The sequence below is a fragment of the Methylobacterium marchantiae genome (assembly GCF_042679825.1).
GTDB classification, from domain to species: Bacteria; Pseudomonadota; Alphaproteobacteria; order Rhizobiales; family Beijerinckiaceae; genus Methylobacterium; species Methylobacterium marchantiae.
Genome location: NZ_JBHTND010000007.1, coordinates 1 through 57,671, shown reverse-complemented (window position 1 = coordinate 57,671; position 57,671 = coordinate 1). Strand labels below are relative to the sequence as shown.

Below are 57,671 nucleotides of genomic sequence, written 5' to 3'. Positions count from 1 at the left end.
GGTGTTGCGCGTGCGTCCGCAGGCGGAGCCTGCTGCTGTCGCCGTGGTGCCCGTGCCCACGGCCAATGCCTCGCTCAACCCCGCCGATCCGATGGCCTCGGCGGTGCCGCAGATGTCGGCGATCCAGCGCGAGCAGGTCGCCTATGCCGGCAACTACGCTCCCGGCACCATCATCGTCTCCACGGCCGAGCGCCGCCTCTACTACGTGCTCGGCGGTGGTCAGGCTCTCCGCTACGGTGTTGGTGTCGGGCGTCCGGGCTTCACCTGGGGTGGTACGCAGACCATCACGATGAAGCGGGAATGGCCCGATTGGCGTCCCCCGGCCGAGATGCTGCGCCGCCGTCCCGATCTGCCGCGCTTCATGAAAGGCGGGATCGAGAACCCGCTCGGCGCCCGCGCCATGTATCTCGGCGGCTCGATCTACCGCATCCACGGCTCCAACGAGCCGGAGACCATCGGAACGGCCGTGTCCTCGGGCTGCATTCGCATGACGAACGACGACGTGGCCGACCTGTACACCCGCGCCAAGGTCGGTGCGAAGGTCATCGTCCAGCGTTGAGCGGATATCGAGGTCCTGAAAGACAAAAGGCCGGCGGAGACGCCGGCCTTTTTCATGCGGGTCGAGGTCGCGCGATTTAATGGTCGCATCCCTTACCTCGAAGATGGCGGAAGGTTGCTCGCAAACCGGATCGGATCAGGAGAGCACCACCTTCGAGGAGGTTCGCTCTCCTCCCCGCCTAAGCCACAGGCGCTCAGCTTCGAGGGGGAAGGCGATAAAGCTCCTACTTAGAGACCGCAAAGAACCGCGACAGCAGCCAGAGCGGCACCACCACCACGGCGCCCGCGAGGATCCAGCGACCGAAATCGTGGAAGGTCTCGAAGCCGAGATCGATGAGTGCGCGTCCGGCATCGTAGACCTGCCAGAACAGCCGGCCGGGTGTGATCCCGAGCATCGCCATGATGGCGCCGACCAGGATGGACAGGAAGACCAGCTTCAGCAGGACCGCCATGGGCGAGCCGCCGAGGAAGCGCCGCAGGGGTGAGCGCAACTCTCCGTCGGGATAGGCCTGGCCGGGATAGGGACGGCCGCCATAGGGCGGTTGCCGGTTCGGGTCGTTGTCGACGATCATGGACTTCATCCTTTCGGGCCTATCCTCTCGGACATATGGGGCCGCGTGAGCTCCTCTGAAGCCGGCGAACCCGGCGGAAGCGTGACCGATGCGACACACCGCGACGAAACCGTCCGCCCACTCGGGCGTTTGGCCGTTTCGTGCCGGCAAGGCGTCTGGCATCGCTGGGAGCTTCGCCCACATTCGACCGTCATGCTCGAAGCCGCTTCGGCCCCACCCTGGATGAGACGAACCGATCCATGATCGACCACGCCCTCTTCGACCCGGCGACGATCGATCCGGAAACCCATCGGCTCAATGCCGAGATCGTCGCTGCCCACGCAGCGCAGGCGGATCCGTGGTCGATCCCGATCGGCGAGGTCCGCGCGCGTCGACGCCAGGGGACGCAGGCGTCGCCAGCGATGCCGCGCAGCGCGCGGGCGGAGACGCTGACGATCGACGGTCCCGGCGGCCCTATCCCGTTGCGATTGATCCGGCCCAACGCGAAGAAATGGCCGAAGCTGCGTGGAGCCTATCTCCACATCCATCGCGGCGGCTGGGTCTGGGGCGCCGCCGACGAGCAGGATCCCTGGCTGGAGCGGATCGCCGATGCCTGCGGCTTCGTCTGCCTGTCCGTAGAGTACCGGCTCGCCCCGGAGCATCCCTATCCGGCAGCCCTCGAGGATTGCGAGGCGGCCGCCCTCTGGCTCGTCGGTCCCGGCAAAGCCGAATTCGGAATCACGGCCCTGACGATCGGCGGAGAATCCGCCGGCGCGCATCTCGCGGTGATGACATTGTTACGGCTGCGCGACCGCCACAACCTGCCGCGCGCCTTCCGCGGGGCCAACCTCAATGCCGGCTTCTTCGATCTCGGCCTGACCCCGAGTGTCCGCAACTGGGGCGATACCCGCCTCGTGGTGAACACCAAGGACCTCACCACCTTCGCCAACGACTACGTACGCGACGGCATCGATCGTCGGCGGCCCGACGTCTCGCCGCTCTATGCCGATCTGAAGGGCCTCCCACCGGCCCTGTTCTCGGTGGGCACGCACGATCCGCTCCTCGACGACACGCTCTACATGTCGTCGCGCTGGGCGGCGGCCGGAAACGGCGGCCATACCGCGATCTATCCCGGCGGCTGCCACGTCTTCGTACGCTACCCCGGCGCCATGACCGGGCGCGCCCTCGAACTGATCGACCGGTTCCTGATGGCGCTCGCCTGATGACCCTTGCCTGAGGGCCGGCTTCCCACGGAGTTCGAGGCCTGGTTCGCCGCACGCGGCTGGGCGCCCCGGCCGCATCAACGCGATCTCCTGAGCATCGTACGGGCGGGACGCTCGGCCCTTCTCGTAGCGCCGACGGGGGCGGGCAAAACGCTCGCGGGCTTCCTTCCGAGCCTCGTCGCCCTGTCGGAACGTCCGCCATCGCGGAAAGCACGCGGGCTGCACACGCTCTACATCTCGCCGCTGAAGGCGCTCGCGGTCGATATCGCCCGCAACCTCGAAGCGCCGATCGCCGAGATGAGCCTGCCGATCCGGGTCGAGACCCGCACCGGCGATACGCCGTCGCACAAGCGCACTCGCCAGATCGAGCGTCCGCCCGACATCCTGCTGACGACGCCGGAGCAGCTTGCCCTCCTCATCGCGCATCGCGAAGCGGAGGAGCTGTTCTCCGAATTGTCCTGCGTCGTCCTCGACGAGTTGCACGCGCTGGTCACGTCGAAACGCGGCGATCTGCTCTCCCTCGGATTGGCGCGGCTGCACCGCCTCAGCCCGAACCTCACCGCCATCGGCCTCTCCGCCACCGTGCGCGAACCGGACGATCTGCGGCGGTATCTGGTGCCGCAACGCTCACGTTCGACGGAAGAAAGCGGGTCCCTCTCCTTCCAGGAGAGGGAGCGCCGTGGCGTCCACGACGCTGTGGCGCCCGGGCCGACGCCCATGGCCGATCTCGTGGTGGTGAAAGGAGGTGCGGCACCCGACCTGCACCTGCTCGATACCGGCCTGACCCTGCCGCTCGCCGGCCATACCGCCACCCAGGCAATGCCGGCCATCTACGACCTGATCCAAGCCCACCGCACGGTCCTGATCTTCGTCAATACCCGGCTCCAGGCCGAATACACCTTTCAGGAGCTCTGGCGGATCAACGAGGCCTCTCTCCCCATCGCACTCCATCACGGCTCCCTCGATGCCACCCAGCGGCGGCGGGTGGAGGCCGCCATGGCGGCCGGGCAGTTGAGGGCCATCGTCTGCACTGCCACCCTCGATCTCGGCATCGATTGGGGCGATGTCGATCTCGTCGTCAATATCGGCGCGCCGAAGGGGGCAAGCCGGATCATGCAGCGGATCGGGCGCGCCAACCACCGGATGGACGAGCCGTCTAAGGCCTATCTCGTACCCGGCAATCGTTTCGAGATCCTCGAATGCCAGGCTGCCCTCGACGCGGTTGAGGAGGCGGCTCAGGACACGCCCGACGCCCGTCTCGGCGCGCCGGACGTGCTGGCCCAGCACGTCCTAGGCATGGCTTGCGCAGACGCGTTCGACCCGCTCGAGCTCTACGACGAGATCGTCTCGGCCGCGCCCTACGCGACCCTGTCCTGGGAAGATTTCGAAGCCGTGGTCGATTACGTCGCCACGGGCGGCTACGCGCTGCGCGCCTACGAGCGCTTCGCCAAGATCGTGCGCGGACCGGATGGGTTGTGGCGTGTGCGCGACGCGCGGATCGCGCAGCAATACCGCATGAATGTCGGCACCATCGTCGAATCCGCCAAGGTTAAGGTACGCCTCGCCCGCGGCGTGCGCGGCAAGCCCGGCGCGATCCTGCCGAAGGGCGGGCGCGTGCTCGGCGAGATCGAGGAGGATTTCGCCGACACGCTGACACCGGGCGACACCTTCCTCTTCGCCGGCGAAGTGCTCCGTTTCGAAGGTCTATCCGAAGACGAGGCGCTGGCGACACGAGCTGGCCCCGGCACCGATCCGGCGATTCCGTCCTATGCGGGGGCAAAGTTCCCGCTCTCGACCTTTCTCGCAGCCCGCGTACGCGCGCTGATTGCCGATCCGTTCGAATGGGACAGGTTGCCGAAGCAGGTGGCGGATTACCTGCTGCTCCAGCGCCAGCGCTCGATCCTGCCAGGGCCGGACGGCCTGCTGGTGGAGACGTTTCCGCGCAGCGGCCGCTACTACCTTACGGCCTTCCCCTTCGAGGGGCGCCTCGCGCACCAGACGCTCGGCATGCTGCTCACCCGGCGCATGGAGCGCGCGCGGCTGCGCCCTCTGGGATTCGCCGCCAACGATTACGGCATCGCCATCTGGATGACCCGCGACATCAGCGACGCCATCGCCCGGGCGCCCGGCTTCCTCGCCGAACTGTTCGCCGAGGACATGCTGGGCGACGATCTCGAAGCCTGGCTCGACGAATCCTCGATGATGAAACGCACCTTTCGCCAATGCGCCGTCATCGCCGGACTGATCGAGCGGCGTTATCCCGGTCAGAAGAAGACCGGGCGACAGGTCACGATGTCGACGGATCTCGTCTACGACGTTCTGCGCAAGCATCAGCCCGATCATCTGCTCCTGCGCGCCGCGCGGCAGGATGCGGCAACCGGACTCCTCGACGTGGCCCGCCTCGGCATGATGTTGAGGCGCATCCAGGGGCGAATCACCCACAAGGCGCTCGATCGCGTCTCGCCTCTCTCCGTGTCCGTCATGCTCGAGATCGGGCGTGAGAAGGTCTACGGCGAGGGTGCGGACGAGATCCTGGCCGAAGCCGAAGCGCAGCTTCTCGAAGAAGCGCTGGGGTGACGACCGGGTGAAGCGCCCCTTTCCCGGACAAGAGGATGCGATCTTGGCGCTCGGCCAGAGACTCGAACGGACCATCAAGACCCCCAGCCTCACGCTGGCCGGGGAAGCCCTCATCCTCGACCTCTGCGGCGGGTTGTGGCTCGCCGCACACCGGACACTGATCGTCTCCGACCTGCATCTGGAAAAGGGGTCGGCTTATGCAGCGCGCTCGGGCCAGTTCCTGCCGCCTTACGATACCCGCGAGACCCTGGCCTGCCTTCACGAGGCGGTGGCACGGCTCGACCCGGCCCGCGTCGTCGCCCTAGGCGATTCCTTCCATGATTCCCGCGGGCCCGAGCGGATGGAGCCGGGCGACCGTGCCATGGTCGCGGCTCTTCAGGCAGGTCGAGACTGGATCTGGATCGCTGGCAACCACGACCATGCCGTCTCGGAAGGCGTCGGCGGACGCTACGCAGAGACCCTGGTTATGGGCGGCCTGACGCTGAGGCACGAACCGTCGCCGGATGCATCCGAGGGGGAGATCGCCGGTCATCTGCATCCCTGCGGCAAGGTCGCGATGCGCGGACGCGCCGTTCGGCGCCGTTGCTTCGTGACCGATGGCAAACGCCTGGTGATGCCGGCCTTCGGTGCCTATGCGGGCGGCCTCAACGTGCGCAACCCGGTCTTCGACCCGTTGTTTCCCGGAGGCTTCACGGCACACCTATTGGGTGACGGCCGCGTCTTCGCCATCGGCAAGGCGATGTTGGCGCGGGACTGAATGCCGGCCGGCTTCGAGGCGTCCATTCAGATGTTCACGTCGGCGAGGGCGCCGACGAGCTTTTCCTTGATAGCAACCTCGATGCCCTGCTGTTTTTCGGCGGGCGGCCCCGCCAACTCGTCCTCGGTGGTGCCCATCATCTTGAGGATCGCATCGCGCACCCGATCGCCCGGCGCATCTGACGAACGCCTCCTCGGCGTCAGTATCGGCTCCAGCCACCTATGGTGGGCCTCGAGTCGAACTCCGCATGGTGCGGCTCGCATCTGCGGCAGGAAGGACTGTCAGGGTATCAGGGACGAGACCGGCGTCGGCACGCAGAGATGGCAGGCTTGTCGATAGTCTGGAAGCCGCTCTTCTTCGATCAGGCGAGCGCGCGGCCGAGTACGAAGGCGAACAGCAACGCCGCGCTCAGGGAGGCCAGTCCACAACCGATAGGAAGCCACCACGCTGCCATCTTGACGTCCATCGCTTCCCCCGGCTTTGGATGGTTGAGATCCGATTCTTCTAGACGGCGACTTATGACCAAATCTCGAATGGCTCCAAGGTAGTCTGATGAAAATACGTAGTCCGGCGGCAGAATGAACGGACTGGTTGTGGAAAAGTCACCCATCGAAAACACTCGAGGCGGCGATGGATGGTCAATGCCCGTCGTCTCTAAGCGTCATCACCAGCAGGATGTGACGAGGAAGAAGCCGATACTTTCTTGTCCGGCCTGAGATCGCACGCCTGATCGCGATCGAACATTCCGATACAATTCGAGGTACGCACGAGTCTCCGAGAAGGGAAGACACGATCATGCTTCAAGCCCTCGTCGTCGGAGCCGGGCCGGTCGGCCTCACTCTCGCCGCGGAACTCGCCCGATACGGCATCGACACCCGCCTCATCGACAAGAGCCAACAGCCGACGCAGACCTCGAAAGCCCTCGTCGTCTGGGCACGCACCCTCGAACTCATGGATCGGATGGGCTGCAAGCAGGCCTTCCTCGATGCCGGATTGCGGGCCCATGGGGCGACTCTCCGCAGTGGCGGCAGCGTCCTTGGCCATGCCCGGTTCGATGCCATCGCCAGCACCTACAATTTCGCACTGATGCTTCCCCAGCGGGATACCGAGCGCCTTCTGATCGAGCATATCGGCAGTTTCGGCATCGCGGTGGAGCGGCAGGTCGAATTGGCGGGCTTCACGCAAGCCGGCGACACCGTGGAGGCGACGCTTCGTCATGCGGATGGCAGGGAAGAGACGGTATCCGCGTCGTGGCTGATTGGGTGCGACGGCGCGCACAGCACCGTGCGGCACGGGCTCGACCTGTCCTTCGAGGGGGAGGCCCAAGGAGATGATTGGCTGCTCGCAGATATCCGCGTGGAGGGCGACGGTGCCCCGCCCGGCGACGAGATCGCCACCTATCTCCATCGGGACGGCCCGCTGGTGATCTTCCCAATTCCGGGCGGTCGCGCCCGGCTGATTGCCGATATCGGCAAATCCGATCCGGCCCAGCCCCGATCGGATCCGACGCTGGCAGAGGTCCAGGCCCTGGCGGACCATCGCGCCGGTGGCGGTTTCCGCGTCACTGATCCGGTCTGGCTCACGCATTTCCGCATCAACGAACGCAAGGTCTCGCGCTACTCGCAGGGACGCGTCGTCCTCGCCGGCGACGCCGCGCATATCCATAGCCCTGCCGGTGGCCAAGGCATGAATACCGGCATGCAAGACGCGATCAACCTCGCCTGGAAACTGGCGATGGTGGCGCGCGACCAGGCCGCCTCCACGCTCCTCGACAGTTATGGCCCCGAACGCAACGCAGTCGGCGAAATGGTCCTGCGCAATGCGGGTCGGCTCACCGACATCGCGACCCTGTCGAACCCCGTGGCACAGGCGGCGCGAAACCTCGCCATCCGCTTCATGCTCGGCTTCCACGCGGTGCAGGACAAGATGGCTGCCACGATGAGCGAAGTGGGGATCGCCTATTCCGATAGCCCGCTCTCGCAGGGTCTCGATGCCGGCATGCGCTGGGCTCCGGAACACGATGACGGGCTGCCGCCAGGCTCCGGCACGATACCGCTTTTCGTCCTCTACACCGACGATGCGGAAAGCGGTGCCGCCCTGGCCGCGCGGTTTCCCCTGCTGCTGGAACCGGCGCCGCGCAGGCTGCCCGACCACGACAGGCTCATCCTCGTCCGGCCCGACGGCTATGTCGGCTTCTCGGGCTCGGGTGCGGCGTGGGACGACGCGGAACGCTACCTGTCGAGCTTGAGCGCCGACCGGGCGTGACTGATCAAGCCGCGATCAGGAGGGCGCAGCCGGCAACGACGGACAAGGTCAGCCGTAGGCGGCCGAGCCAGGTCGGCACGAGGCAGCGCCTGACGAGATCGAGATCGATGAAGCCCCAGCCGAGGACGAGCAGTCCGAGCACTCTGAGATCCCACGGCGTGGGGAAGGCGAGCGCCGCCCAGGCGACCAGAGACGGCAGAATGGCGATGATGTAGTCCCGTCCTTCCGCATCACCGGATGCCGCCGCGCCCCAGCGAATTCCGCCGAGGAACGAGGCGATGACGGCTCCATAGGTCGAGAGAATCGTGCGGGGTGCGAGTCCGACATTGCCGAGGCCGCCGTCGCTGCCGCTCAGCGAGAGAGCCGCGAACCCGATAAAGGGAATGAGGCCGGCAACGCCGAGAACGAGGGCAGATGTCGGTATGGGCGTCACACGCGCCATCGGGGCTCCGCTGTATCGTCCGCCATCCGCAGGCAGGGTCGCATGAGTCCCGAGTATACACGTATCTCGCGGCGCAGGACTCCTACCCGAACTCAGCGTTGACGTTTGACGGCGAGGTAGTGAAACTCTGCCAACTCCTTGGCATCGAAACCTAATCCGCCTCGACGCCCCTCACTTTGACGAGACGCGCGTCGCTATTACGCGCGTCCGCCTCATGCGCCTGTGGTGCGACGCGAAGTGACGGTCGGCGCGACCGGAGGCGGCGCGCCGATCAGGCTCATCGAGCTCTCAGCGCCTGCACTCGTCGGCGCCGGAGGCTCGTTCACGGCGGGAACCGGCACATTGGCCTTGAATGCGGAGCTCAATGCCTGCGCCGTCGCGAGATCCCTCGGTGACAGCTTCGCGGCGACGTCGTCACGCTTCTTGCCCGCATCGTCGTCGCCCTGGGCGGCGGCGGCGGAGAACCAGAGATAGGACTGGACGAGATCCTGCTGCAGGCCGAGCCCGCGGGCATAGAGCACGGCGAGATTGTACTGGCTGTCCCGCATGCCGTATTCGGCGCCGCGCCTGAACCATTGCGAGGCGGTGGTGTAGTCCGGCTTGCCGTTGGCCGAAGGGTTCTCGGCATAGATCACGGCGATGTTGTGCATCGAGCGGGCATGGCCCTGTTCGGCCGCGCGCCCGTACCAGAGCTTGGCCTGCGCGAGATCGCGTACGACGCCTGAGCCTTTCTCATAGAGGCCGCCGAGCTTGTACTGAGCCGGGGCGTAGCCGGCCTCGGCGAGCGCCTCGAACAGCTTCGCGGCGACCGCGAAGTCGCGTGGCATGCCACGGCCATCGGCGGCGCGCGAGGCGAGATCGTAGACAGATGCGCCGTCGCCTTCGATGGCGGCCTTGCGAAGCTGTGCCAGACCGGTGGGCACGGCACTAAGGTCGTTCGCCAGATTGGTCAGCGCCGCGACCCGCGGCACGGAACGCCGGACTGGCTGGGTCGCCTTCTCGGATGGAATCGTCGCGGGAGGCGCCTGTGGAGCGGCTTCGGAGATCGACTGGGTGGTCTCCGGATCCGGCCGGGCAGCCGATGCGGCGGGGGGCTTCACCTCGCTCTCGGCCGGCTCCACCGGGGCCACCTTCGCCTCGGCGACCTGGGCGGACGAGGCATCCGGTTCGATACGGCGGCTGTTGACCGCCTGCAGCGCGCCGAGAGCCAGGACGATGGCGGCGAGACCGAGAAGCAGCGGCTTGCGGCGCTTGTCGAGTTCGGCGCGCAGGCGCGCGGTCCGTCCGCCCGGAGCCGTTCCCGGTGCGATGTCGGACGAAACGCGGGTGCGGATATCGGGCGAGCGGGCGGCGATGGCCGCTTCGTTCTGAGCCGCCTGCGCCGCGCGACGCGCCGCGGCGATGAAACTGGTCTTGATGTCGCTGTCGATCGACGGTGCCGTTTCGGTCGTGGCCTCGGCAGAACGCTCCAGGCTCGGACGCCTGGCTCCGGGTTCGAGCGGCTGGTCACTCACGCGGCCGAGTTCGAACGGCTCCGTCGTGGGGCTGATCCTCGGCGCGTCGGGGCGGCGAGCGACCGGGCCGACCTGCATCGGTGCACGCTCATCGACGCGGCCCGTCGCCGCAATGAGCCGGTCGGCGAGATCCTGCGGCGTCGCCGACCGGCCTCCGGACAACGGCGCGTCGCCCGACAGCGAACCTAGCCGGCCGACGAGCTTGTCGAGTGCCGAATGCACGCCGTCGAGGGTCGCCTGCATGCGCTGCTCGGACGCCGCCTGCTGGGCGCGAAGATCGGCGAGGCTCGCCCGGAGCAGGCCCAGCTCGCCGGTATCGCCGGTGGTCCCGATGCTTTCGGCGACGGCATTGCGCGTCGCACGCTCGACGGCCGCCTCGATCGGCGCTTCGTCACGAAGCGCCGAAACCTGGGTCAGGAGGTCGGACATGGTCCGCTCCAGGCCAGCCAGGGCCGGGTCGGCATCGCGGGTGTCGATGCGGCTGGCGAGCGCCAGAACCTGCTTCTCCAAGACGTCGAGGCCCTCGGCACGCGGTCCGGCGGAACCGCCGACGCGATCGAGTTTCTCGGCGAGATCGTGGAGCATGCCGTGGATCGAAGCGAGGTCGCCGCCGGGAACGACCGGACGGCGCAGGGTCTCGCCAAGATCTTCGAGGCGGCCGATGAGGTCGCCGACCGGGTTGACGCTGGCCCGCTCGACCTTGTCGGCGAGGGCGTCGATGCGCCCGATGATCTCGTCCGAGTGGTTGCCGCCGCCCGCCGAATTGCCGTCGCGAAGGGCGTCGAGCTTGGCACCCATCGCCTGGATCTGCTCCTCGATACCGCCGGAGGGCGGAGTCCGAAGGCCCGTGCGAATCTCCTCGAGCAGGGGCCGCAGCTCGGCCATGTTGGTTCCCTCGCCAGTGACACCACCCTGCAGCTCGGTGATCTGGGCGCTGATGGCCTGGAGGCCTTGTGCGAGGCTCTGGATCCGCTCCGGCCCGGCGAGGGACGCGATCAGGCGGCGAATCTCATCGAGTTCGCGAAACAGATCGCCGAGCGCGTCTCGGTCGGCAAAGCCCGGCGTGCTTCCGCTCAGGGCGCCGTCGACCTTGGCGGCGAGCCGCTCGACATCGGTGGCAACGCGGGCATGGACGTTCTCTGCCACGTCGTCGGCGAGGCGCGCGACCTGAACGCGGATCAGCTCGATGGGAGCGGCGATGGCGGCAAGGTCGGCCGGCTCCTGGGCGCGCTGCACCCCGGTGACGAGAGAGCGCATGGCCTGTTCGAGCGCGCCGACATCGCGACCGGTGGCGAGACCGCCGATCGATTCCCGCAGCCGGCTCGTCTCAGCCTGCAATTCGGTGATGGCGGGCGACGGCATCCGGATGCCGCCGGCATTCCGCTGCACGATGCCGCCGGCCGCCTTCCCATCGGAGGACGAAAGAGAGGGCACTCCGTCGGAATCGAGCTCGCGCTGGCGCTGGCGGATCTCGGCGACTGCGTCGCGCACTTCCGCTTCCGCGCCCCGACCACGCCGTCCGATCGGACGCGGCAAAGCCAATTGCTCGCCGAGCTCGGTCATGCGGCGTTCGATCTGAACCAGACGCTCGGACATCTGCACGGCTGGAGACAGGCCGGCGTCGAGCACCGAGCCGATCCGAGCCTCGATCCCTTCGATCGCTCTGGTCGCCGCCTCGTGCGACACGTGGTGCTCCTGAGCGATCTTGTGATCGATCTGGTCGAGACGGCGCATCATCTCGGCGATGGAGTTGGTGAACGGCGCGATCGGGTCCGGCAGAGGCGCGGTTTCGCGAGCACGGGATACCGCGGCTTTGGGCGTCGCCGGACCTTCCGGGACCGTGTTCAGAGACGGCGTGGCTTCGGAGGCCGCTTCGGCGGGACGACTCTCAGAGACTGGCCGGTTCAGATGCTGCACGGACGAGGAGAGGCGGCGGCGACGCGCCTTGGGCTTCTGCTCCGGCGACACGATGGACGCGATCCACGTCTCCACCGGAACGCCGGCGCGGCGCGCCACGTCGCGCGCGGCATCGAGGATCTCCGGATCAAACCCTTCCAGGTCGAGCGTCGCGGTGCGTTTCATCGTCAAACCCGGGGCAGCGAGGTCCGTGACCCAATCCGGTCTGTCATTGTGAAACGCTGGAACGGCGTCGCGGCAACGGCACGGATCGATTGACGCCGACATTTGGCGTTCTTGGTAAACAGCAGGTTAAGCTCTGTGCCAAATTGGCTATCTTGGCTGGGCGCCAGCGCGGGACGATGCGCCCCTTCCCCTTCTCGCGTTGATAGTTTATATATGAACTATCGAGCGGGCAGCGGTCCTTAGATCAGGTCAAGCACGCCCGCAGCATATGGCGAAGCCAGCGGAGGACAGACGAGATGCCGAGCTATAGGGCACCGGTCGAGAACGTTCAGTTTCTCCTCAATGACGTCTTCGCCTTCCACGGCCGCAACAATCTGCGCGGCTTCTCTAATGCCTCGCCGGACCTGATCCAGGCCGTCCTCGCCGAAGGCGCCAAGCTCGCGGAAGGGGTACTCACTCCGCTCAACGCGATCGGTGACAGTCAGGGCTGTACCCGCAATCCCGATGGCAGTGTCACTACGCCGAAGGGGTTCAAGGCCGGGTACGACGCCTATGCCCAGGGTGGCTGGATGGGCATCTCTGTGCCGGAGGAATACGGCGGCCAGGGCCTCCCGCACACGATCAACACCGCGATCTCGGAATTCACCTCGTCCGCCAACCTCGCCCTGGCGATGTATCCGGGCCTGACGCAGGGCGCGATGGCGGCCCTTCTGGTCCATGGCTCGGAGGAACAGAAAGCGACCTACCTGCCGAAGATGGTGGAGGGTGCCTGGACCGGCACCATGAACCTCACCGAGCCGCATTGCGGCACGGATCTCGGACTTCTCAAGACCAAGGCGGTGCCGAACGGCGACGGCTCCTACAACCTCACCGGCACCAAGATCTTCATCTCGGCCGGCGAGCACGACCTGTCGGAGAACATCGTCCACCTCGTCATCGCCCGGATCGAAGGGGCTCCGGCCGGCACGAAGGGCATCTCGCTCTTCGTGGTGCCGAAGTTCCTCGTCAACGAGGACGGCTCGGTGGGAGCGCGGAACGGCGTCTCCTGCGGCTCCCTCGAACACAAGATGGGCATCCACGGCAATTCCACCTGCGTCATGAACTACGATGGAGCCAGGGGCTGGCTCGTCGGCCAGGAGAATCGCGGGCTCGCCGCCATGTTCGTGATGATGAACGAGGCCCGCCTCGCGGTCGGCGTCCAGGGCCTCGCCCAGTCGGAGGTCGCCTATCAGAATGCGGTGGCCTACGCGAAGGACCGGCTCCAAGGCCGTGCCCTGACTGGTGCCAAGGCGCCGGACAAGGTCGCCGATCCGATCATCGTCCATCCTGACGTACGCCGCACCCTGATGGGGATCCGCGCCTTCAACGAGGCGGCCCGCGCCTTGGTGCTGTGGACCGCCTTGCAGGCGGATATCGGCCATCGTTCCGACGATGAGGCCGAGCGCCAGAAGGCCGAGGACCATATGGGCCTGATGACCCCGGTGGTGAAAGGTGTGCTCACCGACAGGGGATTCGCCAACGCGGTGGAAGCCCAGCAGCTCTTCGGCGGCCACGGCTACATCGAGGAATGGGGCATGTCGCAGTTCGTGCGCGATGCCCGCATCGCCATGATCTACGAGGGCGCCAACGGTATCCAGGCCATGGATCTGATCGGCCGCAAGCTGCCGAAGGATGGCGGCCGGGCGATGATGGGCCTCCTCGCCGAGGTCCAGACCTTCATCAAGGATCATGACGAGGACGCCGCGATGAAGCCGTTCACCGGCCCGTTGCAGGCCGGGCTGAACGATCTCCAGGGCGCCACCATGTGGTTCATGCAGAACGCCTTCGCGAAACCCGACAATGCGGGCGCCGGCGCCACCGACTACATGCATCTCCTCGGTCTCGTCGCCATGGGGTACATGTGGGCGCGAATCGCCAAGGCGGCATTGATGCGGAAGGCGGAGGGTTCTTCGCCGCAAATGGACGACAAGCTCGTCACCGGCCGTTTCTACATGGAGCGCATGCTACCCGAGACCGCCATGCGCCTCGTGCGGATCAAGGCCGGCGCCGAGACGACCATGGCGTTGGGCGCCGAGGCGTTTTAGATATGCCTGCAGTTTATGCTCTTAGCGCCAAGCATGTAGAAACGCGAGAAGACGTCGTATTTCTTGTGATTTCCGAGGATGAGAAGAATGCCGGCTGGCAACTTCTTGATCATTTTGGGTCCTCATTAATGGAAAGCTACAATCCGACGTCGCTCCTACGAATATCAGATGCAGGCGAGAGATTGGCGGGATTCGTGGATGTCTTTGGACCTCAGCTGGCTCTACCTCGAAGCATGGTTCGCCACCGTCCCGACCCGCAGTGGAGAGAAGTATGATTGAAGCCTTCATCTACGATCACGTCCGCACGCCGCGCGGCCGCGGCAAGCCGGACGGCGCGCTGCACGAGGTGACGGCCCTGCGCCTCGCCGAGACGGCCCTGCGCGCCCTCAAGGAGCGCAACGACCTCGATACGAGGCTGGTGGACGACGTGATCCTCGGCTGCGTCGATCCCGTCGGCGAGGCCGGAGGCGACATCGCCCGCGCGGCTGCCCTAGTGGCGGATTACGGTACCCACGTTCCGGGCGTGCAGATCAACCGGTTCTGCGCCTCGGGACTCGACGCGGTGAACTTCGCCGCGGCCCAGGTCATGGCTGGCCAGCACGACATGACGGTCGGTGGCGGCGTCGAATCCATGAGCCGCGTCGGCCTCGGCGCGTCGGGCGGCGCCTGGCCGGTGGACCCCGCCATCGCGATCAAGTCCTGGTTCATGCCGCAGGGCGTCTCTGCCGACCTCATCGCCACCAAATACGGCTTCTCGCGCGACGAGTGCGACGCCTACGCCGTCGAGTCACAGAAGCGTTCGGCGAAATCCTGGGCCGAGGGGATGTTCCGAAACGCCATCGTCCCGGTACGCGACGTCAACGGTATTACCCTGCTCGATACCGACGAGCACGTGCGCCCCTCCACCGACATGCAGTCGCTGGCCGGGCTGAAGGCCTCCTTCGTCCAGATGGGCCAGATGGGCGGCTTCGATGCCGTGGCGGTCGACGCGCATCCCGACGTGGAAGCGGTCAACCACGTCCACCATGCCGGCAATTCCTCGGGCATCGTCGACGGTGCCGCCGCCGTGCTGGTCGGCTCGAAGGAAGCGGGCGAGAAGGCCGGGCTGAAGCCGCGTGCGCGCATCCGCGCCTTCGCCAATATCGGGTCCGACCCGGCACTGATGCTCACCGGCCCGGTCGACGTGACGAAGAAGGTGCTGGCCCGCGCCGGCATGACGGTCGCCGATATCGACCTATTCGAGGTCAACGAGGCCTTCGCCGCCGTCGTCCTTCGCTTCTGTCAGGCCTTCGGCCTCGATTCCTCGAAGGTCAACGTCAATGGCGGCGCCATCGCCATGGGCCATCCCCTCGGCGCCACCGGCGCGATGATCCTCGGCACAGTGCTCGACGAGCTGGAGCGCACCGGCAAGGAGCGCGCCCTCGTGACGCTCTGCATCGGCGCCGGTATGGGCACCGCCACGATCATCGAGCGGGTGTGAGGGGCGATCCGCCTGGGTGCTCGCTGTGCTCGTCGCGAGCATTCGCCTCCCAAACCCTTCGAAACGCTGCTAAACGGCGCACTCCCGCCACCGATGCCGGCGGCGCAAACATAAACACCGGGAGACACGCCACGATGACACGACTTCTCGCGACCTTGATGCTGACCACGGCACTGATGGCTCCGCTGACCGCTCGGGCCGACGATATGTCCGACCGTGTCACGATCGCCAAGGAACTGGTCCAGAAGACCCTGATCAAGAACCTCGAAACCGGCTTCACCGGCGCCCTCGAGAAGACCGTGCAGCCCATGGCCGAGGACAAGGCCGAGGCGGTGCGCAAGGAAGTCCGCGCCGAGTTCGACAAGCAGCGCGAGGTGATGATCGACGGCCTGTCGAAGGCCTATGCCGAGAAATTCTCTCTCGACGAACTCAAGCATCTCAGCGGCATCTACGACGATAAGATCTACCAGAAGTTCCAGGCGATCAATTCCGACCCGGCCTCGACCGTCACCGTGATCTCTCAGGGGGCAGTCACCAAGATCCTGAACATGCTGGCGATCGCCTCGGCCGGTGACAAGCCGGCGGGCGCCCCGCCGATGCCGATGCCCGGCGCGAAGTGACCGCAGGGTCCCTCGGGGCGGAGGTCCCCGCTTCCTTCGGGACGACGCCCTAATGCACGAGATCGAGGCGCGGCTCCCGCGCCTCGAAACCGGAGACGCTCGGGAGGGCTTCCAGTTGAGGACGGGCGAAGTGGTAGCCTTGGAACAGGGTCGCACCGAGATCGCGCAGGGTCGCGAGTTCGGCCGGGGTCTCGATTCCCTCGGCGATGACTTCCACGCCCAGTTGCCGCGCGATCGAGATGATGCCCGCGGTGATCACTTGACGTCCCTTATCCGTGTCGATGCCGCGCAGGAGATCCATATCGATCTTGATGAGGTCGGGCCGGAAGTTGGCGAGCAGGCTGAGACCGGCGAAACCCGCACCGAAATCGTCGAGCGCGGTCAGAAATCCCTGCTTGCGGTACTCGTCGACGATGCGCTGCAGATGGCCGATGTCGCGGAATTTCTCGTTCTCCGTGAATTCGAACATGATTCTGTCATGCGCAAAGCCGGCGCGCCGCGCCGCCTCGAGGGACGAGCGGATGCAAGCGGCGGGCTCGTAGACGGCGTTGGGCATGAAGTTGATCGAGAGCCGCGTGGCATCGTCCGCCGCAAACAGGCGGCCGGCGAGTTCGATCGCCCGTACCCGCGCGGCCTGATCGAAACGGTAGACCGTCGCCTCGGTCACACGGTCGAGGATCGAACCCGCGGACTGGCCCTCGGGACCGCGGACAAGCGCCTCGTACCCCCAGATTCGCTGATGCTGGAGATCGACGATCGGCTGAAACGCCATCGTGAAACTGAAATCCAGCTCGGTACCGTTGCCGCAACCCGGGCAGCCCTTTCTGATCATTGTCCGAACTATCCTAAGTTACAACCTTCAATCTCTCTGGGACGACCATCCATCCGAAGGTTTTAGAACGCCTTAATGGATGGAATTCCTGAGCCGAACCTCCGAGGATCAGAAATGAATCTCACGAACTTCCGCTTCGAGATCGATTCCGACGGCATCGCCCTCGCGACGTGGGACATGCCCGGCCGATCGATGAACGTCTTCACCGAGCAGGTGATGAGCGACCTGCATCAGGTCATCGACGCCGTGGCGGGCAACCCGGATGTGAAGGGCTGCGTCATCACCTCGGGTAAGGACAATTTTTCGGGCGGCGCCGATCTGACGATGCTCCAGGGCCTCGGCAAGGCCTACGAGGCGCTGAAATCAGAGAAGGGCGAGGAAGCGGCCATGCGCCACTTCTTCGAAGAGTCGCGCAAGCTCACGCTCGTGTTCCGCAAGCTCGAGACCTGTGGCAAGCCCTTCGTAGCAGCGGTGAACGGCATCTGCCTCGGTGGCGCGTTCGAACTCTCGCTCTCGTGCCATCACCGCGTCCTGTCGGACGATCCGAAGACCCGTGTCGGCCTGCCCGAGATCAAGGTCGGGCTGTTTCCGGGTGCGGGCGGCACCCAGCGCGTGCCGCGCCTCATGCAAACGGGCGACGCCCTGCAGATGCTGTTCAAGGGCGAGCAGATCCGTCCGCTCATGGCGAAGAACATGGGTCTCGTCCATGAAGTCGCTCCCAAGGACGAGATCGTCGAGAAGGCCAAGGCCTGGATCAGGGCCGGCGGTTCTCCGGTGGCGCCTTGGGACCAGCCGAAGTTCAAGGCCCCCTCGGGCAAGGTCTATTCGCCGGCAGGCATGATGATCTGGCCGCCCGCGAACGCGATCTACCGCCGCGAGACGCACGACAATTACCCTGCCGCCAAGGCCATCCTTGCCTCGGTCTACGAGGGTCTTCAGCTTCCGATGGATCTCGCCCTGAAGGTCGAGAGCCGGTACTTCGCCAAGATCCTGCGCTCGAAAGAGGCCGCAGCGATGATCCGCACGCTGTTCATTTCCATGGGCGAACTGAACAAGGGCGCCCGCCGGCCGAAGGACATCGCCAAGACCAGCGTCAAGAAAGTGGGCGTCGTCGGCGCCGGCTTCATGGGCGCAGGAGTCGCCTACGTGACCGCCAATGCCGGCATGGATGTGGTTCTCGTCGACCAATCGACGGAGGCGGCTGAGAAGGGCAAGGCCTATGCCCACAAGCTCGTCACCGACCAGATCAACAAAGGCCGCGCCAAGACCGCCGATCGCGAGGCCTTGCTGGCGCGCATCACCACCAGCGCGGATTACGCCGACCTTTCCTCATGCGATCTCGTGATCGAGGCGGTGTTCGAGGACCCCAAGGTGAAGGCCGACGTCATCGCCAAGGTAGAGGCCGTGATCGGCGAGGACGTCATCTTCGCCTCCAACACCTCGACCCTGCCGATCTCGGGCCTGGCCAAGGCGTCGAAGCGCCCAGGCAGTTTCGTCGGCATTCACTTCTTCTCGCCGGTGGAGAAGATGATGCTGGTGGAGATCATCAAGGGCGACGCGACCGGCGATGCCGCGCTCGCCACCGCTCTCGACTACGTCCGCGCCATCAAGAAGACGCCGATCGTCGTCAACGACAGCCGCGGGTTCTTCGCCAATCGCTGCGTCGGTGCCTATCTCTACGAGGGCCACAAGATGCTCAATGAGGGCATCCCGGCCGCGATGATCGAGAATGCCGGTCGTCAGGCCGGCATGCCGGTCGGCCCGCTCTCGCTCACCGATGAGGTCGCCGTCGACCTGGCGCTGAAGATCGTCAAGGCGACCGAGGCTCAACTCGGCGCCGAGGCGATCGACCCTGCCCAGAAGGCGCTGCTCACGACCCTGGTCGAGGGCGAGGGTCGGCTCGGCCGAAAGAATAGACAGGGATTCTACGATTACCCCGAAGGTGCTCCAAAGCGCCTCTGGCCCGGTCTCGCGGAGCTCCAGCCGACCCGTCTCGACCCCGACGAAGTCGATTTCGAGGAGTTGAAGCAGCGTTTCCTCGTGGCCCAGGCTCTCGAAGCCGCCCGCACCGTGGGAGAAGGCGTGATCACCGATCCGCGCGAGGCGGATGTCGGCTCGATCCTCGGTTTCGGCTTCGCCCCTTTCACTGGCGGCGCGTTGTCCTACATCGACCTCATGGGTCCGAGGGTCTTCGTCGGGCTTGCGCAGAGCCTGGAGGCCAAGCACGGCGACCGCTTCGCCGTGCCGGATAACCTTCTGCGCATGGCCGAGACGGGCGGGACCTTCTACGGCGAGGCTTCGGCCAAAAAGGCAGCTTGATCGCCTGCCTCGGCCCGGCACATGCTGGGCCGAGGATGGAACATTGGAGGGAGTGCCCGATGACCGCAATCGAAGCGACCACGGCCGATCAGGTCGGAGCCGACGGCACGCCCCTTCGCGTCACGGCGACTCCTGCCGCTCTCGAACTGATCGACGAGTTGCGCGCCGAGCATGGGCCGGTGATGTTCCACCAATCGGGCGGGTGCTGCGATGGTTCATCGCCCATGTGCTATCCGGTCGGCGACTTCCTTACCGGCGATAGCGACGTCCATCTTGGCCAAGTGGCCGGCGCCGATTTCTGGATCAGCCGGCCGCAATTTCAGGTCTGGAAGCACACCCACCTGATCCTCGACGTCGTACGCGGCCGAGGCGGCATGTTTTCTCTGGAAAACGGCCGTGACAAGCGTTTCCTCATCCGCTCGCGGATCTTCACCGAAGCGGAGAATACGGCGCTTGAGGGAGCGTGCCGGATCTGACCCGGCGATACAGACTGTAGATAGTCCAGATGATACGCGCGATGGGAAAATGAAATACTCTACTCGGAGCGTCCCAGTTTTCGGTTTTTAGTCAGAATATTTTTCAGTTATTATAAATTATACTAAAATTGGAGCTGATCGACTGCCAATCATCGGCGTTATGGCTAGTGGCTTTCCATTCTCTCTGTGAGAATCCTAGCGCATGCGACCTTCTCGCGATGCGCGCGCCTGTTCCGGGATGAAGGCGCGATGATGGTGATCACGTTGATCCGATAGTCGTCTCGATACGGCAGGAGGATTTGGACTATTCACGTCCGAGGAGACCGGCTTCGCGCCTCCACGACCTGAAGAGAAGCGGCCTGCTGCATCCGACCGGACATTGACGTCCGGTCGGATGCAGCAGGCCGCTGTGTCGAAGTCAGTTCGTCCGAACAAAGATGATCGCGCCTTCGAATCGAGGCCGTTCTCAGCCCACCTTCACCCGCCAGATATCCTGGGCATATTCCCTCATCGAACGGTCCGACGAGAACCAGGCCATCCGCGCGGTATTGAGGATCGCCTTCCTCCACCATTTGGCCTTGTCGATCCAGGCGGCGTCGATCTCGCGCTGGACCCGCCAGTAATCGTCGAAATCGACGGTCAACAGGTAGCGGTCGTTGTGGCGAAGGTCGTCCACGATCGGTTGGAACCGGCCGGGCTCGTCCGGCGAGAACCCACCGGCGGCGATGAAGTCGAGGGCCGCGGAGAGGCGCGGCGAGGCCGCGATGGCTTTCGCCTGATAATCCGGCTCGGCTACGCGCGCCTGCACTCCGGCGGCGTCGAGGCCGAAGATGAAGATGTTGTCCGCTCCGACATGGTCGCGGATCTCGATATTGGCCCCGTCGAGCGTGCCGATGGTCAGTGCGCCGTTCAGCGCCAGCTTCATATTGCCGGTGCCGGACGCTTCCATGCCAGCCGTGGAAATCTGCTCCGACAGGTCGGAGGCCGGGATGATCGCCTCGGCGAGACTGACGCGGTAGTTCGGCAGGAAAACCACCTTGAGGCGGCCGGCCACATCCGGATCGTCGTTGACGAGCTTGGCGACGTCGCAGGCGAGCTTGATGATGAGCTTGGCCTGAACGTAGCTCGGGGCGGCCTTTCCGCCGAAGATCTTGACGCGCGGCGTCCAGTCCCTGTGCGGCTCGGCCTTGATCGCCTGATAGAGCGCCACCGTCTCGATGACGTTGAGAAGTTGGCGCTTGTATTCGTGGATGCGCTTGATCTGCGTGTCGAAGAGCGCGGACGGATCGATGACGATACCGGTATTCTCGGCCACGACCTTGGCCAAGGCCTCCTTGCGGGACTTGCGCATGGCGGCATAGCGCGCCTGGAAAACCGAATCCTCGGCATGGTCGGCAAGGCCGAGCAGAGCCTCGGGATCGTCGAGCACACGCTCGCCTACGACTTCCACCGCCAGCTTCGTCAGCTCGGGGTTACAGTTGTGGAACCAGCGGCGGAAGGTGATGCCGTTGGTCTTGTTGACGATCTTGTCGGTGTCGAGGGCGTGGAGGTCCTTGAACACCGTGGAGCGCATCAGATCGGTATGAAGCGCCGAGACACCGTTCACCCGACGGGCGCCGAGGAAGGCGAGATGACCCATCCGCACACGCTTGCCGTGCGCTTCCTCGATGAGAGAGACAGAAGCGAGCTGGGCGGCATCCGCCCTGCCGTGCCGTCCCTGCTCTTCGAGATGCATCCAGTTGATGAGGTAGATGATCTGCATGTGGCGCGGCAGCAGCCGCTCCATCAAGCCGACCGGCCAGGTTTCCAGAGCCTCGGGCAGGAGGGTGTGATTGGTGTAGCTCAGCGTATTGGTGGTGACGTGCCAGGCGTCCTCCCAGGTGAACCCGTGATCCTCGAGGAGGATGCGCATCAGCTCGGGAACGGCGATCGCCGGATGCGTGTCGTTGAGCTGGATCGCGGCATGGTCTGGCAACGACCGCAGGTCGCCGCGCTCGGCCACGTGCCGGGACACGAGGTCCTGCAGCGAGGCTGAGGTGAAGAAGTATTCCTGACGCAGGCGCAGTTCCTGGCCGGCCTCGGACGAGTCGCTCGGATACAGCACCCGCGAAATCGCCTCGACCTTCGAGCGGGCGGCCACGGCGCCGACATGGTCGCCGCCATTGAAACTCGCGAGTTCGATCGGCGATTCCGCCTCCGCCTTCCAGAGGCGCAGGGTATTGACGTGCTTCCCGCGCCAGCCGACCACCGGGACGTCGTGCGCCACGGCACTGACCGTCTCGGCCGGGTGCCAATGCCGGCGGATCACTCCGTCCGAGATCGCCGACATGGTGACGTGACCGCCGAATCCGATCGTATAGGTCGCCTCGGGACGGACGAACTCCCAAGGATTGCCCTCGGAAAGCCAGGTCTCCGGCGCTTCCTTCTGCCAGCCATCCTCCAGGGATTGCTTGAACAGGCCGTGATCGTAGCGGATCCCGTAGCCGATGGCCGGGATCGACAGGCTGGCCATGCTCTCCATGAAACAGGCCGCCAGGCGTCCGAGCCCGCCATTCCCGAGCGCGGCGTCGGGCTCGGCCGCCTCGACATCGCCGAGGTCGATACCGAGGTCGCGAAGCGCCCGGCGGGTCGTGTCCACGAGGCCGAGATTGTTCATGGCGTCCGACAGGAGCCGGCCGATGAGGAATTCGAGGGAGAGGTAATAGACACGTTTGTTGGGAACGCTGGTCGACTTGCCATCCATGCAGGCGTCGACGATCCGGTCGCGCAGGGCCAAAGCGGTCGCAGCGAACCAATCCCGCTCGCGGGCCGTCGACGGCGTCTTGCCGATCGCATAGGCGAGCTTGGTGAGGATCGCCTCGCGCAGATCGGCAACAGGGTCGCCGGACACCGTCTTGGCGGGAGCGGTCCAGCTCAGGCCGGCCACCGCCTCGACCGCACCGCCGGTCCGTGTCGTCAGCTCCTCGCTTCGAGCGGGAGCGGCCAGGATTTCGTTCAGCATCGTGTCATTCCCCCTCATGGTCGCTGCCGCGGAGCGTTTTACGCCATCCGCTTCTGCTGGCGGTGACCGTGCGGCGACGTCGTTGTCGAGAGTCCAGCATCACGGGACCCGAGCCGTATGCCGGTCGCTCCCAGTCCTCTCGATTCGTCAACCTCGCAGCGAAACCGTTCGGGAATGAGACCATTTCGCGCTGAAGGTTTCATGAATGCGGCAGATCAGCGCTCGGGGTGTGGCAGATCTACAATCCATCGCGGGGTCGCCTCGCGCGTCGGCAAAGGCTAAGCTCGTCGCGTATCCAGGGCGCGAAGCGGCAGAACCCGGGGGATGGATGGCGGACGACGATACGATTCTTCCAGCTCGGACGGAAACCGTCTGGTGGAAGCGTGGAACCGTCTACCAAGTTTATCCACGCTCGTTCCAGGATACGAACGGCGACGGCATCGGCGACTTGGCCGGGATCACGCGCCGGCTCGACTATCTCGCCTGGCTCGGTGTCGATGCGGTCTGGATTTCGCCGATCTATCCCTCACCCATGGCGGATTACGGTTATGACGTCGCCGATTATTGCGGTGTCGATCCGCTCTTCGGCACCTTGTCCGACCTCGACGAGTTGATCGTTCAGGCCCATGCCCGCAGGCTCAAGGTCATCCTCGACTTCGTCCCGAATCATTCGTCGATCGAACACCCCTGGTTCGCCGAGAGCCGCTCATCACGTGAGAATCCGCGTCGGGACTGGTACATCTGGCGCGATCCCGCCCCCGGCGGCAGACCGCCCAACAACTGGTTGAGCAATTTCGGCGGCCCTGCCTGGACCTTCGACGAAGGTCGCGGTCAATATTATTACCACGCCTTTCTTCCCGAGCAGCCGGACCTGAACTGGCGAAACCCCGCCGTGCGGGACGCGATGCACGAGGTGCTCCGTTTCTGGCTCGACCGTGGCGTCGACGGATTCCGGGTCGACGTGATCTGGCACCTGATGAAGGACGAGGGATTTCGCGACAATCCGACGAATCCCGCCTTCCATCCCGAACAGCCTGAGATCAACCGTTTCGAGCAGGTCTATTCCGCTGACCGGCCGGAGGTCTTCGACGTCATTGCCGGCATGCGGCGCGTGCTCGACGGCTACGACGACCGCGTGCTGATCGGCGAGATCTACCTCCCGATCGAGCGGCTGGTGGCGTATTACGGCTCGGACCTTTCCGGCGTCGACCTGCCTTTCAACTTCCAGCTAATTCAAACGCCCTGGCAAGCCGATGCGGTCGGGGCGCTCGTGGACGAGTACGAGGATGCATTGCCGCCGGGCGGCTGGCCCAACTGGGTGTTGGGCAACCACGACCAGCCGCGCATCGCGGCACGGGTCGGCGAGGCGCAGGCACGGATCGCGGCGATCCTCCTCCTCACCCTGCGCGGCACGCCGACGGTCTATTACGGCGACGAGATCGGCCTCGCCCATGTGGAAATTCCGCCCGAGCGGTTGCGCGACCCCTGGGGTTTCAATGAACCGGGACATGGCCGCGATCCAGAGCGCACGCCGATGCAATGGGACGATACCCAACATGCCGGCTTCACCACCGCGGAGCCCTGGCTACCGCTCAGCGCCGACTACGATACGCGGCACGTGGAAGCGCTGCGGGACGAATCGAGGTCGATCCTGACTCTCTACCGGCGACTTCTCCATCTGCGCCGCGCGCACCCGGCCCTGGCGGTAGGAAGCTACAGGCGACTTGAGACACCGAACCTCGATCACGTCCTGGCCTATGATCGGGCGGAGGCGGGCGAGACGCTACGGATCGTCCTGAACTTTTCGCCCGCTCCCGTCGTGTTTCCGCTCTCCGGCGAACCGGGATGGATCATCCTGCTCTCGACTCATGCCGGTCGCAGCGACGTCGCGCTCGCGGATACCCTCGATATCTCCGGAAACGAGGGCGTGGTCCTCGTCAGACATCCGGCCTGACGCGTTCTCCCGAAGCGGAAAGGAAAAAACTTTTGCAGCGCCGAATTTTTCTCGCGCCGCAATAAAGTGAACGTAGTATTAACCACCCCGATGGCTTGAGTTGTGCATCGCAACGAGCACGATCCGCCCTTGGGGTCTTCTAGAATGTCGGCGTCGACCACGTCCAATGCGTCTCACGCCCTCTCCACCGCCTATGGCGATGCGGGCGCGGACGTCACCCGCCGTCTCTCGCTTCAGCCCCGCATTCTCTACGCGACTCCGGAAATGTCGGATTTCGTGAAGACCGGCGGTCTCGGCGAAGTGGCCGGCGCCCTGCCCCGCTCTCTCCGACGCCACTACGATGTCCGTGTCCTCATCCCGGGCTATCGGCAGGTGATCGAGCGCTTCGACCACATCCCAGTCGTCGCTCATCTTCACGGACACGCCGGCGTGCCGCCCTGCGACCTCGGCCTCGTCGAGACCGGCGACGGCCTCAAGGTCTACATCCTTCTCAGCGCCGACCTCTACCAGCGTGACGGTACGCCCTATGGCGATGCACAAGGCGACTTTCGCGACAACGACCTGCGCTTCGCCCGCCTGAGCCTTGCAGCGGCGGAGATCGCCGGCGGCGTCGATCCGTCCTGGTCCGCCGACCTCCTCCATCTCAACGACTGGCAGACGGCGCTGGCTCCGGCCTATCTCGCCTGGACCGGGCAGCGTGTCCCGAGCGTGCTGACGATCCACAATCTCGCTTATCAGGGCCTGTTCTCCAGCGACTCCCTCGGGCGCCTCGGGGTACCGGACGGCGCATTCCAGATGGATGGCTGCGAGTTCTACGGCCACCTCTCCTTCCTCAAGGCCGGCATCTACTACGCCTCGCATGTTACCACGGTGAGCGAGACCTATGCCCGCGAAATCATGACTCCCGAATCGGGCTGCGGCCTCGACGGACTGCTGCGTACCCGCGCGTCCCAAGGGCGCTTGGCCGGCATCCTGAACGGGATCGACGAAAGCTGGGATCCGCGCACCGATCCGCATCTCTCCGCGCGCTTCGAACCGGATGACTGGAAGGGCAAACGCGCGAATGCCGAGACCGTCCGACGCAAGTTCGGTCTCGCAGTCTCGCGCGGGCCGCTCTTCGCCATCGTCTCGCGTCTCGTCCACCAGAAGGGCATCGACCTGAGCCTCAGCGCGGCCGAGGCCATCGTCGCCGAGGGCGGCCAGATCGTCGCGATCGGTCAGGGCGAGAGCCGTTTCGAAGGTGCGTTGCGCGACCTCGCCCGCCGCCATCCCGATTCTGTCGGCGTCCATGTAGGGTTCGAAGAGAAGGAAGCACGGCGGATGTTCGCCGGCAGCGACTTCCTGCTCATGCCTTCCCGCTTCGAGCCCTGCGGGCTCGCGCAGATGTATGCCCAGCGTTTCGGCTCGCTGCCGATCGTACGGCGCACCGGCGGCCTCGCCGATACGGTCGAAGATGGGGTGACGGGCTTCACCTTCGGCGAAGCCTCTCAGAAAGGTTTCCTCGGCGCAGTCCGGCGCGCCCTCGACACGTTCGGCCAGAAGAAGCGCCTCAACGCCATGCGCCGCCAGGCCATGTCGCGGTCCTTCACCTGGGACGGGGCGGCGATGGATTATTCGGCGCTCTATGCCCGCGCACTCGGCAACGGCGGGGGTCTCCGTTCCCGCTTGGCCTGATCCGGGATATCCGTACGATTGGCTTAAGAGAAAGGGCGCCGGTTCGACGAACCGGCGCCCTTTCAGTATCCGGAACTCGGCGAACGAACGTCCGCCGAGTTCCGCAAATATCAGCTTTCCCGCACGAAGATCATCGTTCCAAGCGGCGGCGCCGTCAGGACCACCGAGTGCGGCTGGCCGTGACTCTCCACGGGCTCGGCCTGAACACCGCCCATATTGCCGATATTCGCGCCGCCATAACGCTCGGAATCCGAGTTGATCGCCTCGCGATAGAATCCCGCTTCCGGAACGCCGATGCGGTAGCCTTCCCGCGGGATCGGCGTGAAGTTCGAGACGACAATGGCGACGTCCCCCGGATTCATGCCCTTTCGGGCCCAAGCGATCACGCTGTTGTCCTGGTCATCGGCGACGAGCCACTGAAAGCCAGCCGCCTCGCAGTCCTTGACGTAGAGCGCTGGCGTCGAAGCATAGAGGTTATTCAAGTCGCGGACGAGGTCCTTCATACCGCGATGCAGATGGTCGTCGAGCAGATGCCAGTCGAGGCTCTGATTGTGGTTCCATTCGCGCTGCTGTCCGAACTCGCCCCCCATGAAGAGCAGCTTCTTGCCCGGATGGCCCCACATGTAGCCGAAATAGGCGCGCAGGTTCGCGAATTTCTGCCAGCGGTCGCCCGGCATCTTGTCGAGAAGCGAGCCTTTTCCGTGAACGACTTCGTCATGCGAGAGCGGCAGGATGAAGTTCTCGGAGAAGGCGTAGAGTAGACCGAAGGTGAGATCGTGGTGGTGGTAGCGGCGATGGATCGTCTGCTTCGACATGAATTCCAGGGTGTCGTGCATCCACCCCATGTTCCATTTGAAACCGAAGCCGAGACCTCCGGTATAGGTCGGGTGCGAGACGCCGGGCCATGAGGTCGATTCCTCTGCGATCGTCATCGTGCCGGAAGCGTGGCTGTAGGTCGCTTCGTTGGTCTTGCGCAGGAAGTTGATGGCGTCGAGGTTCTCGTTGCCCCCGTATTGGTTGGGGATCCACTCGCCCTGACGACGCGAGTAATCGAGGTAGAGCATCGAAGCGACAGCATCCACGCGCAGGCCGTCGAGGTGATAGTGCTCGAGCCAGAAACGGGCATTGGCGGCAAGGAAGCTCGACACTTCCGTACGCCCGAAATTGTAGATGTAGGTGCCCCAATCCTGGTGGAAGCCCTGACGAGGGTCGGCATGCTCGTAGAGATGCGTGCCGTCGAACTGGCCGAGACCATGGGCATCGAGCGGGAAGTGTCCTGGCACCCAATCGAGCATCACGCCGATGCCGGCCTCGTGGGCCTTGTCGACGAAGGCGGCGAAATCGTCGGGCGTGCCGAAGCGACTCGTCGGCGCGAACAGCGAAACTGGCTGATAGCCCCAAGAGCCGTCGAACGGATACTCCGTGATCGGCAGCATCTCGATATGGGTGAAGCCCATCTCCTTCACGTAAGGGATCAGGCGCTCGCCCAACTCTTTGTAGGTCAGGTAGCGATTGCCCTCCTCGGCGACCCGAGCCCATGAGCCGAGATGGACCTCGTAAATGGATATGGCGGTGTGGCGAGGATCCTTCTCACCCCGCGTCGCCATCCATTTCGCGTCGTTCCAGACGGGCGCGTTCGTGCCCTGGAGCACGGAGGCCGTCTCCGGCGGCTTCTGCGCCGCAAAGGCGACGGGGTCGGCCTTCAAGGGCAGCAGGGCACCGTCGGGACCACGGATCTCAAACTTGTAATGGGCTCCAGCACCGAGCCCGGGAACGAACAGTTCCCAGATGCCGCCTGTCTGCCAGAGCCGCATGGGGTGGCGGCGGCCGTCCCACTCGTTGAAATCACCGACGATGCTCACCCGGCGGGCATTGGGCGCCCAGACCGCGAAGCGGAAACCAGCGATGCCGTCGATAACCATGGCCTGCGCCCCGAGCACCCGATAGGTGACGTCGCTGCCGATTTCGCGAAGGTTATCGATGTCCTGCTGATGCAGCGACGAGCCGAAGCTGTAGGGGTCGTGTCGCGTGCGCTCTGTACCGTCCCAGCCTTCGACCGCGAGTTCGTAGAGCGGACGTCCCTCGCTCTGCACGCGAGCAACGTAAAACCCGTCCTGGTGGCGCCGCTCGAACGGGATCCGATTGCCGGCGGTAAGAAGGGTGGCCGACTTTGCCTCGGGCAGGATGACCCGCACTTCCCAGAGGCCGGGGCCGATCTGGTGAGGGCCGAGCACGGAGAACGGATCGCCGTGATCCGCCCTCATCACCGCGGCGACCGCGTCCGGATGGACGCCCTGAACGGTCGACGTATCGGCATCGGCCTGGCGGGAACTCCCCGACGCGGCCGAGCGGTCCGCGATCCGTTCGGACCGCTTCCGCTCCTGCTCGGACGTCTTCGCCAGGCTCTCGTCGATATCCGTCATTCAAACGCCTCTCTTGGTGTCGTCCAGAATTGTGAGAACCCCACGGGCTGGGATTTCGATCCAATCCGGCCGGTTATTGGCCTCGTAATCGACTTCGTAGAGGGCCTTCGCCAGGAGCGAGAGCGACAGCAGCCGCGTCTCGGTCTCCGGGTCCGTCACCGCGGCGCGGCTGGTGGAGGCCACGGCACGGTAGGCGTCGAGGAACGCGGCATCGATCATGCCGCGCCAGGCGATGGACGCGCTGCGGGCGCGGCCTTCCGAATCCGCGAACCGGCTCGCGATCTCGCGGGTGACGGTCTCGGCGCCGTAAGCGAAGGAGCGCAGCATCCCGGCGACGTCGCGCAGCGGCGTCGACTTGGCGCGGCGCTCGTCGGCGGGGCGAGCGGGCTCGCCCTCGAAGTCGATGATGATGAGGTCGCTCTCGGAGGCGAGAACCTGGCCGAGGTGGAAATCGCCGTGGATGCGGGTCTTGGTCGCCCCCACCGGCGCACGCGCCGTCATGTCCTCGATCAGAAGCTCGACCTCGCGGCGGCGGCCGGCCAGCTCGGTGATCGCCGTGCTGGAGGTGCGTCCCGCCAGGGCGTCGAGGGCGCGGAACGCCCGCTCGCCGAGACGGCGCGCGTCTTCCCCGAGGTCGCGCAGGTCGTCATGCGTGAACGGCTCGGGCGCGAAGGCCGGGTCGTCGGTCTCGATGGCGAAGGCGTTGTGGAGCTCGGCGGTGCGACGGCCGAGGAGTTCGGCCCAGCGCAGGTGCGGAGCGAAGGCTTCGGTCGGGTCCGGCGCCTCGCTTTCGGGCGCGAGCACGACGGTGTCGAAGTCGCGGCGCAGGCCCTCCAGCATCAGGGTCCAGGCATCGCCCTGGTTCGGCACGAAGGCCTGAAGCACAGCCAACGCCGTCCGCGTCCCGTCCTCGGCCACGTGCTCGACGACGCCGAGCAGGGCGGGGGTGTTGGCGAAGCCCGCCTGCTCGGTGAGGAAGCGGCCGACCTCGATCTCGGGATGGACGCCCGTTTGCATGCGGCGCAGGAGCTTGAGCATCATCTTCGAGCCGATGGCGATCGAGGTGTTGCTCTGCTCCGCGTTCAGGCTGCGGACTTCCGCCAGGTCCACGGCCACATCGCGATCGAAGGCCGAGGTATGGGAGAAGACGAGCCTGCCGGTCTCTGTCGGCAACTCGAGGCCGTTGCGCATCCCATCGATGAGGGCGACCGAGAAGGCAGGCGACGCGGAGGCCCCGAACAGGAGGCCCGTGCGCGGTCCGCGACGGACGCGGGCGACCGCATGCGACAGCAGCGTCTCGTCCTCACGGCCCTCATCGACCCCGAGGGGAACGAAGTAATCCTGGCGCTCGCCGTTGGCGAGATGCACCGCCACGCGCGGCAGCAGGAAGCGGGTTGCGCCGCCGGCATCCTTCAGCGTGGCACTGTCGATCACGGAGACCGACTTGATGCGGGTGCCCTTGGCGCCGAACCAGCGGCGGGTGCCGATAAAGCGCGGTGCCACGGTGCGCTCGAAGGCGGTCCGCTCGCGCCCGGCCATGAGGGTCTCGACCCCGCCGGTGAGGACGAGCGTGAACAGTTCGGGCGTCTCCGGCTGCGGGCCGATCTGTCCGGCATTCGCGGCGTTGAGGGAGAACCAGTAAAACCCGTAGGACGGGAGCGTGAGCAGGTAGGGCAACTCGCCAATGGCCGGGAATTCCGATCCGCCGGTGAGCTCGATCGGCACGGCGCTGCGGAACTCGGAAAGGTCGAGCTGCACCGCCTGCGGCGCGCGGGACAGGTTGGCGACGCAGAGCACGCGCTCGCCCTCGAACTCGCGGATCCAGGCCAGGACCTTGCGATTGGTGGGATACAGGAACTGCATGCCGCCGCGCCCGAGGGCGACGGAGTTGTTGCGGATCGCGATCATGCGGCGCGTCCAGTTCAGCAGGCTCGTCTGCGACTGGGTCTGCGCCTCGACGTTGATGGCGTCGAAGCCGTAGATCGGGTCCTGCACCGAGGGCAGGAAAAGCTTGGCCGGATTGGCGCGGGAGAAGCCGCCGTTGCGGTCGGGCGACCATTGCATCGGGGTTCGCACGCCGTCGCGGTCGCCGAGATAGATGTTGTCGCCCATGCCGATCTCGTCGCCGTAATAGAGCACCGGCGTGCCGGGCATCGACAGGACGAGGGACTTCATCAGCTCGATCTTGCGGCGGTCGTTTTCGAGCAGCGGAGCGAGGCGGCGGCGAATACCGAGATTGATGCGGGCACGGCGCTCGGCGGCATAGAACGACCAGAGGTAATCACGCTCCTCCGCCGTCACCATTTCGAGCGTCAGCTCGTCATGATTGCGAAGGAAGATCGCCCATTGGCAGCCCTCCGGAATCTCCGGGGTCTGGCGCATGATGTCGGTGATTGGATGCCGGTCTTCGCGGGCGATCGCCATGTACATGCGCGGCATCAGCGGGAAGTGGAACGCCATGTGGCATTCGTCGCCGTCGCCGAAATACTGCGCCGTCTCTTCCGGCCACTGATTAGCTTCCGCCAGGAGCATGCGGTCGGGATAGCTCGCGTCCAGCGCCGTGCGGATCGCCTTGATGACCGTGTGGGTCTCGGGCAGGTTCTCGCAGTTCGTGCCGTCGCGCTCGATCAGGTAGGGGATCGCGTCGAGGCGCAGACCGTCCACGCCCATGTCGAGCCAGTACCGCATGACCTCGATCACGCCTTCCAGCACGGCCGGATTGTCGAAGTTCAGGTCCGGCTGATGACTGTAGAACCGGTGCCAGAAATACTGCTTGGCGACCGGATCCCAGGTCCAGTTCGAGGTCTCGGTATCGAGGAAGATGATACGCGTGTCGGAATACGGTGTGTCGGTGTCCGACCAGACGTAGAAGTCGCGCTCGGGTGAACCGGCCGGCGCCTCGCGGGCGCGCTGGAACCAGGGATGCTGGTCCGACGTGTGGTTGATCACGAGCTCGGTGATGACGCGCAGGCCACGGTCATGCGCCGCCTCCACGAATTTCCGGAACTCCTCCATCGTCCCGTAGGACGGGTTCACGTCGCGGTAGTCGCCGATATCGTAGCCGTCATCGCGCAGCGGCGAAGGATAGAACGGCATCAGCCAGATGGCGGTGACCCCGAGGTCCCGCACATAATCCAGCTTCTGCGTCAGGCCCTCGAAGTCGCCGATCCCGTCATTGTTCGAGTCGAAGAACGACTTGACGTGGATCTGGTAGATGATGGCGTCACGGTACCATTGCGGATCGCTACGATCGATCATCGCGTCGTTGCCTCATGCGTCGGTTTCAAGGGCGTGTTCGGCGTCGCGGCCAGCGCCGGTCGCTGGAGCGAACGATGCCGTAGCGTCGGCCGCAGCTTTGGCACCAGCTTCTGGGCGACAACGCGACGGACGGCTGAAAACTCGAGTTTTTCTGCTGACACGCGGATGCTTACTCCGCAACCCGCCGGGGCGCGCGGAGACGCCAAATCACCACGGAACGGTCAGTCGGATCGAGGGCGATGCGATGGGACTTGCCGCGCAGCTCGAACTTGTAGCCGAGCAGAAGATCCTCCACCTCCACGGCGCCGTCATCAGGCTCTCCGAGGAGCCAGAGCGGAATTTCGTAGGTGCATTCCTGACGGTTCTTCGGATCGAGATTGACCATCACGAAGATGCAATTGTCGCCCTCCGGCGTCGCCTTGGCATAGGCGACGATCTGGTCGTTATAGGCTCCCGTGAAGGTGATATTGCGGAAGTCCCAGAGTGCCGGATTCTCCTGCCGGATCCGGTTCAGCTTGATGATATGCGAGCGGATGTTGCCCGGCGCATGATAATCCCAAGCCTTCAGCTCGTATTTTTCGGAGTTGAGGTATTCCTCCTTGCCCGGATACGGCGCGGCCTCGCACATCTCGAAGCCGTTGTAGATGCCGTAGACCGACGACAGGGTCGCGGCGAGGGTCGCTCGTACGATGAAGCCGGCACGACCGCTGGTTTGTAAATAGACCGGGTTGATGTCCGGCGTGTTGGCGAAGAAGTTCGGACGATAGTACTCGCCCATCTCGCCGGCGAGTTCGGTGGAATAGTCGATGATTTCCTGCTTCGTGTTGCGCCAGGTGAAATAGGTGTAGCTCTGCTGATACCCGGCCTTGGCGAGCTTCTTCATCATCTTTGGCCGTGTGAAGGCTTCGGCGAGGAAGATCACGTCCGGATAGCGGGCATTCACCTCGGCGATCATCCATTCCCAGAACGGAATCGGCTTAGTGTGCGGGTTGTCGACCCGGAATATGCGCGCACCGAGTTCGGCCCAGCCCATGACGATGTCGCGCAACTCGATCCAGAGCGAGGGCAGCGCACCGCCGTAGAAATGCACGTTGGAGATGTCCTCGTATTTCTTCGGCGGATTCTCCGCGAATTTCAGGGTGCCGTCGGGCCGCCACTCGAACCATTCCGGGTGGTTCTTGATCCAGGGATGATCGGGCGAGCATTGGATCGCGAAGTCGAGCGCGACCTCCATGCCGTAGGCGTGGCTCGCCGCGACCAGCCGACGAAAATCGTCGAGGGTGCCGAGTTCGGGATGCACCGCCTCGTGGCCGCCCTCCTCCGAACCCACCGCGTAGACGGAACCGACATCGCCCGGCAACGCCTTCAGGGTGTTGTTCTTGCCCTTGCGATTGGTCCTGCCGATCGGGTGAATCGGCGTGAAGTAGAGCACGTCGAAACCGAGTTCGCGGATCTCGGGCAGGCGCCGGATCACGTCGTCGAACGTGCCGTGGCGGCTGACATCCATCGATTGCGAGCGCGGAAAAATCTCGTACCAAGCCGAAAACCGCGCTGCCAGACGGTCGGCGATCACCGGCACGTTCACGGGATAGCGCGAGAGGTTGACCCGCTCGGCATGCCTACGGATCAGGGAGGCGGTCTCGGGTGCGAGGATGAGGTCGAGCTGAGCGGAAGACCCCGTCTCCTGCGCCCCAAGGGCGGACACGATAGCCTGCAAACGTGCCTGATCCGGGCCCGAGGCGAGATCGGCGGCTCCCTGGACGAGAGTGACGCCCTCGATCGTCTCGAGCCGGACGTCGACCCCCGCGTCGCGCTTCTTCAGCGTGTCGCGGACCCAGGACGAGAAGGCATCGCGCCAAGCCTCGATGGTGAACTCGTAGCGAGCATTGTGTTCGAGCGGGAATGAGCCGGTCCAACGATCGTTGTCGACGAAGACCATGCGATCGGAGCGCCATTCCTCCTCGCCGGCGATACGCGACAGGATGGCGGCATCGATGATCTCGTGGCCGTCACTGAAAATGTCGGCGGCGACGACCACCTGCTCACCAACGACACGCTTGATCGGGGAACGCCCACCGTCGATCTCAGGCGCTACCGCCTCGATGACGACTCGGCCTTTGCCGGAGGGAGTGGTGGGCTTCGGTGCCTTCGCCGCAGACTTACGGGCTGCAGCGAGGATGCGAACCTCGCCGGGGGCCAGATCGAAATTGGTTCCGGGAAGGAAATCGATCGGTTCCGCCTCCGGCGTGAAATCCTCGAAGCGGCCGAGCATGCCGCCCGTCCGCGCGACCAGCGGACCGGCATCCACCGCCACTGCCGTGGGGCCAGGATTGAACAGGACGAGTGTCGCATGCTGCGCCGACGCACCATGCCCGGTGTCGAATTTCAGAAGCGCGACATAGGCCGCATCCGGCGCCGACACCCGCGTCTGCGCACCCTCGACATTGGCAGAAGCGAGACTGGCCTTCAGCGCGTTGATGGCCGCGACATAGCCGGAAATATCGATGCCAGTCTCGGATTCGCGCGAAGCGGTGGTCGTCTCGACCACGTGCAGAGCGCGGCGATAGCCCCATTCGTAGCCGATCGGCAGCAACACACCGGCCGAGAAGAAGGCGGCCAGCGCATAACGGGCCTTGAGGTGGCGTGCAACGCTTTCAGGCCCGCCGGTAAGCCCCGCCGCGAGGCGCGGCATGTCGTGGTTCTCGGGAAAGGCGATGGAGGGAGCGATGACACGCAGGCGATCGTATTGCTCGAGCGCCCACGGCGCTTTCAGGTCCCACCAAGCAAACGAATTGAAGAGGTAGTCGAACCCGGCACCAGCCGTGGCCTGCGCTTCCTCGAACGTGCAGCCCAGCGTCTCGGCCGCGAAGAGACAATCGGGTTCGAGCGCCTTGGCGGCTCCGATCAGGAGCCTCCAGACGTCCGGCGGTACTTTGTAGGCGGCGTCGCAGCGGAACCCGCGGACTCCGAGGTCCTGCATCCGGTTGATATAGCCGGCCCACAGCCGGGTCAGTTCTTCTCTGGCATCGGCCGAGTGGTAGTTCAGCTCGGCGAGATCGCCCCAGACCGTACGGATCGACGGATCGTCCGGGTCGATTGCGGCAGGGCTCTCGATGTTTCCGGCCTCGTCGCGCAGGAACAGGTCAGGCCGGCTCCGTGCGAGCGGCCCGTCCTTGGCCGTGTGGTTGATGACGAGGTCCGTCATAACCCCGATGCCGTGCTCAGCCGCCGCCGCGCAGAAGCGACGGATCTGCTCGTCGTCGGAAGTGCCGTCATGATCGCGGAACCGCTCGTCGAGGCGATCGGGGTCGGAGACGGCGTAGAGGCTGCGCGAGCCGCCGGTCTCGTGGAACGGGTTGAGATAGACCCAGTCGAACCCCATCCCCGCGATGCGCGGAAGCTCCGCCGTCCACGCGGAGACCCGCCCGACGAGAAGCGGGAAGAGGTTGTAGATCCGCGGCCCCTCGGCGCGGGGGGCGAGACCCACAGGCAACGCCACAGTTCCGGCTTCGGTCCGCTTGGCGGAGATCTTGGCTGGGTTCGGTGCGTTCATGCGTACTCCGTTATCGTTCGATAAATCCTCCCCGTCCGGGATCCCGCGTCATCGTTGCGGGTCGCAGAAAGAAGGGTGCTGCCCTCGATGGAAGGTCGCACTGGTTCGACGTCCGCACAGCGGTCGCTCATCCCTAGAGTGAGCAATCGCCGGCGGGGTTCAGTGGACGCGTTTCAGAACGGCGTAAGGCAAACGCGCGAACAGCCTACCGAGATCAATCGACATGCCATCGGGATCGACATCGGCTCCCGTCATCAAATCGACCCACCGGCTCCCCGCCGCGACCGGCAGGACCGTGCCGCCGAAGGCCTCACCCGACCACGACGCGTCACCGACAAGGCCGGAGACGAGCCGAGGCACGGCAACGAGGAGATCACCCTCCCCGCTCGTGGCATCCGAACGTGTGAATGCGATGACATGGGCGCTCAATCGACCCTCGGCCGTCACCGCGAGATGGTCGGCATCGGCATAGAAACTGGGTCTCTCCGCTCTATCGGCAAGGAGCCGCGCGAGCGTTGCCTGCTTGATCCGTCCGTCCGGCCAGTGATCGAGCAAGCCGGCGAGATCGGCGGTCTCGTTCAGTGCGTTCGCGCGTGCCGTGTAATCGACGGGACGCCGGTTGTCGGGATCAACGAAGGAAAAATCCCAAAACTCGGTGCCCTGGTAGATGTCGGGCAGGCCCGGGAGAGTCGCCTTCAGCACGGTACGTCCGAGGCCGGCGATCATTCCGAGATGGGCGAGGCGCCTCGCGATCGGCCGCATCAGCGTCATGAACTTCGAGCCCGGCGCGATCAGGCCTGCGAAAAGCCGCTTGACCGCCGCTTCGTACTGCTCGTCGACATTGACCCAGCTCGACCGGCGCTTCCCTTCGCGGAGGGCTTTCTCGGAATAGGCGTCGAGCCGCTCGCGGAATTCCTCGATCTCGGCCTGATCGTCACCCTCCAACAACTCGAGGGGCCAGGCGCCGAGAATGGCCTGCAGGAACATCCACTGATCGTTGGCATCCGGTGCCGGACCATCTTCCGTGGTGGTGAGATGGGTACGGGCCGACTGGCCGAGGATGGTCCAGGCCTCCGCCCAGACCTCCGGAATCTCCGACAGAGCGAGCAAGCGCGAGCGCGCATCCTCACCGCGCTTGGTGTCGTGGGTCGCCGTTGTGATCATGGCGTTGGGCCAGTCTCTGGCCCGCGCCGCCTGAAGCGCATGAAAATGCTCCAGATCGATGCCGTATTCTCCCGGATCGCCGCCGACCTCGTTCAGGGCGAGCAGTTCCGAGAACCGGTAGAACAGCGTGTCCTCCAGGCTCTTCGCCATGACCGGGCCGGTGAGCTGCTGGAACCGACGGCGGAACCGCAGGATCACAGCGGGATCGGGGCGTCCGGGACCGACGATATCGATCCGCCCGAGCAAAGCTTGCGAAGCGAAATCGTGGACCGACCTGTCCGGCAGGGCGCTCCACCGTTTGGCCTTCGCGACCGCCCCCTGAATGAGGCGGATGTCCTCGTCCTCGACATCGCTCTCGTCGAGATCGCCCGGCAGGTATGAACGGTAGGTCGGAAAGCGCGCGATGATCTCGATCAGCGCCCGGCGGATCGCGTTCACCGAGAAGTCGCGGGTGCGCCGGTCCGCGTCGGCGATCCGCTTCAGGTCGGCGGTGAGCACTTCGAGCTCGCTGGCGAAGCTGATCTCGAGAATTTCAGCCTTGGCTGCGCGCAGCTGGGCCGAATAGGGCTCGTCCATGCCCGTGGCCCAGCGATAGAACCGGGTGATCCGGGTATGCTTCTCCTGGTCCACCAGGATGCCGTCGAGCTGGTTGAGCACGTCGTAGCCGGTAGTGCCGGCGACAGGCCAGGGCCTCAGCTTCTCGCCGGGCTCGAGGATCTTCTCGACGACGACGTAGAAGCCCGGGCCCACCGCGCTCTGCAGGGCACGCGCATAGCCCTGCGGATCGGCCAGACCGTCGATATGGTCGATCCGCAGGCCGTCGATCCGCCCCTCGGAGATCAGGCGGAAAACGGTCTCGTGCGAACGGTGGAAAATATCGGATTTCTCGACCCGCAGGCCGGCGAGGCCATTCACGTCGAAGAAGCGGCGGTAGTTGATGTCGCTGGCCGCCACGCGCCAATGGGCGAGCCGATAGGATTGCTGCTCGAGAAGCCGATGCAAGGGCCCGAAACTGTCGGGCCTTCCCTCGAAACCGTTGAGCAGGGTCAGTGTCCGCTCGATCGCCCTGGCGATGGCGGGCGATGCCGCGACGGCATCGGCCAGCCTGCGCTTGAGGTCGTCCGCCTCGTCCGGGAAGGCGCGGCGGCGCTCCGGATTGGTCTCTTCGTTCATCAAGCGAAGGCGTTCGGAGACGGCGAGCACCTCGGCCGCCGCGTCGTCGCCGATCTCGCCATGCGCGGCGAGAGCCCGGTTGAGGATCGAAGGATATTGGAGCGGACAGATCGGGAACTGGTGCTCGTAGTGCCAGACGCTGAAGGCGCCCGCCTCCGCGTCGTATTTCAAGTCGAGGGTGCCGTGTTCGAGTGCCTCGCCGTAGCGGTCACCGAGGAACGGAATGACGAGGTTATTACGGGCGCCCTGCCGCTTCCAGTCGATGTCGAAGGCGTGCGACAGCGGGGAGAGGTCGCCCCATTCGAGCACGGACAGCCACCACGGATTGTCGGCGCCGCCGACGCCCATATGGTTCGGCACGATATCGAGCAGCAGCTTCAGGTCATGTTGCTTCATGACGTCGGAGAAGCGAACGAAGCCCTCCTCGCCGCCGAGCTCGGGGTTGATCGTCGAATGATCGACGATGTCGTAGCCGTGGGTCGAGCCTGGCCGCGCTTTCTGGATGGGCGAGGCATAGACGTGGCTGATGCCGAGCTTCGCCAGATAAGGCACGATCCGCTCGGCATCGGCGAAGGTGAAGTCCTTGTGGAACTGCAGCCTGTAAGTCGCCCGCGGCGGCGGCGAGGCGAGCCTCGCCGCACCTGAACGGGGACCGCGCTCCTCGGCCGACAATGCGGCGGCGAGCTTGGCCAGCGGCCCGCCCGGTGCGGCGATAGCCTCCAGGCTGCGATCGAGCTTTCGCCGCCAGTTCGGATAGCCCTCCGTCGAGCCCGGCACATTGGCCTGGCTCAGCTCGGAGACGACGTCCTCGTATTGCACTGCCGTCAGCATGGAAGGCGCGCGTGCGAGATAGCGGGCCGCGGCCTCGAACGGCGCTATCTCGGGTATGTCGTAGTTCGGCAGAAGCTGTTCAGAGGCGAGGGCCTCGGTGAGACGCGCGCGCTCGGTGACTCGCTCCCGGCGTTCGGATTCGGCCCGTTCGGCATCGTAGAGGCCGAGCGCCTGGCGGGTGTCCGTATCGACACCGCGCCACCAGCCGACGAAAGTCGGCAAATCGTGCGTTGTGATCGCCGTCAGGGCGTCGCGGGGATAGGCACCGGGACTCTTGAAGCGGCCGCCGTGCTCGCGCTCGAAGGCGAGGATGCGATAGCTCAGGATACCGGCCTGCATCAGCGCATCGGAGAAGCCCTCGGGCGCGGTGCCCAGATCCTCGGCGATGACGAGACACTTGGCGCGGTGGCTCTCCAGCCGGAGCACCGCCAGCATCGGCTCGAAGGGCATGGCGACGTAGGCCCCATCCTTCGCCGACCCCGTGATCGGGATGAGGAACAGGCGCGCGAGCTGGAACGCATGGTCGATGCGGATCGCGCCGGCATGGCGCATGTTTGCCTGGACCAGAGCGCGAAAAGCGGCGAGCCCGTCGCGCTCCATTTCCAGCGGATGGAAGGCGGGAAGGCCCCAATCCTGCCCCTTGGGAGCGAGGAGATCGGGCGGCGCTCCGATGGACACGCCATTGGCGAACCGCTCGGGATGCGACCAGACCTCAGAGCCTCCACGGTCGGCGCCGACCGCGAGATCGCGATAGAGCCCGAGCCTCATGCCGCTTTCAAGGGCGGCTCTCGATGCGTCGGACAATTGGCGATCGGCGAGGTACTGAAGCCAGATATGATAGGTCACAGCCTCGGCATGGGCTTGGGCAAACGCCTCCACGGCCGGCGTACCGGCGCGACGCATCTCCTCCGGCCAGTCGCCGGACCAGTAGGCGCCGAGCGCCTTGTAATAAGCGGACAGCGCCTCGAACGTCCCATGGGCTTCGAGATCCGGCCCACCCGCCTCACGGAACGCCGAGAAGGCGGGATCGTCGCCCGCCCGCGCCGGGGATTCCAGCCAGAACGCCGCGAGGACCGGGGACAGAACCTCCCAGATGCCGGGATGGTCGACGAGGGTCGCGGCCTGCAGGCTCTCTACCTGAGAGGCTTTGTCCGCCAGCAGAGCAGCGGCGCGCGAACCGGCGAAGCCGGGGAGTACGCCGGGTTCGATGAACAGGGTTTCGAGGAACAGGCGAGAGGATGGCGAATAGGGCGAGATCTTGCCGCGATCCGACTCGAACAGCGCATGGACGGGGCTCAGGCCCAGAAATGAGGCGCCGCGGATACCGGCATCCCGCGCGGCGCGGCCCGCATCGGCGTAGCTGCCGATGCCCAGATTGTGTGGCGAGCGCAGGCCGTAGAGCTGCGCGGCGAGGCCCCAATCCCGCGCCCCCTCATCGGCATAAGCGGCCGGGCGCCAGCAGCGCTGCGGCGCGGAGATGACCCAGGATTCGGACTTCCTGTCGCCGAAAGCCACGGTGAGCCGATGGTAGCCCGGCGTCAGGGGCGGCAATTCGATACGGGGTTCACCAGCGCCCGTGATCGACGCCCTCCCCTCCCGCGCGAGGCCGCGCTCGTCGACGAGGCGCCACGATACGGCGCCATGTGCTTCCGCGGCCTGAACCGGGATCGTGGAGGCACGCCGCGCTTCCACCGGAATGAGCGACGGGACGAGCCCGAGCCGGACGAATTCCACCTCCGCGAGGCTCTTCGCGATCTCGTCGTCGGTGGCTGCGGGGAAACCCAGGGCGGCGACCATGCCGCGCCGGGTTTCAAGCCCGGTTTCGACGGGCTGGCCGAACGCGTCGGTGTAGCCGGAGGCGATGCCGAGAAGATCGGCGAGGCGTTCGAGGTCGCGGCTCATCGGGCGGCTCCCGTCAGCACGATGCCCGTCCAAGTGGGAAGCTCGATCTCGCTGCCCGTATGACCGTTCGACCAGATCACCTGACCTCCATGGGAATCGACGGCGAGGGGATCTGCGCCGAAATTGGCGACGAAGCGCAAGGTGCCTCCGGCATAGCGCCACGTCACGTCGAGGGAATCCGGGGACGGCCGGGTCACGTCGGCCCCGAGATAGCGTGTCTTCGTCAGGGGCACGACGGATTGGTGCCGGATCTGGAGCAGGTTGCGGGTGTCGGCCCACACACCGCGGTGGGGTTGCCGCTCCGGCTCCGACCAGTCGAGCTTCGAATCGAGGAAGGTCTGCTCCGCCGTGGGATCGGGGATGACCGATGTGTCGTCGGCGAAGGCAGCGAAACTCTTGAACTCACGCCGGCGCCCCTCGCGCACCGCCTTGTTCAGCTCCTCGTCCGGCGCGAAATCGACGAAGAACAGGAACGGCGCCGTGGCCGACCATTCCTCGCCCATCCACAGCATCGGGATCTGCGGAGCAAGGAGCAGGCCGGCTCGGGCCAGGCTCAGCTTGTACGGGTCGCTGAGCGCGCTCAGCCGCTCGCCCAGCGCCCGGTTGCCGACCTGATCGTGGTTCTGGAGGAAGGTGACGAAGGCCGAGGGCGGCAGATGAGCGGAGGGCTCGCCGCGCGGATGGTTGTCGAGGCTCGGGAACGGCTCGCCCTGATAGGCGAACCCTTCCGCGAGGCAGCGGGCGAGATGATCCACCGGCTTGTCGGCGAAGCTGACATAGTAGCCGGCATCCTCACCCGTCAGCAGCACGTGCCAGCAATGGTGAAGGTCGTCGGCCCACTGCGCCGTGTGCTGGATCGGCTGCGCAGTGTCGTCGCGCTCCAGCCATCGCGTCTGATTGGCCTCGTTCTCGAGGACGAGATGGATGTGTCGTCCCGGCAGGCGCGTGCGGATCGTTTCCGCCAATTCACCGATGAAGTGTTTGTCGGAATCGTCGAGGATGGCGTGCACGGCATCGAAACGGATGCCGTCGAAATGGTACTCTTCCAGCCAGTAGAGGGCGTTCTCGATGAAATAGTCGCGCACGACTCTGCCGCTGGTCTCGCCGTCGAAATTGATCCCGGCGCCCCAGGGCGTCTGATGACGCTCGGTGAAGAAGGTCTTGGCATAGGCGTGGAGGTAATTCCCGGCCGGCCCGAAGTGATTGTAGACCGCGTCGAGGAACACCATCAGCCCGAGAGAATGCGCCTTGTCGATCAGGCGCTTGAGGTCTTCGGGACGGCCGTAGGCCGCGTCCGGCGCATAGGGCAGCACGCCATCATAGCCCCAGTTGCGCGTTCCCTTGAAGTCGGCGAGCGGAAGAAGCTCAATCCCGGTGATACCGAGATGGGTCAGGTCTTCGAGCTTGGCCTCAAGGGCGGCATAGGTCCCCTCCGGCGTAGCGGTGCCCACATGCAGCTCGTAGAGCACCGCCTCTTCCCAGGGGCGCCCCATCCACTCACCATCGTTCCAGTCGAAACCCTTCGGATCGATGACCTCGCTGAGGCCCGAAACGTCGTCCGGCTGGAATCGCGAGGCCGGGTCGGGGACCACGAGGTCGCCGTCGATCTTGAACCCGTAGCGCGCGCCCGGTCGAACATCCGGGACGGTCGTACGACGCCAGCCTTCGCCAGCCTCAGGGATCGTATACTCGGTCCCATCGACGACGAGGGCGACGTCTGTAGCGGTCGGAGCCCATACGGCGAACCGGACGCCGCCCTCGGCGATCGTGGCACCGAAATTCATATCGTGGGTGCGCCGCATCAGACCGCCATCTTGTTCATCGGAAATTGTCGTGGCGGAATCGTCCCGGCCACCGGTGAAAAGACTGCCCGGAAGGCTCTGGTTCCCTCGCCGAACAGCTTCGCTTTCGACCTAATGCGCCGGTCGCGGGGGACAACCGCCAAGCAGGCATGTTTCTTGTGCGCTGCGCCATTGAATTGCGGTGGAGCTCGTTCCGAGAAGTCGATGCATCCAGCGGCAGCCGCCGAACGTTGTGGCAGCGTCGCTTCGTGATCGCGACGATGGCCGTTCCGCACTCGTTTGGTGATGACGGCGAATATCAAGGGAGACAGCGCATGAGCCGCGGTTATCCGTCGATGACGGCATTGCTGGGCCTGCTCGCCGTGGCGGGCTACCAGAACAGGGACAAGATCGCAGAATTCCTGGGGGGCGCCTCGAACAAGAACGCGGCCCCGGGAGCGCCGGGGGCCGTGACCGACAACCAGGGTGGTCTCGGTGGCATCCTCGGTCAGCTGGGAGGCGCGCTCGGTGGCGCCGGAGCCGGCGGCCTCCTCGGCGGCGGGTTGAGCGAACTCGTGGAGCGTTTCACCCAGAACGGCCACGGCGAGACGGCCTCGTCCTGGATCAACCAGGGGCCCAACCAGGAAATCGCGCCGCAGAACCTCGAAAAGGCCATCGGCCCCGACATCCTGGCGACCCTCGCTCAGCAGACGGGACTGTCCCGCGAGGAATTGCTGTCCCGCCTGTCGCGCGAACTACCCCAGGCGATCGACCGCTACACCCCCGATGGCAGGGTGCCGGCCTGACGCTCCTTCTCCTCCCGGGCGGCCGTCCGCCCGGGAGGTTCGCCCGGCGTCAGAGCAGCGTGCCCTTCAGGATCAGCATGGCCACCGAGAAGTAGATGACGAGGCCGGTGACGTCGACGAGGGTCGCCACGAACGGCGCCGAGGCCGTCGCCGGATCGAAGCCGAGACGCTGGAGGACGAAGGGCAGCATCGATCCCGTCAGCGAGCCGAAGGTGACGATGCCGACGAGCGCCGCGCCTACCGTGGCGGCGACCAGCATCCAGTGTTCGCCGTAATCGTAGAGCCCGGCCTTCTGCCAGACGACGATGCGCACGATGCCGATCGTCCCGAGGATCGCGCCGAGGAGCAGCCCCGTCGGCAACTCGCGCAGGGCCACTCGCCACCAATCCCGCAGGCGGACCTCGTTGAGGGCGAGCGCGCGGATCAGGAGCGACGTCGCCTGACTGCCCGAATTGCCGCCCGAGCTCATGATGAGCGGGATGAACAGGGTCAGGACGATCGCCTTCTCCAGTTCTCCCTCGAAGCCCTGCATGGCGGTGGCGGTCATCATCTCGCCGAGGAACAGGGCGCAGAGCCAGCCGGCCCGCTTCCGGATCATGGTCCCGAAGCCGATATCCATGTAGGGCTCTGGCAGCGCCTCCATGCCGCCGAAGCGTTGGACGTCCTGAGTCTGCTTCTCGACCATGGCGTCGATCATGTCGTCGACGGTGACGATGCCGATGACATGGCCGACCGCATCGACCACCGGCAGGGCCAGCAAGTCGTATTTCGAGATGAGCCGCGCCGCCTCCTCGCGGCTGGCGGTGGGCGAGACGGCGAGCGGCCGACGCCCCGGCGCGACGCTGAGGACATTGTCGCCCGGATTGCCGGAGATCAGCCGGCGCAGAGGCACGGATTTCGTCAGTGCCCGCGTGCGCGGATCGAGGACGAAGATCGCGTAGATCGTCTCGCGGGTCTTCTCCACCGTACGGCAATGGTCGAGGGTCTGCTGCACCGTCCAGTTGCCGGGCACCGCGACGAATTCCGTCGTCATCAAAGAGCCGACACTTTCCTCGCCGTAGGCACTGAGACGGTCGATCGTGCCCCGCGTCTCCGCGTCGAGCCGTGCCCTGAGATCGGAGCGCCCAGGCTCCTCGATTTCGCGGAACACGTCCGTCACCCGGTCCGCCGACATGCCCGACAGGTAGGAGGCGACGCGGTCGCGCGGCAGCATCTCGATGATATCGGCGGCATGATCGAGTTCGGGCTGGTCCAGCACCTCGACCGCCCGCTCGTGGGGCAGGCCGAGCAGAATCGCGGCGGCGACCTCGGGAGCCTCCTCGTTCAGGGCCTCGACGATATCGGGCGCGCGTTCGTCCGATAGCCGGGCGGCCAGCACGGAGGGATCGACGTTGTTGGGAAAGGTGGCGATCTGGTTCATGGGCTCACCTCGCTGGAGGGTCGCGATCGGGCCGTGTTCGGCCGGATCGCGGTGAGCCGCGATGAACCCGTCAGGGTCTCAGGCGGTCAGAACGATATCGGCCGTGCACGTAGGATCGTTGGGACTGTCGCTGGGCATGGATTGTGAATTCGGGCTCCAAGATTTCCTCGTCCGATCTGCACATGCACATCGCGAAGGGGAAGTCGTCGGCGGCGCTCGCATGCGCTCCCCGGGATGAGGCGTCAAGCCGGTTTTGGCGCAGCCGCGTAGGGTATCGGCAGATATCTTCTGAACCGATCGGCCATGCATCTGTCCTGTCGCACAGCATCGACCCCGGAACAGCGACGGCAGGGGATCAGACACCAAAAACCGGCATCATATCGCTGAAACTGACGTGATTTTTCCTCAAAACAGCCGATGGCCAGCCGATTTGACCGTTCATATGAAAAATATAAGTCTCGTGTCCACTTGTATTGCGCCCAACACATCGCCTATGTTCGGGGTGTCGAACACGAAGGAGTTTTGCCATGAAGTGGTCTGCCCCCGTCGTTCAGGAAGTTTGCGTCGGCATGGAAGTCACCAGCTACGAGTCGGCGGAAATCGATCCCTTCAACTAAGGGATCGGAGCCCTTTCGGGCCCGTGTCACCAAGCCAAATCAACCTCAAACCGGAGAAACGTCATGACCTGGTCTGCCCCCATCGTTCAGGAAGTCTGCGTCGGCATGGAAGTCACCAGCTACGAGTCGGCCGAGATCGACACCTTCAACTAAACCGATCGCTCCCAGGAGCGATCAGGAATGGGCGGCATCCCATGTGGGATGCCGCTTTTTTCTTGTCGGTCCGGCAGAAGACATATGCGCAAACGTCCAGGAGCCGGATGACATGACCATCCGGCTCCTGGACGTTTGCGTGGAATGACGCGGCCTCAGAGCCGGTAGCGGATCTGGTCGGTCCAGAAGCGCTCGAGGCGACCCAGCGCCAGATTGAGCCGGCCGAAATCGTCGTCGGAGATTCCGCCGATCGGCTGGATCGTGCGGGCGTGCTTGTCGTAGAGGCCCTGGATGATGTCGTGAATGGTTCGGCCCTTCTCGGTGAGGCTGATTCGGACCGAGCGGCGGTCGGTCTTCGACCGGGCATGGTGAAGGTATCCGGCCTCGACGAGCTTCTTGACGTTGTAGGAGACGTTGGAGCCGAGATAGTAGCCCTTGGTCCGCAGCTCGCTCGCCGTCAGTTCCTTGTCGCCGATGTTGTAGAGGAGCAGGGCCTGGACGCTGTTGACGTCCTCGCGGCCCCGACGCTCGAACTCGTCCTTGATGACGTCGAGCAGGCGACGGTGAAGACGTTCCACGAGATGCAGGGCTTCCAGATAGGAACCGTGCGCGGGGTTGGTCTCGGTGGAAGTATTGGTGTCGATCACCTTGGCGGACTGGGACTTCATCGGGATGCCTCGTCAGGGTTTTGTGGCGGGTGCCGTTGTGTCCGGCACCGCTTATGAAGCCAACCTACGAGTCACGGATGAAAGACGGTTTAAGCGATAGGATGAATTTGCGATTTACCTCTGTCGGTAAATACAAAGTGAAAGTAATTCTGTAAGATGTTGTTTACCTGACCTCGCGGGCGGCCGCCCAAGACAAAGCAAAGTATATCACGATGATTCCACCGTGAACTGCTATGGCCGGCAGTGGCATCGGCAGCAGGTGCGGAGTCAGGATCGCCAGGGTCACGGCACTCGTGGCGGCGAGCAGCCAGACGACGCCACCCCAAGCGCTGGTCAGCCACAATCCGATCGCCGCCATGAAGTCGATGACCGCGAAATAGACGATGACGGTCTGGCGACCGAGCGGTTCCGCTTCGAAAGGACGTGCACCGGGAAAGACGTCGAGAATCGTCGCCCATGTCGAGATGCCCTTCGCCACCCAGAACAGGGCCGTGAGGCGCATGAACCAGACCAGCACCACGTCCCAGCCCGTCTGCGGCACGCGCGGCGACCGCTCGATACGGTCGCCGGACATTTCGCTGGCGCGCCCGCGTCCGTCACGCGTCGCGCCGACCTTGGTCAGTCCCCTCATGACGAGATCCTTTCCGATCCATCGAAACGCGGCTCGTTGCCGTCAGGCAGTGCGGTGAAGGCATCGGCGACCGAGGCGGGATCGACCGCCGCGATCGTGGCCGGTCGCCAGTCCGGCCGATTGTCCTTGTCGACGAGGACCGCACGGACTCCTTCGTGGAAGTCGTGCCAGCGCATGGCGCGCATCGCGAGACGATACTCCGTGAGTATCGCTTCCTGGAAATCCATGGCGATGCCCCGCCGCATCTGCTCGTAAGCGATGCAGAGCGAATGCGGGGACCGCGTGCGCATGAGGGCTGCGGTCTCCGAGGCGAAGGCGGACCCGTCCGCATCGAGCCTCGCCAGGATGTGCTCGACGCCACAGCCTGAGAAACACGCCGCGATCGTCTCCGCCTGTTCGGTGACGGGGCCTGGATCCGGATAAGGAGAGGCGTAGCGACCGAGAATCGCCTCGATGGAGCCCCCCTTCGCGAGGTCTTCGACGATCCTCTCGAAATCGGCCGCCACGGCGTGATGCGTGGCGAGCCCGAGGGCGAGGGCATCGCCCGGACCGATCCTGGCACCGGTCAGGGCGAGGTAGGTTCCAGTACGCCGCGGCAGGCGCGGCAACGAATAGGTCATCCCGACATCGGGAAAGAAGCCGATCCCCACTTCCGGCATCGCCAGCACGAAGCGCTCGGAGGAGATACGATGGCTACCGTGCAGGAAGAGCCCGACCCCGCCGCCCATCACGATGCCCTCGATCAAGGCGACATAGGGCTTCGTGTAGCGCTTCACATAGGCGTTGAGCTGATACTCGGTGAGCCAGAATTTCCGCACCTCGTCATGCCGGTTCTGGCGGGCGAGGTCGTAGATCTGCCGGATGTCGCCGCCGGCGCAGAACGCCCGGCCGCCGCGACCGCGCACCACCACGCGGGTGATCGTCTCGTCGCACTCCCAGGCGGCAAGCGCATCATACATCGCCGTCGACATGGCGAAGGTGAGCGCGTTGAGGGACCGGGGCCGGTTCAGGGTGATGACGCCCGCTTCACCGTGCCGCTCGAACAGGATCTCCGGCTCGCCTGCGCCCGTCATTCATCACCTCCGATAAGCCTCCGGCCCGAGGCCGCCTGCCTCTGGCGGATCGATGGGACTCCGCCGCCACTGCGTCGGGCGCGTAGGGAAAAAGTCGCGTCCGGGGCGACGCTTAGACGAACTCTGCCATGCCCCGTCAATCGGGCAGCGGCGATCGGCCCGGGTTTCGAAGAGTTTTGGGGATGTGATAGGCCGACCCCGACGCGCCCGTGACGAGCATCGAGACGGATACCATGACCGAAGCGACCCCGACCCCGCGTCCTCTCGCCGTCGAAACGGCCAAGGCGAGTTCCACTGCGTCGCTTGGCATCACGCAGCGGCCGCGGCGCAACCGCAAGGCGGAATGGTCACGTCGCCTCGTGCGCGAGAACACCCTGACGGTGGACGACCTGATCTGGCCGCTCTTCGTCATCGAGGGAACCGGACGTCGCGAGCCCATCGCCTCGATGCCGGGAGTCGAACGCCTCAGCGTGGACGAGATCGTCCGCGATGCGGAGCGCGCGGCCCGGCTCGGAATCCCGGCGATCTCGTTCTTTCCCTATACCGATCCGGCCCTGCGCGACCCGACCGGCTCGGAATCGCTCAATCGCGACAACCTCGTCTGCCGCGCCGTGCGGGCGGTGAAGAAGGCGGTGCCGGAAATCGGCGTGATGACCGACGTCGCCCTCGATCCCTATACCAGCCACGGCCATGACGGCCTCATCCAAGACGGGGCGATCCTCAACGACGAGACGGTCGCGCTCCTCGTGGAGCAGAGCCTGATCCAGGCCGAGGCGGGCACCGACATCATCGCACCGTCCGACATGATGGACGGCCGCGTCGGCGCGATCCGGGTCGGGCTCGACAAGGCCGGTTTTCGCGACGTTCAGATCATGGCCTATGCGGCCAAATACGCCAGCGCTTTCTACGGACCGTTCCGCGATGCCATCGGAACGTCCGCGGCCCTGGTGGGTGACAAGCGAACCTACCAGATGGATCCGGGCAATTCGGCGGAAGCCTTGCGCGAGGTCGCCCTCGACATCGAGGAGGGCGCGGATTCGGTGATGGTCAAGCCGGGCCTGCCCTATCTCGACATCATCCGTCGGGTGAAGGACGCGTTCGGCGTACCGACCTTCGCCTATCAGGTCTCGGGCGAGTACGCGATGATCCAGGCGGCCGCCCTCAACGGCTGGCTCGACGGCGACCGCGCCATGACCGAAAGTCTGCTCGCGTTCAAGCGCGCCGGTGCCGACGGCATCCTCACCTATTTTGCGCCACGGGTGGCCGAGCGCCTGCGCGACGGCATCTGAGATGCGCCTGCGGGCCGTCGCGGCCCTCGGCAGCATCCTGTTCCTGGCCGGCTGCGACAGTTCCATCGACCGACAGCGGGTGACGACCTGCCGACGGACCCTTCCCGCCCTGGTGGCGACGGATCTCGACCCGCGTCTGCTGCATGTCGGCCGCGGTTCGGCGCCCGAGAGCGTGCGCGTCGACTACGCGATCGGCAATCGCCCGCATCGCATCGACTGCCTGTTCGATGACGGTGCTGGACTGATCGGTATCCGCCTGGATCATAAGGCGGTCACCGGCGGAGCGCTTTTCATGCTGAAGCGATACTATCTCGATACGCCCGACGCCGAAGCGAGCGATCCCGCATCCGCGCGATAGGCATTCGCATAGACGTGGCACCCTTATTGCGTCGATTTTGACCGGTGGAACAACGACGTTTTCTCCGAACCGTCTCGTTCACATCGCTGTCCTGCCGCTGACTACGAAACCTACACTATGTTCCGAGATTTAAAGTACCAAGCTTCGAGCCTGGTTCGCGCATTTTGAGGGTTGCTATGTCGACGAAATGCAACGAAGCGATTCAGCCGGCCGATAACCTGTCGATGCTCGTCGAGACATCGACGCGGCAGCTCAAGTCGCTCACCGATCACAGTATCGGATCGATCAAGTCGATCACCCGGCGGATGAACCTGCTCGCCATGAACGCGCTCATCGAGGCGGCCCATGCCGGTGAACGCGGTGCCGGATTCTCCGTCGTCGCCAACGAGGTCCGCAGCGTGGCGGGCGAGATCGAAGGGCTCGTGTCCGGTCTCGGCAGCGCGCTGGGCGACGGCGTCGATAGCCTGACGAAGGCGGTGGAGCATCTGACGAGCGAAGGGCGAGCCGCGCGCTGCATCGATCTGGCGCTCAATGCCGTCGAAATCATCGATCGAAACCTTTATGAACGGACCTGCGACGTCAGATGGTGGGCGACCGATGCCGCCGTCGTCGAATGCGCCCTCGATCCGACGGAGGCCGCGCGGAATCACGCCTCGCACAGGCTGGGGGTCATCCTCTCCGCCTACACGGTCTATCTCGATCTCTGGCTCTGCAGTGTCGACGGCAAGGTCATCGCCAACGGGCGCCCCGATCGGTTCGATGTCGTCGGCCACGATGTGAGCCAGGAGCCCTGGTTCGCCCGCGCCAAGCCTCTGGCTTCCGGCGACGATTTCGCGGTCGCCAACGTGGCGCGGATCGCCGCACTGAACGGATCGCAAAGCGCGACCTACGTCGCCTCGGTTCGCGAAGGCGGCGAGACCAACGGCAGGCCGATCGGCTTTCTCGCCATCCATTTCGACTGGGAGCCGCAGGCTCGCACCATCGTCCAGGGCGTTCGCCTCGCGCCTGCGGAGAGAGCCCATAGCCGCGTCATGCTGCTCGATGCGGACGATCGCGTCATCGCCTGCTCGATGGGCAAGGGCATCCTGTCCGAGCGCTATCCGCTGCGGACCGAAGGGCAGAGACAGGGAAGCTACATCGACAGGTCCGGCCGGCTCGTCGCGTTCCATGAGACGCCAGGCTACGAGACCTATCGCGGCCTCGGCTGGCGCGGTGTGATCGAACAATCCGCCTGATCCCGCGGCGACGGAGCGGAGGCGACCTTGAGCGGAGATGGTCTTGAGCGGAGACTTGGTCCCTCCCATGTCTTCTCACGAAGGAGAATCGTCTCCCCTCGAAAAGGCTCCCGGCCATGCTCAACACGCCTCCTGGCTACGACCCCGCCGGCTATGCCGAGCGCTACGGAACCGGCTTTCCGCCGAATCTCCCGATACCCTTCGTGCGGGCAAGTCTCGGGGCGCGTTTCGTCGCCTATCTCCTCGACATCCTGTTCATCCTCGGCTTCACCGCTCTCCTCACTCTCGCGATTGCGGTCCTGGGGCTTCTGACGTTCGGTCTCGGCTGGACATTGTTCGCGATCCTGCCCGCGAGCGGCATTCTCTACAGCGCGGTCACGGTAGGCGGTGCCTCCCAGAGCACCTGGGGGATGCGCATGATGGGCCTGCGCGTCGTATCCCCGGCGAGCGGCGTGCGTGTGGACTTCATCACCGCCGCGATTCACGCGCTCCTGTTCTACGTCGCGATCTCGACGTTCCTGCTCTGGTTCGTCGACATCCTGTTCGGACTGATGAGGCCGGACCGCCGGCTCGGACATGACGTCCTCGTGGGTCTCGCCGTCATCCGCGCCGGGTGAGATTTTCTTTGATCCGCGCCGCCTCGGCATATTGAGCCCGGAGCGGTTGCGGATACACTCAAGGATGCGGGGCGCGTGGCGTGCCTCGCATCCCGCGAGCTACTGACAGCGTGACGAGCCATCCCCGCGACACTCCGCAATTCTATCTCACGTCGCCTTCGCCCTGCCCGTATCTGCCGGGACAGGAAGAGCGGAAGGTGTTCACGCATCTGGTGGGCCGCCGCGCCCGCGATCTCAACGAAATCCTGACCCAGGGCGGCTTCCGCCGCTCGCAGACCATCGCCTATCGGCCGGCCTGTGAGTCGTGCCGCGCCTGTATCTCCGTTCGGGTCGTGGTGGCGGATTTCATCGCCTCGGCCAGCCAGCGGCGCATCCTACAGCGCAATGCTGACCTCGTCGGCAATCCCGAACCGAACCGCCCCGGCTCGGAGCAATATGCCCTCTTCCGCCGCTATCTCGATGCCCGTCATGGCGACGGCGGCATGGTCGACATGACCGTGCTCGACTACGCCATGATGATCGAGGACAGCCACGTGGACACGCATCTCGTGGCCTATCGCCGGCGCGGACCGGACACGGCGATCAACGGACGCGGCACCGGCCCGACCGTGGCCCTCTGCCTCACCGACGTCCTCTCCGATGGGCTGTCGATGGTCTATTCGTTCTACGATCCGATCGAGGCCCAGCGCTCGCTCGGGACCTACATGATCCTCGACCATATCCGTCGGGCCGCCTCCCTCGGTCTGCCGTATCTGTATCTCGGATACTGGGTCGATGGCTCGCGGAAGATGGATTACAAGGCCCGTTTCCGGCCGCAAGAACGGCTGATGGGGACCGGCTGGCAGCGGGTGGAGTAGCTCCCACCCGCTGTAGAGCGTCTTTTCAGAACCGGGCGATGACCTGAGCCCGGATGAGCCTGGGAGCGCCCGGGCTGATGTTGTTGTTGCCGTCGGCCGTCGCGACATACTTCCGGTCGAACACGTTCTCGATGTTGACCTGCGCCCTCCAACTGTCGTTCAGGCGATAGAACAGCCCGAGATCGAACCGCGTATAGCTCGGCAGCCGGACGGAATCATCGGACGCCGCGAAGGTGTGGGTCTGGTTGATGACGCCGATGCCGAAGGAGAATTCCGGCGTCACGTCGAACTTGTTCCACAGCGTGACGGCATTGAACGGTACCAGGGCGACACGATTGCCCGGACGGATGACCGTGGCGCCCTGGCTGAAGCCGCTCTCGATCCGCGCGTCGGTGAACGCATAGCCTCCGGCGATCTGCCACCAATCGGTGACGTAGCCGTTGGCGCCGATCTCGGCCCCCTGCGTCTTGGTCTGACCGCTGGCGAGAAAGAAGCCGGCGTTGTTCGGATCCGGAAGGCGCTGATTGAAGCGGTCGAGGTTGTACAGGGCGCCCGTCAGCTGAAGCGTCGATGAGACGTCGACCTTCAGGCCGACCTCCATGTTCTCGAAGCGTTCAGGCTCGGAGATCGCGAGCCCCGGCGACAAGGTGCCGAATTGGTCGCCTGCGGACGGGAGATAGGACACGCTGTAGCTGCCGTACACCGCGACGTTCTCGACGGGCTTGATGACGATGCCGGCGCGCGGCGAGATCAAGTCGTCGACACGGCCGACGGCGACCCGGTCGCGCCGATCGGTGGCGGAGAAATCGAAGTGGTCGTAGCGCAGACCGCCGATCAGTTGCAGGTGAGGACCGATTTCCACTTGATCCTGGGCGTAGAGAGCAGCGAGCCCGAGATCGTAGCGGCTGTTGGCACCGCTTGCGATGTTACGGAAGGTGACGGGAACCCGGCTCACCGGTGACATCGCATTGACCACGAGATTCTGCGATCCATTCGACGCGAAGAATCCATCCTGACGATATGTCAGGCCCTCCTGATAGCCGAGCTCGAATCCTGCCAGCAGAGTGTGGAGCAGAGGCCCGGTCGCGAACTTGTAGGTGAAGTCGTTCTGGCTGAAATAATTCGTTCGGTTGGACTCGTTGTTGTACGCGGACAGCGTCGCGGTGTCTCCGTTCGGACCGGATACGACATTGGACCGGATATTGGGGTAAACGTTCTGGTAGAACTTCTGGTAATCGGCGAATCTCAGCTGGCTGTGCATCTGCACACCGGTTTCGAAGCGATGATCCAGGGTGGCGGTGGCGATGTTGGCGTCGACCCGGGCGTAGCTGAGATCGGGATTGCCGAAGTAGGTCGAGACATTCTGGCGATAGCGATAAGGCCGGCCGAATTGCGAGGGAATACCGCGATCGGTGGTGCGATCGTCGTGGAAGTATTCGTAAGAGAGCTTCAGCGTCGTATCCGGACCAAGCAGGAACGTCATCGTCGGATTGACGCCGTAGCGTCGCAGATCGCCGTAATCGCGGAAGGTACCGCTATCCTCGACGACGCCGTTGAGGCGGAAGAAGGCGCCGTCACTCACGCGGTCGCCGACATCGACGGACATGCGTTTGTTGCCGTATTGGCCGCCCTGGAGCACGACCTCGCGAAGCGGCACCCCGTCGGGGTCCTTCAGCACACGGTTGATGATGCCGCCGCCGCCGCCGCGGCCGAAGATCATGGCGTTCGGGCCCTTCAGCACTTCGATGCGCTGGACGTTGTAGAGATCGCGGAAATACTGGACGTCGTCCCGGATGCCATTGACGAAAAAATCGGCGTTGGAGCGCTGCCCGCGGATCACCACGTCGTCGCGATTACCCTCTCCCTGGTGCGGGATGACGCCGGGAACGTAGCGGATCGCCTCGGTGACGCTCTGGATACCCTGATCGAGAATCTGCTGGCGGGTGACGATGCTCACCGATTGCGGCGTGTCGATCAGGGGCGTGTCGGTCTTCGTCGCGCTCCGGGTCCTCGTCGTCAGGTAGCCGATGCTCTCGCCACGCGCAGCGTCCACGTTGAGCTGGTCAAGAGTGATGGCGACAGGGGATCTCGCATTGCCGACACTGTCCTGTGCTCGGGCAACATCGGCACCAACCAGGTAGGTGGCCGTCAATAAAACTACAGGTTGATACTTTCCGAAATGGAAGAACATGGGCCTACTTCGTCCGTCTTAGAAATATAATTCGGGGACATAGACGCGATAATCTGATTTATAGCGCCTAAGTCTTATCTCTATGAAGAATATATCGGCGGTGAAACAGTCTTAACGAAACGAGTAACGATTTTAATTTCAGAAAGACTCTAATAAACGTTCCAGAACACGCGCTAACTGCCGGGCTCGAATGCCGAAAGAGGCGAGGGATTGTTTCCTAGATTGTTTCTGAACTGTCTCTCTGCGCCGCCCTTCGATGTAAAATTGACACAGGTTAATTCAGGTCTGGCGCCGGGATGCGTTGAGCGAGGCGGCCGCTCATGCTAGGCGCCGGCCTCGACTGGTGCATTCCGCGGGCGCTTCCGGCGCCCGGCGGCTCCCCATGGCCATTGCGGCGCGAGGGGGCTTCGCGGGAGACACCGACCCTGACGCGTTGACCCGAGGCGCCGCATGATCCCCCGTTACAGCCGCCCCGAGATGACCGCGATCTGGTCTCCCGAATCCCGGTTCCGCATCTGGTTCGAGATCGAAGCGCACGCCACCACGGCGCTGGCCGAGATCGGCGTGGTGCCGAAGCAGGCGGCCGATACGATCTGGGAGAAGGGGCGCGACGCGGTTTTCGATGTCGCGCGTATCGACGCGATCGAAGCCGTGACCAAGCACGACGTCATCGCCTTCCTCACGCATCTCGCCGAGATCGTCGGTCCCGACGCGCGGTTCGTGCACCAGGGCATGACCTCGTCGGACGTGCTGGACACCTGCTTCAACGTCCAGCTCGTGCGCGCCGCCGACATCCTGATCAAGGACGTCGATGCGCTTCTCGCGGCGATCAAGCGCCGGGCCTTCGAGCACAAGCTGACCCCGACGATCGGTCGCTCGCACGGTATCCATGCCGAGCCGGTGACCTTCGGCTTGAAGCTCGCCCAGGCCTATGCCGAGTTCGAGCGCGCCCGCGCCCGTCTCGTCGCCGCCCGCGAGGAAGTCGCCACCTGCGCGATCTCGGGCGCCGTCGGCACCTTCGCCAATATCGACCCGCGCGTGGAAGAATACGTCGCCAAGGCCATGGGTCTTACCCCCGAGCCGGTCTCGACCCAGGTCATCCCGCGCGACCGCCACGCCATGTTCTTCGCCACCCTGGGCGTCGTCGCCAGCTCCGTCGAGCGTCTCTCCATCGAGGTGCGCCACCTGCAGCGGACCGAGGTGCTCGAGGCGGAGGAGTTCTTCTCGGAGGGGCAGAAGGGCTCGTCGGCCATGCCCCACAAGCGCAATCCCGTGCTCACCGAGAATCTCACCGGGCTCGCCCGCATGGTGCGCTCCTTCGCGCTTCCCGCCATGGAGAACGTGGCGCTGTGGCACGAACGCGACATCTCGCATTCCTCGGTCGAGCGTATGATCGGCCCGGACGCCACGGTGACCCTCGACTTCGCCCTGGCGCGGCTGACCGGCGTGATCGACAAGCTGCTGATCTACCCCGAGCAGATGCAGCGCAACCTCGACAAGCTCGGCGGTCTCGTCCATTCGCAGCGGGTGCTGCTGGCTCTGACCCAGGCCGGCGTCTCGCGCGAGGATGCCTATCGGCTGGTCCAGCGTAACGCCATGCCGGTCTGGCGCGGAGAGGGCGATTTCCTCACCCTGCTGAAGGCCGATGCGGACGTTACCGCGTCCCTGACCCCCGAGCAGATCGAGGAATGCTTCGATCTCGGCTACCATTTCAAGCACGTGGACACGATCTTCACGCGGGTGTTCGGCGAGGCCTGATCGCGGGCGAGACCTCGCGGTCATTCACGCTGCACATTTCGTGCTTCGAGACCTCCTGACGGCACAGCAGCCGTACCTGTTCGGACGAGAGGAAGTCCCATGTCGCGCATCGTCTACGTCAACGGCGAGTTCGTGCCTTTCGAGGCTGCCACCGTCTCGATCATGGACCGCGGCTTCCTGTTCGCCGACGGGATCTACGAGGTGTCGGCGGTGCTGGGCGGTCGCCTCGTGGACAACGAGGCGCATCTGGCGCGGCTCGACCGGTCGCTGGGCGAGATCGGCATCCGCAATCCCCATCCGACCAACGAGTGGGTGCGGCTCCAAACCGAGCTCGTCCGACGGAACGAGCTCGCCGAAGGCCTCGTCTACATGCAGGTGACGCGCGGCACCTACGAGAGGGATTTCGCCTTCCCGCCCGCCGAGACGCCGCCGACCGTGGTGATGTTCACGCAGGCCAAGACGGTGGCCAGGAACCCCGTCGCCGAGCGCGGCGCCAAGGTCATCACCGTTCCCGACATCCGCTGGAAGCGGCGGGACATCAAGTCCGTGGCGCTCCTCGCCCAGGTCCTGGCGAAGCAGGAAGCCGCGAAGGCCGGCGTATCGGAGGCCTGGATGGTCGAGGACGGCTTCGTCACCGAGGGGTCGTCGTCCACCGCCTTCATCATCACCGGCGGAAAGGTCGTCACCCGCCCGCTCTCCACCGCTCTCCTGCCCGGCATCACCCGTCTCGCCGTCATGCGTCTCGCGGAAGAGGCAGGCCTGACGATCGAGGAACGGCTCTTCTCGGTGGAGGAGGCTTTCGCCGCCGAGGAAGCCTTTTTCACCAGCGCCTCGGCCTTCGTGATGCCCGTAGTCGAGATCGACAGCTGCAGTCTCGGCGACGGAGCACCCGGCCCTCTGACCAAGCGCTTGCGCGCCCTCTACCTGGAGATGGCCGGGGCATAGCGGCGGGGCCGCGCCGCTCGGTCGTCCCGCGCTTCAGCAGGAACTCCATCGCCGTCGGAGCGGTTTGTCCCCCAACTCCTTGGGGGATCTCGATGTCGAAACCGCTTCGTCACGCCGCATTACTCGTCGTCGCCCTGTCCGCCTCTGGCGCCTACGCCCAGTCTCCGGACGTTCCCCTGAAGGGCCGCGACACCTCGCCGAACATTCCACCCTCGACCGAGACGGTGCCGGAGAAGGTTCGCCCTTCCGAGGACGGTAACGGCGGTTCGACCTTGAGCGACAAACTCGAAAAGAATGACGGCGTCATCAAACCGCCGGGCAATTCCGCTCCGGGCATGGTCGTCAAGCCTCCCGAGACGGAGAATAGCGGCATGCCGGTGATCAAGCCCGGCCAATTGCCCGGCCGCGAACCGGGGACCGAAGCACGGTAAGAATCGGGCGTTCCAGAGAGTTCGGGCCAGGGGAATCGCATTTGAGGATTTGATGTAGCGCCGGTTTGGGAATTGGGCTTCTGCGAGGCTTTTGGAGGGCATCGCATGCGGAGCCTGATCACGATCCT

General features: G+C 65.0%; 40 protein-coding genes (1 of these 40 running past the window's edge). 23 read left to right on the top strand and 17 right to left on the bottom strand.

Annotation, left to right across the window (positions count from 1 at the left end; all coding sequences use genetic code 11):
• On the top strand, positions 1-559 hold the 3' portion of the coding sequence (locus ACFQ4G_RS07130) for a L,D-transpeptidase (RefSeq protein WP_238204845.1). The gene continues 116 nt to the left of window position 1, outside the view; the window shows 559 of its 675 coding nt (coding positions 117-675); its start codon lies beyond the left edge, outside the window; the stop codon is at positions 557-559.
• A gap of 223 nt (positions 560-782) precedes the next feature.
• On the opposite strand, the gene ACFQ4G_RS07125 is transcribed toward ACFQ4G_RS07130, so the two are convergent.
• Positions 783-1,130 (bottom strand): DUF6460 domain-containing protein, encoded by a 348-nt coding sequence (locus tag ACFQ4G_RS07125; RefSeq protein WP_238205014.1) that lies wholly within the window; start codon positions 1,128-1,130, stop codon positions 783-785.
• Between the two features lie 239 nt (positions 1,131-1,369).
• On the opposite strand from ACFQ4G_RS07125, the gene ACFQ4G_RS07120 reads away from it, so the two are divergent.
• From ACFQ4G_RS07120 to pdeM, 3 genes are read left to right on the top strand one after another with little or no spacing between them, the layout of a single operon-like run.
• Entirely contained in the window at positions 1,370-2,332 is a 963-nt protein-coding gene (locus ACFQ4G_RS07120) for an alpha/beta hydrolase (RefSeq protein ID WP_238204843.1), read from the top strand.
• Positions 2,333-2,338: 6 nt separating this feature from the next.
• Entirely contained in the window at positions 2,339-4,909 is a 2,571-nt protein-coding gene (locus tag ACFQ4G_RS07115) for a ligase-associated DNA damage response DEXH box helicase (protein ID WP_238204840.1), read from the top strand.
• A 43-nt stretch (positions 4,910-4,952) separates the two neighbouring features.
• Positions 4,953-5,666: a ligase-associated DNA damage response endonuclease PdeM gene (gene pdeM, locus ACFQ4G_RS07110; protein ID WP_238205012.1), complete on the top strand. Its 714-nt coding sequence runs from the start codon at positions 4,953-4,955 to the stop codon at positions 5,664-5,666.
• 26 nt (positions 5,667-5,692) lie between these two features.
• Here pdeM and ACFQ4G_RS07105 read toward each other — a convergent pair whose 3' ends face one another.
• A complete protein-coding gene (locus ACFQ4G_RS07105) occupies positions 5,693-5,827 on the bottom strand; it encodes a hypothetical protein (RefSeq protein ID WP_379039970.1) in 135 nt (44 codons plus the stop codon).
• Between the two features lie 200 nt (positions 5,828-6,027).
• Positions 6,028-6,276, bottom strand: coding sequence for a hypothetical protein (locus tag ACFQ4G_RS07100; protein WP_238204839.1), 249 nt, complete (start codon positions 6,274-6,276; stop codon positions 6,028-6,030).
• A 185-nt stretch (positions 6,277-6,461) separates the two neighbouring features.
• Here ACFQ4G_RS07100 and ACFQ4G_RS07095 point away from each other — a divergent pair, with 185 nt between their 5' ends.
• Positions 6,462-7,931 carry an FAD-dependent monooxygenase gene (locus tag ACFQ4G_RS07095; RefSeq protein ID WP_238204836.1) on the top strand — a complete coding sequence of 490 codons (1,470 nt, stop codon included), beginning with the start codon at positions 6,462-6,464 and terminating at the stop codon, positions 7,929-7,931.
• 4 nt (positions 7,932-7,935) lie between these two features.
• Here ACFQ4G_RS07095 and ACFQ4G_RS07090 read toward each other — a convergent pair whose 3' ends face one another.
• Positions 7,936-8,373 carry a DUF3429 domain-containing protein gene (locus tag ACFQ4G_RS07090; RefSeq protein ID WP_238204834.1) on the bottom strand — a complete coding sequence of 146 codons (438 nt, stop codon included), beginning with the start codon at positions 8,371-8,373 and terminating at the stop codon, positions 7,936-7,938.
• Between the two features lie 212 nt (positions 8,374-8,585).
• Positions 8,586-11,969 (bottom strand): tetratricopeptide repeat protein, encoded by a 3,384-nt coding sequence (locus tag ACFQ4G_RS07085; protein WP_238204832.1) that lies wholly within the window; start codon positions 11,967-11,969, stop codon positions 8,586-8,588.
• A 296-nt stretch (positions 11,970-12,265) separates the two neighbouring features.
• Between ACFQ4G_RS07085 and ACFQ4G_RS07080 the strand changes: the two genes are divergently transcribed.
• From ACFQ4G_RS07080 to ACFQ4G_RS07070, 3 genes are all read left to right on the top strand, one after another.
• Positions 12,266-14,053, top strand: coding sequence for an acyl-CoA dehydrogenase C-terminal domain-containing protein (locus ACFQ4G_RS07080; protein ID WP_238204830.1), 1,788 nt, complete (start codon positions 12,266-12,268; stop codon positions 14,051-14,053).
• 271 nt (positions 14,054-14,324) lie between these two features.
• Entirely contained in the window at positions 14,325-15,533 is a 1,209-nt protein-coding gene (locus ACFQ4G_RS07075) for an acetyl-CoA C-acetyltransferase (protein WP_238204828.1), read from the top strand.
• Positions 15,534-15,667: 134 nt separating this feature from the next.
• The gene (locus ACFQ4G_RS07070) at positions 15,668-16,153 is read left to right on the top strand and encodes a hypothetical protein (protein WP_238204826.1); all 486 of its coding nucleotides are present in this window, start codon (positions 15,668-15,670) and stop codon (positions 16,151-16,153) included.
• A 49-nt stretch (positions 16,154-16,202) separates the two neighbouring features.
• Here the strand turns inward: ACFQ4G_RS07070 and ACFQ4G_RS07065 are convergent, their stop codons facing one another.
• Positions 16,203-16,985 (bottom strand): EAL domain-containing protein, encoded by a 783-nt coding sequence (locus ACFQ4G_RS07065; protein WP_238204824.1) that lies wholly within the window; start codon positions 16,983-16,985, stop codon positions 16,203-16,205.
• 114 nt (positions 16,986-17,099) lie between these two features.
• Here ACFQ4G_RS07065 and ACFQ4G_RS07060 point away from each other — a divergent pair, with 114 nt between their 5' ends.
• Both ACFQ4G_RS07060 and ACFQ4G_RS07055 read left to right on the top strand, forming a co-directional pair.
• A complete protein-coding gene (locus tag ACFQ4G_RS07060; protein WP_238204822.1) occupies positions 17,100-19,304 on the top strand; it encodes a 3-hydroxyacyl-CoA dehydrogenase NAD-binding domain-containing protein in 2,205 nt (734 codons plus the stop codon).
• A gap of 59 nt (positions 19,305-19,363) precedes the next feature.
• On the top strand, positions 19,364-19,780 hold the full coding sequence (locus ACFQ4G_RS07055) for a DUF779 domain-containing protein (RefSeq protein WP_238204820.1): 417 nt from the start codon (positions 19,364-19,366) through the stop codon (positions 19,778-19,780).
• A 466-nt stretch (positions 19,781-20,246) separates the two neighbouring features.
• Here ACFQ4G_RS07055 and ACFQ4G_RS07050 read toward each other — a convergent pair whose 3' ends face one another.
• Complete coding sequence (locus ACFQ4G_RS07050; RefSeq protein ID WP_238205826.1) at positions 20,247-22,781, bottom strand: glycogen/starch/alpha-glucan phosphorylase; 2,535 nt, start codon at positions 22,779-22,781, stop codon at positions 20,247-20,249.
• Positions 22,782-23,109: 328 nt separating this feature from the next.
• On the opposite strand from ACFQ4G_RS07050, the gene ACFQ4G_RS07045 reads away from it, so the two are divergent.
• Both ACFQ4G_RS07045 and glgA read left to right on the top strand, forming a co-directional pair.
• Positions 23,110-24,735, top strand: a complete 1,626-nt coding sequence (locus ACFQ4G_RS07045) for an alpha-amylase family glycosyl hydrolase (RefSeq protein WP_238205823.1) — start codon at positions 23,110-23,112, stop codon at positions 24,733-24,735.
• Between the two features lie 144 nt (positions 24,736-24,879).
• A complete protein-coding gene (gene glgA, locus ACFQ4G_RS07040; RefSeq protein ID WP_238205821.1) occupies positions 24,880-26,409 on the top strand; it encodes a glycogen synthase GlgA in 1,530 nt (509 codons plus the stop codon).
• Positions 26,410-26,519: 110 nt separating this feature from the next.
• On the opposite strand, the gene glgB is transcribed toward glgA, so the two are convergent.
• The 5 genes from glgB to treZ form a co-directional block, all read right to left on the bottom strand.
• Positions 26,520-28,832 (bottom strand): 1,4-alpha-glucan branching protein GlgB, encoded by a 2,313-nt coding sequence (glgB, locus tag ACFQ4G_RS07035; RefSeq protein WP_379039965.1) that lies wholly within the window; start codon positions 28,830-28,832, stop codon positions 26,520-26,522.
• On the bottom strand, positions 28,833-32,090 hold the full coding sequence (gene treS / locus ACFQ4G_RS07030) for a maltose alpha-D-glucosyltransferase (protein ID WP_238205819.1): 3,258 nt from the start codon (positions 32,088-32,090) through the stop codon (positions 28,833-28,835). It abuts the gene before it with no gap.
• Positions 32,091-32,259: 169 nt separating this feature from the next.
• Positions 32,260-35,643, bottom strand: a complete 3,384-nt coding sequence (locus tag ACFQ4G_RS07025) for a maltotransferase domain-containing protein (protein WP_238205817.1) — start codon at positions 35,641-35,643, stop codon at positions 32,260-32,262.
• A gap of 159 nt (positions 35,644-35,802) precedes the next feature.
• Positions 35,803-40,713, bottom strand: a complete 4,911-nt coding sequence (locus ACFQ4G_RS07020; RefSeq protein ID WP_238205815.1) for a malto-oligosyltrehalose synthase — start codon at positions 40,711-40,713, stop codon at positions 35,803-35,805.
• A complete protein-coding gene (treZ, locus tag ACFQ4G_RS07015) occupies positions 40,710-42,515 on the bottom strand; it encodes a malto-oligosyltrehalose trehalohydrolase (RefSeq protein ID WP_238205813.1) in 1,806 nt (601 codons plus the stop codon). The genes ACFQ4G_RS07020 and treZ overlap by 4 nt, the downstream gene beginning before the upstream one ends.
• A 314-nt stretch (positions 42,516-42,829) precedes the next feature.
• Here treZ and ACFQ4G_RS07010 point away from each other — a divergent pair, with 314 nt between their 5' ends.
• A complete protein-coding gene (locus ACFQ4G_RS07010) occupies positions 42,830-43,300 on the top strand; it encodes a YidB family protein (protein ID WP_238205811.1) in 471 nt (156 codons plus the stop codon).
• Between the two features lie 49 nt (positions 43,301-43,349).
• Here the strand turns inward: ACFQ4G_RS07010 and mgtE are convergent, their stop codons facing one another.
• Positions 43,350-44,720, bottom strand: coding sequence for a magnesium transporter (gene mgtE, locus ACFQ4G_RS07005; protein WP_238205809.1), 1,371 nt, complete (start codon positions 44,718-44,720; stop codon positions 43,350-43,352).
• A gap of 527 nt (positions 44,721-45,247) precedes the next feature.
• On the opposite strand from mgtE, the gene pqqA (ACFQ4G_RS07000) reads away from it, so the two are divergent.
• Positions 45,248-45,337 (top strand): pyrroloquinoline quinone precursor peptide PqqA, encoded by a 90-nt coding sequence (pqqA, locus tag ACFQ4G_RS07000; RefSeq protein WP_019902976.1) that lies wholly within the window; start codon positions 45,248-45,250, stop codon positions 45,335-45,337.
• 63 nt (positions 45,338-45,400) lie between these two features.
• Positions 45,401-45,490 carry a pyrroloquinoline quinone precursor peptide PqqA gene (gene pqqA, locus ACFQ4G_RS06995; RefSeq protein ID WP_018042171.1) on the top strand — a complete coding sequence of 30 codons (90 nt, stop codon included), beginning with the start codon at positions 45,401-45,403 and terminating at the stop codon, positions 45,488-45,490.
• 155 nt (positions 45,491-45,645) lie between these two features.
• On the opposite strand, the gene ldtR is transcribed toward pqqA (ACFQ4G_RS06995), so the two are convergent.
• The 3 genes from ldtR to ACFQ4G_RS06980 all read right to left on the bottom strand — a co-directional run bounded on the left by ldtR (position 45,646) and on the right by ACFQ4G_RS06980 (position 47,862).
• On the bottom strand, positions 45,646-46,158 hold the full coding sequence (gene ldtR / locus ACFQ4G_RS06990) for a transcriptional regulator LdtR (protein WP_238208916.1): 513 nt from the start codon (positions 46,156-46,158) through the stop codon (positions 45,646-45,648).
• 163 nt (positions 46,159-46,321) lie between these two features.
• Positions 46,322-46,789 (bottom strand): DUF6163 family protein, encoded by a 468-nt coding sequence (locus ACFQ4G_RS06985; protein WP_238208917.1) that lies wholly within the window; start codon positions 46,787-46,789, stop codon positions 46,322-46,324.
• Positions 46,786-47,862 carry an enoyl-CoA hydratase/isomerase family protein gene (locus ACFQ4G_RS06980; RefSeq protein WP_238208918.1) on the bottom strand — a complete coding sequence of 359 codons (1,077 nt, stop codon included), beginning with the start codon at positions 47,860-47,862 and terminating at the stop codon, positions 46,786-46,788. The genes ACFQ4G_RS06985 and ACFQ4G_RS06980 overlap by 4 nt, the downstream gene beginning before the upstream one ends.
• Positions 47,863-48,095: 233 nt before the next feature.
• Here ACFQ4G_RS06980 and hemB point away from each other — a divergent pair, with 233 nt between their 5' ends.
• The 5 genes from hemB (at position 48,096) to ACFQ4G_RS06955 (ending at position 52,218) form a co-directional block, all read left to right on the top strand.
• A complete protein-coding gene (gene hemB / locus ACFQ4G_RS06975; protein WP_238208919.1) occupies positions 48,096-49,151 on the top strand; it encodes a porphobilinogen synthase in 1,056 nt (351 codons plus the stop codon).
• A 1-nt stretch (position 49,152) separates the two neighbouring features.
• Positions 49,153-49,509 carry a hypothetical protein gene (locus ACFQ4G_RS06970; RefSeq protein ID WP_238208920.1) on the top strand — a complete coding sequence of 119 codons (357 nt, stop codon included), beginning with the start codon at positions 49,153-49,155 and terminating at the stop codon, positions 49,507-49,509.
• A gap of 224 nt (positions 49,510-49,733) precedes the next feature.
• Complete coding sequence (locus ACFQ4G_RS06965) at positions 49,734-50,744, top strand: methyl-accepting chemotaxis protein (RefSeq protein WP_238208921.1); 1,011 nt, start codon at positions 49,734-49,736, stop codon at positions 50,742-50,744.
• A 116-nt stretch (positions 50,745-50,860) separates the two neighbouring features.
• On the top strand, positions 50,861-51,361 hold the full coding sequence (locus ACFQ4G_RS06960; protein WP_238208922.1) for an RDD family protein: 501 nt from the start codon (positions 50,861-50,863) through the stop codon (positions 51,359-51,361).
• A gap of 110 nt (positions 51,362-51,471) precedes the next feature.
• Positions 51,472-52,218, top strand: a complete 747-nt coding sequence (locus ACFQ4G_RS06955; protein WP_238208923.1) for an arginyltransferase — start codon at positions 51,472-51,474, stop codon at positions 52,216-52,218.
• Positions 52,219-52,243: 25 nt separating this feature from the next.
• Here the strand turns inward: ACFQ4G_RS06955 and ACFQ4G_RS06950 are convergent, their stop codons facing one another.
• Entirely contained in the window at positions 52,244-54,409 is a 2,166-nt protein-coding gene (locus ACFQ4G_RS06950) for a TonB-dependent receptor (protein ID WP_238208924.1), read from the bottom strand.
• Between the two features lie 450 nt (positions 54,410-54,859).
• Between ACFQ4G_RS06950 and purB the strand changes: the two genes are divergently transcribed.
• The 3 genes from purB (at position 54,860) to ACFQ4G_RS06935 (ending at position 57,543) form a co-directional block, all read left to right on the top strand.
• Entirely contained in the window at positions 54,860-56,167 is a 1,308-nt protein-coding gene (gene purB, locus ACFQ4G_RS06945; RefSeq protein ID WP_238208925.1) for an adenylosuccinate lyase, read from the top strand.
• A 99-nt stretch (positions 56,168-56,266) separates the two neighbouring features.
• A complete protein-coding gene (locus ACFQ4G_RS06940) occupies positions 56,267-57,112 on the top strand; it encodes a D-amino-acid transaminase (RefSeq protein ID WP_238208926.1) in 846 nt (281 codons plus the stop codon).
• Positions 57,113-57,204: 92 nt separating this feature from the next.
• A complete protein-coding gene (locus ACFQ4G_RS06935; RefSeq protein ID WP_238208927.1) occupies positions 57,205-57,543 on the top strand; it encodes a hypothetical protein in 339 nt (112 codons plus the stop codon).
• The last annotated feature ends 128 nt before the right edge of the window (positions 57,544-57,671 follow it).

Coding starts and splice junctions, on each gene's coding strand:
- ACFQ4G_RS07125 (WP_238205014.1), bottom strand. CDS start 1,130: ATGATCGTCGACAACGACCCGAACCGGCAACCGCCCTATGGCGGCCGT.
- ACFQ4G_RS07120 (WP_238204843.1), top strand. CDS start 1,370: ATGATCGACCACGCCCTCTTCGACCCGGCGACGATCGATCCGGAAACC.
- ACFQ4G_RS07100 (WP_238204839.1), bottom strand. CDS start 6,276: ATGGGTGACTTTTCCACAACCAGTCCGTTCATTCTGCCGCCGGACTAC.
- ACFQ4G_RS07095 (WP_238204836.1), top strand. CDS start 6,462: ATGCTTCAAGCCCTCGTCGTCGGAGCCGGGCCGGTCGGCCTCACTCTC.
- ACFQ4G_RS07090 (WP_238204834.1), bottom strand. CDS start 8,373: ATGGCGCGTGTGACGCCCATACCGACATCTGCCCTCGTTCTCGGCGTT.
- ACFQ4G_RS07085 (WP_238204832.1), bottom strand. CDS start 11,969: ATGAAACGCACCGCGACGCTCGACCTGGAAGGGTTTGATCCGGAGATC.
- ACFQ4G_RS07080 (WP_238204830.1), top strand. CDS start 12,266: ATGCCGAGCTATAGGGCACCGGTCGAGAACGTTCAGTTTCTCCTCAAT.
- ACFQ4G_RS07075 (WP_238204828.1), top strand. CDS start 14,325: ATGATTGAAGCCTTCATCTACGATCACGTCCGCACGCCGCGCGGCCGC.
- ACFQ4G_RS07070 (WP_238204826.1), top strand. CDS start 15,668: ATGACACGACTTCTCGCGACCTTGATGCTGACCACGGCACTGATGGCT.
- ACFQ4G_RS07065 (WP_238204824.1), bottom strand. CDS start 16,985: ATGATCAGAAAGGGCTGCCCGGGTTGCGGCAACGGTACCGAGCTGGAT.
- ACFQ4G_RS07060 (WP_238204822.1), top strand. CDS start 17,100: ATGAATCTCACGAACTTCCGCTTCGAGATCGATTCCGACGGCATCGCC.
- ACFQ4G_RS07055 (WP_238204820.1), top strand. CDS start 19,364: ATGACCGCAATCGAAGCGACCACGGCCGATCAGGTCGGAGCCGACGGC.
- ACFQ4G_RS07050 (WP_238205826.1), bottom strand. CDS start 22,781: ATGCTGAACGAAATCCTGGCCGCTCCCGCTCGAAGCGAGGAGCTGACG.
- ACFQ4G_RS07045 (WP_238205823.1), top strand. CDS start 23,110: ATGGCGGACGACGATACGATTCTTCCAGCTCGGACGGAAACCGTCTGG.
- glgA (WP_238205821.1), top strand. CDS start 24,880: ATGTCGGCGTCGACCACGTCCAATGCGTCTCACGCCCTCTCCACCGCC.
- glgB (WP_379039965.1), bottom strand. CDS start 28,832: ATGACGGATATCGACGAGAGCCTGGCGAAGACGTCCGAGCAGGAGCGG.
- treS (WP_238205819.1), bottom strand. CDS start 32,090: ATGATCGATCGTAGCGATCCGCAATGGTACCGTGACGCCATCATCTAC.
- ACFQ4G_RS07025 (WP_238205817.1), bottom strand. CDS start 35,643: ATGAACGCACCGAACCCAGCCAAGATCTCCGCCAAGCGGACCGAAGCC.
- ACFQ4G_RS07020 (WP_238205815.1), bottom strand. CDS start 40,713: ATGAGCCGCGACCTCGAACGCCTCGCCGATCTTCTCGGCATCGCCTCC.
- treZ (WP_238205813.1), bottom strand. CDS start 42,515: ATGCGGCGCACCCACGATATGAATTTCGGTGCCACGATCGCCGAGGGC.
- ACFQ4G_RS07010 (WP_238205811.1), top strand. CDS start 42,830: ATGAGCCGCGGTTATCCGTCGATGACGGCATTGCTGGGCCTGCTCGCC.
- mgtE (WP_238205809.1), bottom strand. CDS start 44,720: ATGAACCAGATCGCCACCTTTCCCAACAACGTCGATCCCTCCGTGCTG.
- pqqA (WP_019902976.1), top strand. CDS start 45,248: ATGAAGTGGTCTGCCCCCGTCGTTCAGGAAGTTTGCGTCGGCATGGAA.
- pqqA (WP_018042171.1), top strand. CDS start 45,401: ATGACCTGGTCTGCCCCCATCGTTCAGGAAGTCTGCGTCGGCATGGAA.
- ldtR (WP_238208916.1), bottom strand. CDS start 46,158: ATGAAGTCCCAGTCCGCCAAGGTGATCGACACCAATACTTCCACCGAG.
- ACFQ4G_RS06985 (WP_238208917.1), bottom strand. CDS start 46,789: ATGAGGGGACTGACCAAGGTCGGCGCGACGCGTGACGGACGCGGGCGC.
- ACFQ4G_RS06980 (WP_238208918.1), bottom strand. CDS start 47,862: ATGACGGGCGCAGGCGAGCCGGAGATCCTGTTCGAGCGGCACGGTGAA.
- hemB (WP_238208919.1), top strand. CDS start 48,096: ATGACCGAAGCGACCCCGACCCCGCGTCCTCTCGCCGTCGAAACGGCC.
- ACFQ4G_RS06970 (WP_238208920.1), top strand. CDS start 49,153: ATGCGCCTGCGGGCCGTCGCGGCCCTCGGCAGCATCCTGTTCCTGGCC.
- ACFQ4G_RS06965 (WP_238208921.1), top strand. CDS start 49,734: ATGCTCGTCGAGACATCGACGCGGCAGCTCAAGTCGCTCACCGATCAC.
- ACFQ4G_RS06960 (WP_238208922.1), top strand. CDS start 50,861: ATGCTCAACACGCCTCCTGGCTACGACCCCGCCGGCTATGCCGAGCGC.
- ACFQ4G_RS06950 (WP_238208924.1), bottom strand. CDS start 54,409: ATGTTCTTCCATTTCGGAAAGTATCAACCTGTAGTTTTATTGACGGCC.
- purB (WP_238208925.1), top strand. CDS start 54,860: ATGATCCCCCGTTACAGCCGCCCCGAGATGACCGCGATCTGGTCTCCC.
- ACFQ4G_RS06940 (WP_238208926.1), top strand. CDS start 56,267: ATGTCGCGCATCGTCTACGTCAACGGCGAGTTCGTGCCTTTCGAGGCT.
- ACFQ4G_RS06935 (WP_238208927.1), top strand. CDS start 57,205: ATGTCGAAACCGCTTCGTCACGCCGCATTACTCGTCGTCGCCCTGTCC.